This is a genomic window from Micromonospora sp. ALFpr18c (genome assembly GCF_008868155.1).
GTDB lineage: Bacteria > Actinomycetota > Actinomycetes > Mycobacteriales > Micromonosporaceae > Micromonospora.
In genome coordinates this window covers 57,672-110,529 of sequence record NZ_WBKR01000002.1, presented here as the reverse complement: position 1 = coordinate 110,529, position 52,858 = coordinate 57,672, and the positions used below count along the sequence as shown (strand labels likewise).

Annotated in this window: 46 protein-coding genes and 2 tRNA genes; 19 read left to right on the top strand and 29 right to left on the bottom strand. The window is 70.9% G+C overall.

Annotation, left to right across the window (positions count from 1 at the left end; all coding sequences use genetic code 11):
- Positions 1–864 precede the first annotated feature (864 nt).
- The 6 genes from F8271_RS01240 to F8271_RS01215 form a co-directional block, all read right to left on the bottom strand.
- Positions 865–1,728, bottom strand: coding sequence for an IS5 family transposase (locus tag F8271_RS01240; protein WP_151487727.1), 864 nt, complete (start codon positions 1,726–1,728; stop codon positions 865–867).
- A 162-nt stretch (positions 1,729–1,890) separates the two neighbouring features.
- Entirely contained in the window at positions 1,891–2,193 is a 303-nt protein-coding gene (locus tag F8271_RS01235; protein ID WP_151487726.1) for a M1 family metallopeptidase, read from the bottom strand.
- A 122-nt stretch (positions 2,194–2,315) separates the two neighbouring features.
- A complete protein-coding gene (locus tag F8271_RS01230) occupies positions 2,316–3,683 on the bottom strand; it encodes an acetyl/propionyl/methylcrotonyl-CoA carboxylase subunit alpha (protein WP_151487725.1) in 1,368 nt (455 codons plus the stop codon).
- Between the two features lie 71 nt (positions 3,684–3,754).
- On the bottom strand, positions 3,755–4,354 hold the full coding sequence (locus F8271_RS01225) for a TetR/AcrR family transcriptional regulator (RefSeq protein WP_151487724.1): 600 nt from the start codon (positions 4,352–4,354) through the stop codon (positions 3,755–3,757).
- 83 nt (positions 4,355–4,437) lie between these two features.
- Complete coding sequence (locus tag F8271_RS01220; RefSeq protein WP_151487723.1) at positions 4,438–7,332, bottom strand: tetratricopeptide repeat protein; 2,895 nt, start codon at positions 7,330–7,332, stop codon at positions 4,438–4,440.
- 2 nt (positions 7,333–7,334) lie between these two features.
- Positions 7,335–9,122 (bottom strand): HSP90 family protein, encoded by a 1,788-nt coding sequence (locus tag F8271_RS01215; RefSeq protein ID WP_151487722.1) that lies wholly within the window; start codon positions 9,120–9,122, stop codon positions 7,335–7,337.
- Between the two features lie 122 nt (positions 9,123–9,244).
- On the opposite strand from F8271_RS01215, the gene F8271_RS01210 reads away from it, so the two are divergent.
- The gene (locus F8271_RS01210; RefSeq protein ID WP_151487721.1) at positions 9,245–10,468 is read left to right on the top strand and encodes an MFS transporter; all 1,224 of its coding nucleotides are present in this window, start codon (positions 9,245–9,247) and stop codon (positions 10,466–10,468) included.
- On the opposite strand, the gene F8271_RS01205 is transcribed toward F8271_RS01210, so the two are convergent.
- The gene (locus F8271_RS01205; protein ID WP_151487720.1) at positions 10,465–11,622 is read right to left on the bottom strand and encodes an FAD-dependent oxidoreductase; all 1,158 of its coding nucleotides are present in this window, start codon (positions 11,620–11,622) and stop codon (positions 10,465–10,467) included. The two genes, F8271_RS01210 and F8271_RS01205, sit on opposite strands and share 4 nt — an antisense overlap.
- A 107-nt stretch (positions 11,623–11,729) precedes the next feature.
- Here F8271_RS01205 and F8271_RS01200 point away from each other — a divergent pair, with 107 nt between their 5' ends.
- The 3 genes from F8271_RS01200 (at position 11,730) to F8271_RS01190 (ending at position 14,106) form a co-directional block, all read left to right on the top strand.
- Complete coding sequence (locus F8271_RS01200) at positions 11,730–12,311, top strand: TetR family transcriptional regulator (protein ID WP_151487719.1); 582 nt, start codon at positions 11,730–11,732, stop codon at positions 12,309–12,311.
- 68 nt (positions 12,312–12,379) lie between these two features.
- Positions 12,380–12,922 (top strand): SigE family RNA polymerase sigma factor, encoded by a 543-nt coding sequence (locus F8271_RS01195; protein ID WP_151487718.1) that lies wholly within the window; start codon positions 12,380–12,382, stop codon positions 12,920–12,922.
- Positions 12,919–14,106: a hypothetical protein gene (locus F8271_RS01190; RefSeq protein WP_151487717.1), complete on the top strand. Its 1,188-nt coding sequence runs from the start codon at positions 12,919–12,921 to the stop codon at positions 14,104–14,106. The genes F8271_RS01195 and F8271_RS01190 overlap by 4 nt, the downstream gene beginning before the upstream one ends.
- A gap of 53 nt (positions 14,107–14,159) precedes the next feature.
- Here F8271_RS01190 and F8271_RS01185 read toward each other — a convergent pair whose 3' ends face one another.
- From F8271_RS01185 to F8271_RS32115, 3 genes are all read right to left on the bottom strand, one after another.
- The gene (locus F8271_RS01185) at positions 14,160–15,062 is read right to left on the bottom strand and encodes a sulfurtransferase (protein ID WP_151487716.1); all 903 of its coding nucleotides are present in this window, start codon (positions 15,060–15,062) and stop codon (positions 14,160–14,162) included.
- Between the two features lie 185 nt (positions 15,063–15,247).
- Complete coding sequence (locus F8271_RS32120; protein ID WP_192580091.1) at positions 15,248–15,562, bottom strand: hypothetical protein; 315 nt, start codon at positions 15,560–15,562, stop codon at positions 15,248–15,250.
- Entirely contained in the window at positions 15,562–15,726 is a 165-nt protein-coding gene (locus tag F8271_RS32115; protein WP_192580090.1) for a hypothetical protein, read from the bottom strand. Before F8271_RS32115 ends, F8271_RS32120 begins: the two co-directional genes overlap by 1 nt.
- Positions 15,727–15,956: 230 nt before the next feature.
- Between F8271_RS32115 and F8271_RS01175 the strand changes: the two genes are divergently transcribed.
- Positions 15,957–16,703: a GntR family transcriptional regulator gene (locus F8271_RS01175; protein WP_192580089.1), complete on the top strand. Its 747-nt coding sequence runs from the start codon at positions 15,957–15,959 to the stop codon at positions 16,701–16,703.
- 230 nt (positions 16,704–16,933) lie between these two features.
- On the opposite strand, the gene F8271_RS01170 is transcribed toward F8271_RS01175, so the two are convergent.
- The gene (locus F8271_RS01170) at positions 16,934–17,701 is read right to left on the bottom strand and encodes an SGNH/GDSL hydrolase family protein (RefSeq protein WP_151487713.1); all 768 of its coding nucleotides are present in this window, start codon (positions 17,699–17,701) and stop codon (positions 16,934–16,936) included.
- A gap of 297 nt (positions 17,702–17,998) precedes the next feature.
- Between F8271_RS01170 and F8271_RS01165 the strand changes: the two genes are divergently transcribed.
- The 6 genes from F8271_RS01165 to F8271_RS01140 are packed head-to-tail and all read left to right on the top strand — an operon-like array spanning position 17,999 to position 23,566.
- On the top strand, positions 17,999–19,129 hold the full coding sequence (locus tag F8271_RS01165) for a transporter substrate-binding domain-containing protein (RefSeq protein WP_151487712.1): 1,131 nt from the start codon (positions 17,999–18,001) through the stop codon (positions 19,127–19,129).
- Positions 19,093–20,148, top strand: coding sequence for a hypothetical protein (locus F8271_RS01160; protein WP_151487734.1), 1,056 nt, complete (start codon positions 19,093–19,095; stop codon positions 20,146–20,148). Before F8271_RS01165 ends, F8271_RS01160 begins: the two co-directional genes overlap by 37 nt.
- 49 nt (positions 20,149–20,197) lie before the next feature.
- A complete protein-coding gene (locus F8271_RS01155) occupies positions 20,198–21,967 on the top strand; it encodes a proline--tRNA ligase (RefSeq protein WP_151487711.1) in 1,770 nt (589 codons plus the stop codon).
- Between the two features lie 55 nt (positions 21,968–22,022).
- A complete protein-coding gene (locus F8271_RS01150; RefSeq protein ID WP_151487710.1) occupies positions 22,023–22,448 on the top strand; it encodes a CBS domain-containing protein in 426 nt (141 codons plus the stop codon).
- A 36-nt stretch (positions 22,449–22,484) separates the two neighbouring features.
- Entirely contained in the window at positions 22,485–22,910 is a 426-nt protein-coding gene (locus F8271_RS01145) for a SufE family protein (RefSeq protein WP_151487709.1), read from the top strand.
- 20 nt (positions 22,911–22,930) lie between these two features.
- Positions 22,931–23,566, top strand: a complete 636-nt coding sequence (locus F8271_RS01140; RefSeq protein ID WP_151487708.1) for a DsbA family protein — start codon at positions 22,931–22,933, stop codon at positions 23,564–23,566.
- A gap of 54 nt (positions 23,567–23,620) precedes the next feature.
- On the opposite strand, the gene F8271_RS01135 is transcribed toward F8271_RS01140, so the two are convergent.
- The 5 genes from F8271_RS01135 to F8271_RS01115 form a co-directional block, all read right to left on the bottom strand.
- The gene (locus F8271_RS01135; protein WP_151487733.1) at positions 23,621–24,169 is read right to left on the bottom strand and encodes a YbaK/EbsC family protein; all 549 of its coding nucleotides are present in this window, start codon (positions 24,167–24,169) and stop codon (positions 23,621–23,623) included.
- 83 nt (positions 24,170–24,252) lie between these two features.
- Positions 24,253–24,447, bottom strand: coding sequence for a hypothetical protein (locus F8271_RS01130; protein WP_151487707.1), 195 nt, complete (start codon positions 24,445–24,447; stop codon positions 24,253–24,255).
- A 168-nt stretch (positions 24,448–24,615) separates the two neighbouring features.
- The gene (locus tag F8271_RS01125) at positions 24,616–25,269 is read right to left on the bottom strand and encodes a GAP family protein (protein WP_151487706.1); all 654 of its coding nucleotides are present in this window, start codon (positions 25,267–25,269) and stop codon (positions 24,616–24,618) included.
- A 50-nt stretch (positions 25,270–25,319) separates the two neighbouring features.
- Positions 25,320–26,708 carry an MFS transporter gene (locus F8271_RS01120; protein ID WP_151487705.1) on the bottom strand — a complete coding sequence of 463 codons (1,389 nt, stop codon included), beginning with the start codon at positions 26,706–26,708 and terminating at the stop codon, positions 25,320–25,322.
- Between the two features lie 58 nt (positions 26,709–26,766).
- On the bottom strand, positions 26,767–27,027 hold the full coding sequence (locus F8271_RS01115) for a hypothetical protein (protein ID WP_151487704.1): 261 nt from the start codon (positions 27,025–27,027) through the stop codon (positions 26,767–26,769).
- 152 nt (positions 27,028–27,179) lie between these two features.
- Between F8271_RS01115 and F8271_RS01110 the strand changes: the two genes are divergently transcribed.
- Complete coding sequence (locus F8271_RS01110; protein ID WP_151487703.1) at positions 27,180–31,634, top strand: HAD-IC family P-type ATPase; 4,455 nt, start codon at positions 27,180–27,182, stop codon at positions 31,632–31,634.
- Between the two features lie 176 nt (positions 31,635–31,810).
- Here the strand turns inward: F8271_RS01110 and F8271_RS33755 are convergent, their stop codons facing one another.
- Positions 31,811–31,936 carry a hypothetical protein gene (locus tag F8271_RS33755; RefSeq protein WP_255473625.1) on the bottom strand — a complete coding sequence of 42 codons (126 nt, stop codon included), beginning with the start codon at positions 31,934–31,936 and terminating at the stop codon, positions 31,811–31,813.
- Between the two features lie 1,839 nt (positions 31,937–33,775).
- Between F8271_RS33755 and F8271_RS01100 the strand changes: the two genes are divergently transcribed.
- Positions 33,776–34,660, top strand: a complete 885-nt coding sequence (locus tag F8271_RS01100) for a site-specific integrase (protein WP_225854087.1) — start codon at positions 33,776–33,778, stop codon at positions 34,658–34,660.
- Between the two features lie 14 nt (positions 34,661–34,674).
- Here F8271_RS01100 and F8271_RS01095 read toward each other — a convergent pair.
- From F8271_RS01095 to gyrB, 6 genes are all read right to left on the bottom strand, one after another.
- A tRNA-Ala gene (locus F8271_RS01095) sits at positions 34,675–34,750 on the bottom strand.
- A gap of 45 nt (positions 34,751–34,795) precedes the next feature.
- A complete protein-coding gene (locus F8271_RS32885; protein WP_225854086.1) occupies positions 34,796–34,924 on the bottom strand; it encodes a DLW-39 family protein in 129 nt (42 codons plus the stop codon).
- A gap of 42 nt (positions 34,925–34,966) precedes the next feature.
- A tRNA-Ile gene (locus tag F8271_RS01090) sits at positions 34,967–35,040 on the bottom strand.
- Positions 35,041–35,190: 150 nt separating this feature from the next.
- The gene (locus tag F8271_RS01085) at positions 35,191–36,090 is read right to left on the bottom strand and encodes a DUF3566 domain-containing protein (RefSeq protein ID WP_151487702.1); all 900 of its coding nucleotides are present in this window, start codon (positions 36,088–36,090) and stop codon (positions 35,191–35,193) included.
- A 4-nt stretch (positions 36,091–36,094) separates the two neighbouring features.
- The gene (gyrA, locus tag F8271_RS01080) at positions 36,095–39,814 is read right to left on the bottom strand and encodes an intein-containing DNA gyrase subunit A (protein WP_370461840.1); all 3,720 of its coding nucleotides are present in this window, start codon (positions 39,812–39,814) and stop codon (positions 36,095–36,097) included.
- 193 nt (positions 39,815–40,007) lie between these two features.
- On the bottom strand, positions 40,008–41,954 hold the full coding sequence (gyrB, locus tag F8271_RS01075; protein ID WP_151487700.1) for a DNA topoisomerase (ATP-hydrolyzing) subunit B: 1,947 nt from the start codon (positions 41,952–41,954) through the stop codon (positions 40,008–40,010).
- A 522-nt stretch (positions 41,955–42,476) separates the two neighbouring features.
- On the opposite strand from gyrB, the gene F8271_RS01070 reads away from it, so the two are divergent.
- Positions 42,477–43,031 carry a hypothetical protein gene (locus F8271_RS01070; protein WP_151487699.1) on the top strand — a complete coding sequence of 185 codons (555 nt, stop codon included), beginning with the start codon at positions 42,477–42,479 and terminating at the stop codon, positions 43,029–43,031.
- Here F8271_RS01070 and F8271_RS01065 read toward each other — a convergent pair.
- The gene (locus tag F8271_RS01065) at positions 43,016–43,510 is read right to left on the bottom strand and encodes a MarR family winged helix-turn-helix transcriptional regulator (protein WP_151487698.1); all 495 of its coding nucleotides are present in this window, start codon (positions 43,508–43,510) and stop codon (positions 43,016–43,018) included. The two genes, F8271_RS01070 and F8271_RS01065, sit on opposite strands and share 16 nt — an antisense overlap.
- A gap of 94 nt (positions 43,511–43,604) precedes the next feature.
- On the opposite strand from F8271_RS01065, the gene F8271_RS01060 reads away from it, so the two are divergent.
- The gene (locus F8271_RS01060; protein WP_151487697.1) at positions 43,605–43,820 is read left to right on the top strand and encodes a hypothetical protein; all 216 of its coding nucleotides are present in this window, start codon (positions 43,605–43,607) and stop codon (positions 43,818–43,820) included.
- Between the two features lie 9 nt (positions 43,821–43,829).
- Here the strand turns inward: F8271_RS01060 and F8271_RS01055 are convergent, their stop codons facing one another.
- From F8271_RS01055 to dnaA, 5 genes are all read right to left on the bottom strand, one after another.
- Positions 43,830–44,489 (bottom strand): DUF721 domain-containing protein, encoded by a 660-nt coding sequence (locus tag F8271_RS01055; protein WP_151487696.1) that lies wholly within the window; start codon positions 44,487–44,489, stop codon positions 43,830–43,832.
- Positions 44,479–45,612: a DNA replication/repair protein RecF gene (gene recF, locus F8271_RS01050; protein ID WP_151487695.1), complete on the bottom strand. Its 1,134-nt coding sequence runs from the start codon at positions 45,610–45,612 to the stop codon at positions 44,479–44,481. The genes F8271_RS01055 and recF overlap by 11 nt, the downstream gene beginning before the upstream one ends.
- A gap of 16 nt (positions 45,613–45,628) precedes the next feature.
- Entirely contained in the window at positions 45,629–46,501 is an 873-nt protein-coding gene (gnd, locus tag F8271_RS01045) for a phosphogluconate dehydrogenase (NAD(+)-dependent, decarboxylating) (RefSeq protein ID WP_151487694.1), read from the bottom strand.
- Between the two features lie 40 nt (positions 46,502–46,541).
- Positions 46,542–47,675 (bottom strand): DNA polymerase III subunit beta, encoded by a 1,134-nt coding sequence (gene dnaN, locus F8271_RS01040; RefSeq protein ID WP_151487693.1) that lies wholly within the window; start codon positions 47,673–47,675, stop codon positions 46,542–46,544.
- Positions 47,676–48,466: 791 nt separating this feature from the next.
- Positions 48,467–50,383, bottom strand: a complete 1,917-nt coding sequence (dnaA, locus tag F8271_RS01035) for a chromosomal replication initiator protein DnaA (protein ID WP_370461839.1) — start codon at positions 50,381–50,383, stop codon at positions 48,467–48,469.
- Positions 50,384–50,935: 552 nt separating this feature from the next.
- On the opposite strand from dnaA, the gene rpmH reads away from it, so the two are divergent.
- From rpmH to yidC, 4 genes are read left to right on the top strand one after another with little or no spacing between them, the layout of a single operon-like run.
- Entirely contained in the window at positions 50,936–51,073 is a 138-nt protein-coding gene (gene rpmH / locus F8271_RS01030) for a 50S ribosomal protein L34 (protein ID WP_007453904.1), read from the top strand.
- 34 nt (positions 51,074–51,107) lie between these two features.
- Positions 51,108–51,524 carry a ribonuclease P protein component gene (gene rnpA / locus F8271_RS01025; RefSeq protein ID WP_151487691.1) on the top strand — a complete coding sequence of 139 codons (417 nt, stop codon included), beginning with the start codon at positions 51,108–51,110 and terminating at the stop codon, positions 51,522–51,524.
- Positions 51,521–51,808 (top strand): membrane protein insertion efficiency factor YidD, encoded by a 288-nt coding sequence (gene yidD, locus F8271_RS01020; protein ID WP_192580088.1) that lies wholly within the window; start codon positions 51,521–51,523, stop codon positions 51,806–51,808. Before rnpA ends, yidD begins: the two co-directional genes overlap by 4 nt.
- A gap of 2 nt (positions 51,809–51,810) precedes the next feature.
- Complete coding sequence (yidC, locus tag F8271_RS01015) at positions 51,811–52,797, top strand: membrane protein insertase YidC (RefSeq protein WP_151487731.1); 987 nt, start codon at positions 51,811–51,813, stop codon at positions 52,795–52,797.
- The last annotated feature ends 61 nt before the right edge of the window (positions 52,798–52,858 follow it).

Below are 52,858 nucleotides of genomic sequence, written 5' to 3'. Positions count from 1 at the left end.
GAACTCGCGCCGCCTACCCGCGATCACCGTAGCAGCCGCTCATGCCAGCCGTGTCCGCCTGCTCTGTAATGGCTTGAACCGATCAGCAGGAGAGTCTTGACAAGGCATGATCATGCCGTTGACGTTGACTGAACACGTACGGCCGAGCTGCGCTACTGCTGGTACCGACTCCTTCTCTGCCCGGTGCTCCCGTATCCTTTTACTGCGGCGTCAGTAGCAGTCGCTGAGGACCCATCCCTATATGACTGCCCACTATTGGACGAAGACGAACTGGCACCAAAGGATGTTAGCCGTGCAACTCCCGCCATTATTCCGCGCGATGACGCGTCCGATTGAGAGCGGATTATTGCAGTTAGAAATTCCCTCCCTTTACTGGAATCCAAACCTTGGAGGGCTGCACTGGAATTCCATTCTTCGAGAGCCTGGCAAACTACCTTAACCGCAGATCGGTCAGCCACCAAGAGGGCTGCCACATTCTCGTAAGAATGGATATAATTGACAAGATTATCGATTGTTATGTATGTATCCGGAACGCCACACCTCCCGCTAACGATCAATTCTTCGGCAATCCACTCATCCCTCCTCGGCTGCTGGAGAGGGATGAGTTCTCGTGCGTCGCTCTCAATAGCGAACTCGGTTCTCTCGCTGCGATTCGCAACCGTGTACGCGTCGTAAGGCATCAGTGGACTTTGTGACACAGCGCAACTCTCCGATTTTATATTGAGGTGCGATCTCGGCGGCTGCCGTATCTAGGACTAAAAACGTTACTGGGACAGTCTTGGTTCACCAGGGCTCACGAATGCCCACGCCGCCGCGCCGGCACCCCCTGGATCCTCCCGCCACCCGCCTGAGAGGACGTCTGATTCACGTATTTTGTGTGTTATGCGGTTGTAGGGGTTCTCGCCAGGTTGGGGTGGTTTCGGTGGTGAGGCGTTTGGCGAGGTTGTCGATCATGGCGAGGGTGATCATGCTGGCGGAGTTGTCGGGTCGGGTTTCGTAGTCGCGGACGAGTCGGCGGTGGTGCATGAGCCAGCCGATGGTGCGTTCGACGACCCATCTGCGCTTGACCACGCTGAAGCCCTTGACCTGCGGGTCCTTGGTGACGATCTCCACGTCGACGCCGAGTGCGGCACCGTGTTCGACGACGCGGTTCTTGAATCCGGCGTCGACCCAGGTCTTGGTCAGGGTGGGGTAGACGGCGGTGGCCCGGTCGAGTAGGTCGGTGCCGATGGCGTTGTCGCTGGCGCTGCCGGCGGTGACGATGACGGCGAGGAGCAGGCCGAGGGTGTCGGTGATGATGCTGCGTTTGCGGCCGATGATTCTCTTCCCGGCGTCGGTGCCCTGTGTGGACGGTGGGACGTTGGTGGAGGTTTTCACGCTCTGGCTGTCCATGATGGCCGCGGTGGGTGCGATAGTGCGGCCATGGTGGTCGCGAACGAGGCCGGTGAGCTGGTAGTTCAGTTCGGTGAAGATGCCTTCCTTGCTCCAGGCGGCGAAGTAGCCGTAGACCGTCGGGTGGGGCGGGAAGTCGTGGGGCAGGTGGCGCCAGGCGATGCCGGTTCGGTTGACGTACAGGATGGCGTTGAAGATCTCGCGCAGGTCGTGGGTGGGGGTGCGGCCGCTGACGCCGACGTCGGTGCGGGCCTGTCGCCAGGCTGTCAGGCGGGGCGCGATCAGGGCCCATCGGGCGTCGGACAGGTCGGACGGATAGGCTCGTCGCGCGGTCATGATTCAGGCGTACGGCGTCTGGGGGTCGGATCGACGGACCTCATGTACGTCGATGTCGGGTGAAAGTGAATCAGACACGATCACGGGCTGAAATGCTCTGATTCTGGTCAAGGCAGAGCTGACCGGGATGCGTGTATTCCAGGTCAGGTCCGGCATATTGCCCTAACGAGGTCGAGGCGTAAATCGGTCGCTACTGACGCGAACGCGAAACAAACGTCCAGTCAGGTAGGGCACCACGGTGGCACCCGAGACGCCGAACGGAAAGGGGCCGAACGTGTCCGCGTAGAAGTCGAGGATCGACGGCATCACCTCCGCGATCTCCTGCAGTGCCGTGAGGTGCGGCATGACCGCGCCGGCGCCGACGGTGGGCGGGGCAGCGGCGGCGACCGCCGGCGTCGGGGTGAGCGCGGCAGCCAACAGCAGCCCGACAGCGACCATGCCGTTGGGCAAAGCCCGTTTCCTCATGGATGGACCTCTCGTCAGCGACGGATGATCGGATCGACCTCCGTTCAGAAGACGATGCTTGGTGATCGATGTCAGGAAGTCGTCAGCTTCCTATTGTCATCCTGCACTCGAACCGACCGGGGTCAGCGCATGCGACCGACGATGCCGGTGTCGTAGGCGCCGGAGAGAAACTCCCCGTTCTCCAGCAGCTCGGCGAAGAACGCGACATTGTTCTTGGGGCCCTCGATCCGGAAGGCGCCCACCGCCGACCGGGCACGCTCGATCGCCTGCTCGCGGGTGTCGCCGGTGACGATCAGCTTGGCCAGCAGGCTGTCGTAGAACGGGGTGACCGTGTTGCCCTCGGTGTAGCCCGAGTCCACCCGGACACCCTCACCGGTGGGCTCCACCCAGGTCCGCACCACGCCCGGGCCGGGCAGGAACCGCTTCGGGTCCTCCGCGTTGATCCGCATCTCGATGGCGTGGCCGCTCGGCGTCAACGCGTCCGGGTCGAACGTCGGCGCCAACCCGGCCGCCACCCGCAACTGTTCCTCGACCAGGTCGATCCCGTAGACGTACTCGGTCACCGGGTGTTCCACCTGAAGGCGCGTGTTCATCTCCAGGAAGAAGAAATCTTCGGAGCCGGAGCCGGCACCCTCAGAGTCCCGCTGACGCGGGACCAACAGGCACTCGACGGTCCCCGCGTTGCGGTAGCCGACCGCCTCGCCGGCACGCACCGCCGCAGCCAGGAGACGTGCCCGCAGCTCCGGTGAGACCGCCGGGGACGGGGACTCCTCGACCAGCTTCTGGTTGCGCCGCTGCACCGAGCACTCGCGCTCGCCGAGCGCCACCACCCGACCGTCGGCCAGGCCGAGGATCTGCACCTCGACGTGGCGCACCCGGGGGAAGTACCGCTCGATCAGCACCGAGCCGTCACCGAACATCCGCTCGGCGAAGGCGCGCACCTTGTCGTACTCGGTGCGCAGCGCGGCCTCGTCGACGGCCACACCCATGCCCATCCCACCGCCGCCGGCGGCGGCCTTGACCATCACCGGGTAGCCGATCTCGGCGGCGGCCGCCACCGCCGCGTCCAGGTCGGCGGCCGGGTCGGTGGTGCCGGGCGCGACCGGAACGCCGGCCGCCGCCATCAGATTACGGGCGTTGATCTTGTCGCCCATCGCGGTGATCGCGTCCGCGTCGGGCCCGACCCAGATCAGCCCACTCGCCTCGACGGTACGGGCGAACTCGGCGTTCTCCGACAGGAAGCCGTACCCGGGATGGATGGCCTGCGCGCCGGTCGACTTCGCGGCGGCGAGGATCGCCTCGGCGTTGCGGTAGCTCTGTGCCGGATTCGGCGGACCGATCAGGACCGCCTCGTCCGCCTCGGTGACGAACGGCAGGTCGGCGTCGGCCTCCGAGTACACCGCGATCGCGCGGATGCCGAGCCGCCTGGCGGTCCGGATGATCCGGCGGGCGATCTCGCCCCGATTGGCGACCAGCAGTGACTCGATCATGTTTCCTCCCGGCGTCCGGATGGTGGGACGATGTCAGGGAATCATGACCGGTGCACTTCTGACGAGTCGACTCAGGCGAGCAGAGCGGCCAGGGTCGCGCCCCGCAGCAGCTCGGCGCGACGGCGCCGGTCCACCTCACCACCGAGGAACGGCGTCGAGTTCATCAGGCCGAACGCGGCATGGGCGAGCACCCGCGCCTCACCGTCGGGCATGCCCGGATGCAGTGCGGTGAGCACCGTCACCCACTCCTCGACGTACATCCGTTGCAGGCGGCGGATCCGCCGCCGCGGCTCCTCCGGCAGGCGGTCCAACTCGTGCAGGTGCAGTGCGATCACCGCGGGGTTGGCCAACGCGAACTCGACGTGGAAATCGATCAGCGACTCCAGTACGCCACGCGGGTCGTCCGGATGCCCGGCGGAGCGTTCCCGCCCGCCGGCCAGCAGTCCCTCGCTCACCGGGATCAGCGCGGCGGCCAGCATCGCCTCCTTGCCGGCGAAGTGGTGGTAGAGCGCCGGACCGGTGACCCCCGCTGCCGCGCCGATGTCGTCCATCGACACACCGTGGTAGCCACGGGCGGCGAACAGACCGACCGCGATCTCCAGGATCTCGTCCTTGCGGGACCGGCGCCGGCCCGCGCCCGCCGCGCCCCGTGCCTGCTGCTCCACCGTCACCGGGCAAGCGTAGACCGCGAGCCGACCCCGGTGGGACGCTGGTTACCGAGCGGTTACACACACCCCGGCGCGCGCCGGCGCGCTCACTCGTCGTCCGGGTCGAGGTCGTGCTCCGCCCGCAACGCGGCGGCCTCGGCGGGCCGGTCCAGCAGATCCAGGGCACGGGCCAGCAGCCAGGCGGTCTGGCGCACCGGCCGCGAGTTGGCCGGGAGCCCACCGAGGACGCGCCGCAGGAGCGGCTCCGCCTCGGCCGGCCGGTCCAGTCGCAGCAGCAGCTCACCGGTGAGGACCTCCACCTGGGCGGCCTCACCGAACGCCTCGATCGACCGCAACCGGTCCGGCACCCCGGCGAGCCGGGCCAGCGCCTCGTCCGGCCGACCCTCGGCCGTCAGCACCCGCGCCCCGGCCTCGGCGGCCATCGCCAGCTCGTACGTCACCGGCGGCTCCGGCTGCCCGATCATCGTCGCCGCCAACCCGTCCACCTGCTCGACGGCACGGATCGCCGCCGGTCGGTCATCGGCCCAGAACCAGGCGTACGCCTCCCGCCGGCGGGCCCGCAACTCGTCCAGCGGCAGGCCGCCGAGCCGGTACGCGGTGGCAGCCGCTGCGAACCGCTCCGCGCCGGCGGCGTCCCGGTCCGCGTCGTACAGGATGCCGCCGGCCTCCTCGAGCACCTGCGCCCGGTACGGGAGGTTGTCCGGACCGTCCAGATTGCCGGCCAACTGCTCCAGTAGGGCCAGTGCGGGGTCGATCTCGCCGAGCCCGGCGTACACGCCCGCCAGCAGGTGCCGGCACCGGTCCGCCTCGGCCTGTGCGCCGAGCCGGTCGAGACCGAGGACGGCCTCCTCGGCGACCTCGGCCGCCTCGGCGAGCCGACCCACCACCCGGTACGCGTTCGCCAGCTCCCAGCGCAGGAACGCGTCGCCCTCGGCACCCCGCTCGACGCAGAGCGTCACCGCCTCGACGAAGTCGTCGACGGCGTCGGCGGCGCGGCCGGCGGAGAGCAACGCGCGGGCACGGGCGACCCGCACCGGCAACTCCGCGTCCGCCGGTGCCACCAGCAGCGCCTCGTCGCAGGCGGCCACCGCGTCGGCCGGATCGTCCACCGCGCGGGCGTAGGTCAGGCAGGCGGCCGTGACCAGTTCGCCGACACCCAGCTCACGGGCGATGCGGCGGGACTCGTCGGCGGCGGCGCGCGCCTCCTCGACCCGTTCGGACTGCTCCAGCAGGTGCGCGCGGTGCAGCGCGATCCGGGCCGCGAGGTGTGGGTCGCCGCCCGCGTCGGCAGGCACCCGGTCGAGGGCCGCGAGCGCGTCCGCCCAGCGTTCCCGGTGCAGCAGCGCCAGCGCCACCCGGTCGTGCGCGGCGGCCCGCTGTCGGGCGTCGCCGTCCCGGTCCAGCACCTCGGCGGCCTCCCGGACCAACGCCAGCCCCTCGTCGGCGTCGTCGTCGGAGCGGGTCAGCAGCACACCGAGTCGCCCGGCGACCACCTGGGCCGGCAGGTCCTCACCCGCCGTCCGGTACAGCTCCAGAGCCGCCCGGTTCATCTCCACCGCACCCTGGATGTCGTCCTCGTCGCCGCGCTCGGCGGCCCGCAAAGCCAGCCGGTGGGCGACCGTACGCGGGGGCAGGTCGTCGGAGCCGAAGCGCTCGTCGCAAGCGGCCAGCGCCGCCCGGAACGTGGCCCGGTCGTGCCGACCCCAGCTCTGCTCGGCGAGATCCAGCAGCTCGTCCGGGCCGGCGTCGGCGGGCACGGTCACCGCGGGCGTCTCGGCAGGACCGGCGTGCGGCGCGTCGCCGACGGTCGCCGGTGCAGCCCCGCCGAGGGGGATGGTCGGGTCGTCCCCGGTCGGACGCGACGGGCGACGGCGGACGCTCGCCGACAGCGGCACGTGCTCGCCGCTCGGCCGCACGGCGAGCCGGCGGGCGATCCACTCCGACTGGTGGGTGGTGCCGTTGCGGGCGTCGAAGCGCGCCGCCAGCTCGGTCGCGGTCCGCGTCAACTCGTCGGCGAGCACCAGCGTCGACACCTCGCCGGCCGGCCGTCCCTCGGCGGCCCGGCGGTACACGGTCGTCCCGGCGCTCCGGCCGGCCTGGCGCAACGCCGCGGCGGCCGTCGCCGCGAAGTGCATCGCGGCGGCCGGCGACGGCGGCCGGTCCAGCCAGTCCAGGTGCCGTTCGACCAGCTCCAGCGCCCGTGCCTCGTTACCGGTCATCGTGCAGAACTCGACGTGGTCGCCGATGTCCCACAGGTTGGCGAGGTTGCCGCGCAACCGGCGGTACGCCTCCCGGTGCGCGTCGCGCGCCGACTCGCCCCGCCCGGTCCGCAGGTACGGCAGGAGCAGCGCGGTGAGGATCGACTGTGGCTGCTCGTTGCAGCTGAGCCGGCCGGCGAGCACCGGCTCGGCCAACGCCACCGCCTCCGCGTCCCGCCCGTTGTCGGCGAGGTAGCCCACCTGGCTGGTCGGATCACAGCCGGCGCAGTCGGAGAGGTCGTCGCGCGGGGTGGTCTGCCAGAGCCGGTACCAGTGCTCGGCCGCCTCGGCGTCGCCCACGTGGTCGGCGACCCGGAACCGGTGCTTGTTGACGGTCTGCAGGCTGTGCCCACCCGCCCGGTAGCGGCGCTCCATGTCGTCCAGCACGGCGTACGTGCGGTCGAGCGGCACCTCCGGGAAGTTCAACAGCCCGTTGATCATGTACTTGAAGTGCCAGAGCAGGTTGTGCAGGTGCCGCTGGTGGTAGGGCTGCGGGTCGCGGTCGAACTCGGACAGACACCAGGAGAACGTCACGAAGGACTTCGCCGGCTCGCCGCCGTAGATGTAGCCCGTGGTGGCCTGCATCCGGGTGACGAACGCGAGGTGCCGGTCGTCGGCGGCGTCCACCCGGCGCAGCAACTGCTCCAGGGCGGCGATCTGCCCCGCCCCGTACGGCATGTCGGAGATGCCACGCAGCACCCGCCACAGATCCTCGTCGCTCATGCTCACTCCCGTCCCGGCACGGCCCGGCCGAGCAGGCCGAGGAAGGAATCGTTCAGCAGCGCCGCGTCGGCGGCGCGGATCGGATGGTGGCCGAGCAGCAACGCCTGCCCGTACAGCGCCTCGATGGCGAGCCCCACCAGCTCCGGGTCGGCCAGCATGGTGACCCGGCGGACCAGCGGGTTGCGGTGGTTGAGCACCAACTGCGGGCGGTCCGGTGGGGCGGTCGCGGCGAGCGCGTCGAGCACGCCACCCCACAGCTCGTCGGCCCGGTCCCGGCTGGCCGCGAGCTGGTCGTTGAATGCCGCCGACCGGCTGACCAGGTAGAGCGCGGGCAGCGAGACCGGGTCGTACGCCCGGATCACCACCTCACAGCCGGAGCGTTCGACGGCCCGCTGCGCGGCGGTGAGGAACGGCCGCAGCGCCAACTCCACCTGCGGGTCGAGGCTGTCGAAGCGGGTCGTGAGGTCGCTCGGCTCCAGCCGTTCGATGAGCACCGAACGGTCCACCACCGGCAGCCGCTCGATCAGCTCGGTGTCGTACGTGTAGCCGGCGTTGACCACCGCCAGGTCCTGCGCGGCGGCCACCGCGGCGAGCTGGCGGAACTCGTCCAGGCTCGCCGCGTAGCGGAGCACACCGTGGCGTTCCCGGAACTCGGCGAGGGTGAGCGTGCCGACGTTGGTGTCCATCGGCCACCACCGGTCGACCAGCCGCAGCATCTCGTCGTCGTGCAACGCCAGCGCCTTCACGCCGAGGTGGTGCACCTGGAGGAACTCGGCGAGCCGGTGCGGGTCGTGCCGTGCCAACCGGACCAGCCAGCCGCGGATCTGGTCGCCGAGCGCATCCCGGGTCGCGGTCAGCAGGGTGTCCTCGTAGAGGGCCTCCCGGCTGGCGGTGGGGCGCAGCTCGCTGGCGTCCACGACGCAGTGCGCGAAGAACGCCCAGTCCGGCAGCAGCCCGTCGGCGTGTTCGGTGAGCAGCATCCGCTTGAGGTAGACCCGGTGCCCCGCGCGGGCCGCCGGGTTCACCGGGGTAGGCAGGATGACGGCGACACCGGTTAGCCCGGCCTCCGGCACGCTCAGTGGCAGCACGTCGAACGGGTCGACGCCGAGCGCCTCCCGGGCGTACGCGATCAGCGCGGCCCGGTCGACCGGCGCACCCGGCGCGGTCGGCCACGGCGGTTCGCCGGTGGTGGTGACCACGTCGCCGACCCGGACCGTGACGGGCAGCAGCGAACCGAAGAGCCGGGCCAGGTCGGTGACGGTCGGGGTGGCGAACCACTGGTCGGCGTCGCGGCGGGGCACCAGCGTGACGGTGGTGCCCGGTTCGGCGCGGGCGGCCTGCGGCGGTGCCACGCTCACCGCGTACCGGCCGTCGGCGTACCCGGTCCAGCGGACCGTGGGGTGCTCGCCGTTGCGGGTGAGCACCTGGATTTCGTCGGCGACCAGGAAGCAGGAGAGCAGGCCGATGCCGAACTGGCCGAGAAACTCGTGGCGGGAGAAGCCCAGCTCGTCCCTTTTGGAGCTTCGGCCGATGGTGGCCAGCAGCTCGTGCACCTGCGCCTCGGTCAGGCCGATGCCGGTGTCGTGCACCCGCAGGGTGCCGTCGCCGGTGCGGTCCGGGGTTTCGATGCGGACCAGGGCGGGCGCGTCCGGTTCGGTCGAGCGGCGTGCCGTGATCGCGTCCACCGCGTTCTGCAGCAGCTCACGGACGTACACCCGTGGGCTGCCGTAGAGGTGATGGCTGAGCAGGTCGACGACGCCACGGAGGTCGACCTGGAAGGTGTGGTCCACGCCTGTCTTCTCCCCCGGTCCCGAATACCGGCGCCCACCGTACCGATGATCACCGACGGGCGCGTCCCCCTTTCGCCCGGCGGCTTGACCCTCGACCCGGTCGAACCCGCACGGTCACCGGCATGACAGCTTCCGCTCTCGGCCGGGACTTCCGGCTGCTCTGGTGCGCCGCCGTCGCGTCGCGGTTCGGTGACGCCCTGCGTACGCCGGCTCTGGCCCTGCTGGCGGCGGCGGTGACCCGCGATCCCCGGGTCATCGCGGCGGTCACCGTGGCCGCGCAGGTGCCGCCGCTGCTCCTCGGCCTGCTCGGTGGCGTGTACGCCGACCGTTGGGACCGCCGCCGCACGATGGCCCTGGTGGACGGGGTACGCGCCGGGGTGGTGGCGGCGTTGGCCGCGGCGGTCGCCGCCGACCGGGCCGGCGTCGAGGTGCTGCTGGTGGCGGCGTTCCTCCTGGCCGGGTTGGGCACGCTGTTCGACTCCGCCTCGTTCGCGCTGCTTCCCGCGCTGGTGCCGCCGGCCGGGCTGACCCGGGCGAACGGCCGACTTCAGGCCGGTACGGCCGTCGCGGGTGGTTTTCTCGGCGCTCCCGCCGCCGGTGTCCTCTTCGCCACCGCCCCGGCTCTCCCCTTCGCCGTGGACGCCGTCACCTTCGCCGTGGCCGCCGTACTGGTGCTGGCGCTCGCTCCGGCACCCGTGGTGGCGGCGAAGGCGCCGCGCGGGTCGGTGTGGGGCGAGGTCGTCGAGGGGGTGCGATGGCTGCGCGGGCACCAGACACTGTGGAGGGTGACGCTGCTCGCCGCCGCGAGCAACCTGGCGATCAGCGGCATCATGGCGGTGCTGGTGCTCTACGCGCTGGACGTGCTGCGGGTGCCGCCGGCCGGGTACGGGCTGTTCGCCGCTGCGGCGATCCTCGGTGGCGTGGCCGGGGCGCTGGGTGCGGGTCGGCTCGCCGCCCGACTCGGCACGGTGCCCGCGCTGTGCGCGGTGCTCGCCGCGCAGACGGTGGCGCTGACCGGGTTCGCGCTGGCCCGACATCCGCTGCCGGGCGGGTTCGCGCTGGCCGTCTTCGCCGCGGGCACGGTGGTGTGGAACATCCTGTGTGCGTCGTACGGGCAGCGACACGTGCCGGCGGGGCTCCTCGGCCGGGTGGGCGCGGCCCAGCGGATGGTCGGCCTGCTCACCGCCCCGGTCGGCGCGATGCTCGCCGGGCTGGCCGCCGCGGCGTACGGCACGGTGCCGGTGACGGACGCGGCGGCGGGCACGTTCGCACTGGTCACGCTTGCCGCGTGGCGGACACTGCGGCCAGCCGCGCGGGCTGCTTCCCGCCCGGTCGGCGCAGCCTAGCCCGGGGTCCGTTCCCGGTGGGACAACCCGGACAGGCGCAGCGCGATCCGCCGTCGGGCCGGTGGCACGGCGCCAACCACCCGGAGCAGGACGTCACGGGCCGGCCGCCGGGCCGGGGAGAGGGTGGCCATCCGGGTCAGCCCGGCGGCGAAGCTCAGCACGTCCTCGGCCATCGGCCGCTGCCGGGCGTTGTAGTCGTCGAGCGCCGTCTCCGGGCCGCCGTCCAGGACGTCGGCGAGGGCGGTGCCGAGGGCCACCGCGTCGCAGATGCCGAGGTTCATGCCCTGGCCGCCGGCGGGGCTGTGCACGTGGCCGGCGTCCCCGGCGAGCAGCACCGGCCCGGACCGGAAGGTGTCGGCGATCCGGTGGCGTACCCGGAACCGGGAACCCCAGAGCACCTCGGTCACCTGGTCCGGTCTCCGCGTCGGGCCACGCTCGTCGAGCAGCGCCTGGAGGTACGCCGCGTCCGGGTCGGCCGGGGCCGTCGCCACGGCGGCGACCAGCCGCACCACACCGTCCGGCAGTGGTGCCCAGACCAGCGGCCCGGGGCGGGCGAGGAAGAGCGCCGCCTCGTCGCGGGGCAGCGTGCTCCGTACGCGTACGTCGGCGAGCACGAAGGACTCCTCGTCGGCAGGACCGGTGAAGCCGATGCCGGCCAACTGACGGACCGTGCTGTGCAGGCCGTCCGCGCCGACCACGTACCGGGCGCGCACCTCCGTGCCGTCGACCTGCGCGAGCACCCCCTCGCCGGTGCGGCTCAGACCGGTCAGCCGGCACGGCCGGCGTACCCGTACGCCGAGGTCGACCAACTGCGCGGTGAGCACGTCTTCGGTGACGGCCTGGGAGACCAGCAGCGCATAGGGGTAACGGGACGGCAGCTCGTGGAACGGGACCGACAGCAGCACCCGGTCCCGGTCGCGGACCGTGAAGCGCGGCGCCCGCACCCCCTGGGCGACCAGGGGCGCCGCGGCGCCGATCCGGTCCAGCACCTCCAGGGTGTACGCGTGCACGACCGCCGCGCGAGACGTCACCGGTGGGTCGGCGACCTGGTCGAGGACGGTCACCCGCACCCCGCGCCGGGCCAGTGTCAGCGCGGTGGCGAGGCCGGTGGGGCCCGCTCCCACCACCAGGACGTCGGTACTCGTGGGCAGCATGGCCACCTCCGGAAACGACTGCTGCCAACACATGTTGGCAAACGCTTGTTGGCAGATTAGGAGCGTGCCGATTGTGTGTCAACAGGTGTTGGCCTACCGTCGTTGGCATGACCGCGCCCGCCCGCTCGACCCAGCCCCGCCGTTCGGACGCCACCCGGGCGGCGATCCTCCAGGCCGCCCGGGAACGGTTCGCCGCCGACGGGTACGAACGCGCCACCATCCGGGCCATCGCCGCCGACGCCCGGATCGACCCGTCCATGGTCATGCGCTACTACGGCAGCAAGGAGGGGCTCTTCGCGGCGGCGGCCGAGTTCGACCTGCGCCTGCCCGACCTGGCCGTCGTACCGCCAGCGCAGCTCGGTGAGACGCTGGTCCGGCACTTCCTCAGCCGGTGGGAGGGCGACGAGACCCTCGTCGCGCTGCTGCGGTCCGCCAGCACCAACCCGGGCGCGGCCGAACGGATGCGCGGCATCTTCACCGACCAGCTCACCGCCGCCGTGTCCACGTTCGGCACCGATCCCGCGATGACCGCCCGGCGCGCCGGCCTGGTGGCCAGTCAGATCCTCGGCCTCGCCTTCACCCGCTACATCGTCCGCCTGCCGCCCATGGTGGACGTCGAGCCGGATGAGCTGGTCGCCTGGATCGGGCCGACCCTCCAGCGCTACCTGACCGGGCAGCCGGAGGCCTGAGCCAACCTTTTGCCCCTCCCCGTGCGTCTGCCAGGTGACGCGCGACGCGACGGCCGGAAGGGGGGCGGATGGGATCCACGGCGAACGACGGCCGCGACGGCTACCTCGCCTTCGTGGAGAACCACCAGCACCGGCTCCTGCGTGCGGCCTACCTGATCTGCGGCAACCGGCACCAGGCCGAGGATCTCCTCCAGGACGCCCTGCTGAAACTCGCGCTGCGTTGGCCCTCGGTCCGCGAGGGCGACCCCTCCGCGTACGTGCGGACGATCCTCTACCGCGACGCGGTGTCCTGGTGGCGTCGCCGCCGTCGCGAATGGCTCAGCGCCACACCGCCGGAACAGGTGGCCCCCGACCGGGACGGCGCGTTGCGGCTCACGCTGCACGACGCGCTGGGTCTGCTGCCGCCCCGGCAGCGGGCCGTACTGGTGCTGCGCTACTACGAGGACCTGACCGAGGTCGCCACGGCGGAGGCGCTCGGGGTGACCGTCGGCACCGTGAAGAGCCAGTGCCACGCCGCCCTGCGCCGACTCCGCGAGGTGGCTCCGGACCTCGCCCTCGACGCCCGACCGGGCGGCGGCGCGGCGACCACCGGCGTGGAGGTGAACCCGTGAACGAGCAGGAGCTACGTCGGCTACTGACCGTCAGCGTCGAGGACGTACTGCCCAGCCAGCCCGCAAGTGCGCACTGGGACCGGGCGCGACGCACCCGGCGTACCCGGCGGGCCGTCGGTGCGGTCGCCCTGGCCGTGGCGCTGCTCGGTGGCGGCACGGTGGCGGCCCTCCGACCGCCGGCCGATCCGCCGCCGGACCACTCGGTGGCACCGACCCCGACCGCCGAGCCCACCCACGCCGGGCCCGTGCAGCGACCTCCCGCCGAGCTGACCTTCCCACCCGATCCGTTGGCCCGGCTCGCCGACCCGGCGACCGTGCCGCTCTCCGCGCGACCGGTCCAGCGGGCGCTGGCGCTGTTCCAGCCCGTGGACGAGGAGTTCCGCGCGGACGGCGCGGTCCGGGTCCTCGGCGACGACGGCGTGGTGCGCAGTCTCGACGTCGTGACCCTGGCACCCACCCGGGACGAGAGCGGCAACGAGGCACCCGCCGTCAAGCCGGGGGTGTTGTCGCCGGACGGCCGATCCGCCGCCTTCGCCCAGACCAACGAGCTGATCATGATCGACCTCACCACCGCGGCCGTGCGCCGGATACCGCTTGAGGGCTACCTGGAGCTGGTGGTCTGGGCCAACGACCGGGTCCTGGTGGGCGGCGACAACCGGACGTACGCAGTGGACCGGGTCACCGCCACGGCCGGCACGAGCGACGTGTCGGCCTGGAACGTGGTCGCACCCGACCCGGAGGCCGGCCGCGACGCGGCGCTGGTCGAGGTGACCGGCGAGCGGGGTGGCCTGACACTGGTCAGCCGGACCGCCCGGGAGGGCGCGATCCGCTCCGAAGAGCGGATCACCGGCGACGGGCTGCCCGCGCCGTATGAGGTCAACGAATTCTACGGTCGGGGCTGGCTGCACGGCGAACGAATCGCCAGCGCGGCGTGGATCACCAGCGGCGAGATCGACGGCGCCGAGGGAGCGGCCGTGCTGGACGCCCGTACCGGCGCGGTGACCCACCTGCTCGACCTGGGTCGGGAGCGCGCCAAGGGCTGTTGCCCGGTGCTGGGCTGGGACAACAGGGGAGCGGTGCTGCTCCGCCTGGAACCGGCCGGCCTGGCTCGGTGGAACCCGGAGACCGGCGAGATCACCGGCATCGTCCGCGACCTGCCCGGCATGGTGGCGCTGGCCGGCTGAGCACCGCCCCCCGCGCGGCCGTTCGCGGGCGCGCGGGGGACGTGCTCAGGTGATCAGGCGGCGAGGCCGCCGGGCTGGTCGCCCTTCACCACGGGCGCCCGGACCAGGTTGCCCCACTCGGTCCACGAGCCGTCGTAGTTGCGCACCTGCGGGTAGCCCAGCAGGTGCCGCAGCACGAACCAGGTGTGGCTGGAACGCTCACCGATCCGGCAGTAGGCGATGACGTCGTCGTCCGGGCTCAGCCCGAGCTGGTCGGCGTAGATCGCCTTCAGCTCGTCGGCGGACTTGAACGTCCCGTCCTCGTTCGCGGCGGACTTCCACGGCTTGCTGACCGCGCCCGGAATGTGCCCACCCCGCAGGGCACCCTCCTGCGGGTAGTCCGGCATGTGCAGCATCTCGCCGGTGTACTCACCCGGCGACCGGACGTCGACCAGCGGCCGGCCGGCGGCGATGTGCGCCATCACCTGCTCGCGGTACGCCCGCAGCGGCGCGTCGTCGCGCAACGGCACCGGATAGTCGGCGCGCGGGCGGGCCGGCTTGTCGCGGGTCACCTCGCGGCCCTCGGCGATCCACTTCTGCCGGCCACCGTCGAGCAGCCGCACGTCGGCGTGGCCGAAGAGCGAGAACACCCAGAGGGCGTACGCGGCCCACCAGTTGAAGTTGTCGCCGTAGAAGACGACGGTGTCGCCCCGGCCGATGCCCTTCGCGGCGCACAGCTCGGCGAAGCTCTTGGCATCCAGGTAGTCCCGGGTCACCTGGTCGTTCAGCTCCAGGTGCCAGTCGACCTTCACGGCGCCCGGAATGTGACCGGATTCGTAGAGCAGCACGTCCTCGTCGGACTCGACCACCACGAGGCCCTCGTCGCCCAGGTGCTCGGCCAGCCACTCGGTGGTGACCAGCCGCTGCGGGTCCGCGTACGACTGGAGGCGGGGATCAGGATCGTTGGGCACAGACATGATCCCCAAGGTACGCCGCAACCCCGCCCGCCGACCGGCCATCGGATGCGACGCAGAGTGGGCGGATGACCCGCACGTTGATCGGTCGAGTGGCGAACTGGATGCTTGCCAGCGAGTGAGATGGGGGATGTCGCCCGACTGCACGGCGGTCGTGTCGATGTTCGGGCGCGTGCACTCTGCCCGGGTCATCGGATCCAACCGACGATTCGGTCGTACAGCTCGGTCGGGTCCTCGTCGGGCCGCTCCGTGAACGCGATGTGGTATAGGGTGCCGACGTGCATCGACAGCCCGATCCGGTCACTGCGGTACGCCTCGAACAGGCGCACCTGCGCCGGCGAGCACGGCCATGAGGTGCCGGGGTCGCACTGCTGGCATTCCCACTCCGGCCGGCGGGGCACGTGCTCGTCAGCCATTCGCGCCTCAAGCGCCTCGATTTCGCGGATGGACTGCTGGTAGCGGGCCTCGACCGCGGCGCGGACGCTGGTCGGCGCCTCGCCCATCACGGTGTTGGCCCCTCGTAGAGATGCTCGGCCCGCCGCTGCTGCGCCAGGTCGCGTAGCCGCCGCTGAGCGGCCTGCCGGTCGGCGGCTTCCCAGGTCCGGCCGGCGGAGGGCTCGCAGCGCGGCCAACGGCGGGTGATGCGGTTGATCAGGTTGCGCCACATCGACATCCCTTCCGGGTGGATGGGGGCCGCGGCGGGCGGGGGTGTTGCCGGCACCGCGGCATTGAGGACTCCCCGCTACCGCTGGCGTTGGTTGCTGACCGGAGCCGGGCGATAGCGGGATGCCACCAAAAGCTAGTGCACTAGGTTTGCCGGGGCAAGGGTGTCGCGGAAACTTGGCACACCAGGTCGCGTGTGATCGACTGGGCGGGCTGACCGGAGGTTGTATCCCCATGGCCAAGACGCCTGCCTATCTGGCGATCGCCGCGGAGCTGCGTGCCCAGATCCAGTCCGGCGCGCTGGCGGCCGGCGCCAAGCTGCCTAGTGAGACCAAGCTGATGCAGCAGTACGCCGTGAGCCGCACCGTCGCCAAGTGGGCAATCTCTGTTCTCAAGGCAGAGTTGCTCGTCGAGGGTCGGCCTGGATCGGGCGTGTACGTACGCGCCACCCGCCAACTGGTCCGACGCGCGCATGGTCGCGACCTGCGTGCGACACCGGGACCGACGTCCCCGTTCGCCCGCGACGCGGCCCGGGCCGGACAACGCGGCACCTGGGAGCACGACAGCCATCACGACCTGGCGGACGAGCGGATCGCCCTCCGCCTCGGCGTCGAGCCCGATGCGCCGGTCATGCGCACGGCGTATCGATTCCTCGCCGACGGCGAGCCGATCCAGCTGTCGACGTCGTACGAGCCGCTGAGCATCACAGGGGGCACCTCGGTGGAGTGGCCCGAGGCGGGCGCGGCGGTCGGGGTGGTGGCCCGCCTGGACGTGATCGGTGTGCGCGTCGACGAATTCGAGGAGCGGATCAATTCTCGGCCGGCACTGGCGGCTGAAGTCGCCGCGCTCGACCTGCCCGCCCGCGCCGACGTGTACGAGATCGCCCGGACGTACTACGCGGCGGGCGTGCCGGTCGAGACCGCGGACATCGTGCTGCCGCGCGGCCGCTACGAGCTGGTGTACCGCATCCCGGTGATCTGATGCTCGGCCCTGACCAGCGAGGCGCGCCCACGGGCTGGCCCGCAGCCGGTCCATCTCCTCAAGGAGGCCCTGCCGCTCGGCCTCGCGGCGCTCCAGCTCGGTAGTGGGCGCACTGACCGGGCGAGCTCGGGCGGGGTGCGCGGTGGTGCGGCGCCGACAGCCATGACGAACAGGCCGACCAGGGTGGACGTGTACCGCAGCGACGGCGCGGTGTGCAGGGTGCGCACCCGTCAGTCGACGATCGGCCCGAGCAGCGGACGCTTGGCGGTCACCGTGTCGCCGGACGAGCGACCGGTCAGCCGCCGCTTGATCCACGGGGCGAGGTGCTGCCCGGCCCAGCGCAGGTCGGCGGCGCGGGCGGCCAGCCACGGGGTCGGTGCCGGATGCGGGGGGACCATCAGCCACTCCTCGTCGCAGCCCATCCCGAGCGCGTTCAACACCTGCCCGGCGACCCGCCGGTGCCCGGCCGGGGAGAGGTGCAGCCGGTCGGTGCTCCAGAGCATCGGGTTGAGGAAGGTGTCGTCGGCGTACAGGTCGACCATGATCGCGCCATGCCGCTCGGCGGTCTCGCCGACCGCCTGGTTGAGCAGTTGCACCCGAGGGGCGACGAGGCGCTGACCGGGCAGCCGGGCCATCACGTCGGCGAAGCGGAACAGCAGCACGTCCGCGCCGCCGGACCGCAACTGCCGGACGACCTCGTCGAAGCGGGAGACCAGCGTGTCCGGGTCGAAGGTGCGCCGCAGCACGTCGTTGCCACCGGCTGCGAAGCTGATCAGGTCGGGCTTCATCGCCACCGCGGAGGGCACCTGCTCGGCGACCACGCTGGGAAAGAGCCGACCCCGGATGGCCAGGTTCGCGTACCGGAAGTCGGGGCCCGCGTCGGCGGCGAGCCGGGTCGCCACCAGGTCCGCCCATCCCCGATAGGTGCCATCGGGGTACGCGTCGTCCATGCCCTCGGTGAAGCTGTCCCCGACCGCGACAAAACTGCGCCAGCGCACCCGCGCCTCCCTCACGCCACTCGTTGCCTGCGGCGACCAGTCTGACACCGCGGGCACGGCCCGCGGAGCCCCGAACCGACGACGTGGCGGAGGTCATGGGGCAGCTCACGGATCTGCCGCCAGCGCACGACCAAGATCGACACAGGATCGCTGAAATCGGGGTGTCCCGATGCCGCGGATACCCCGATATCAGCGACGTTGGGTGGATGCCAATCCGCCTGGTGGCGGGGTGCCGCGGCCCGCGGCCAGGCCCCACAATGGAGGGCCGGTCACCGGGCCAGGCAGCGGGAGGCCGAGTTGAGTCAGGCAAGCGAACCGAGCCCCGCCGGGCCGGCGGTGACCACACCGCGCACCACACGGGCCCGGCAGATCCGCGTCGTGGGGCTGGCCGTCGCACTGGCCGTGCTGGCGGCGGCCCTGGTGCCGATCGTGTTCGCCATGGGTCCGCCGACCCGCGACGACCTGCTCGAGCAGGCCGGCATGAAGGGCAAGCAGCAACTCGTCATCGGGGTGAAGGACGACCAACCCGGCATCTCGCTACGACTGTCGAACAACACCTGGAAGGGCTTCGACGTCGACATCGCGTACATGATCGCCAGCTTCCTCGGGTTCGACCGCTCCCAGGTGCGGTTCCTGCCCATCGAGAGCGAGGACCGGGCCCGTCGACAGGCCAGCGACGGAGACGGGTTCGTCACCGTCGACCTCGTCATCGCCTCGTACAGCATCAACAAGAAACGTGAGGAGGAGGGCGCCGCCTTCTCCGCCGCGTACCTGCACACCGAGCAGTCGGCGGTGACCCTGCAAAGCTTCAAGGGGCCACTGAGCAGCCTTCAGGATCTTGCCGGGCGGGCGGTCTGCTCGCTCACCACCTCGACCTCGATCGAGCGCCTGACCGAGGCCGGCGCGAAGCCGAGAGGCCGCAACCGGATCAGCGAGTGCATCCAGGAGCTGTACGACGGCAAGGTGGAGGCCGTCACCACCGACGCGGCGATCCTCGCCGGCTTCGTCACCGCCGATCAGCCGGGCGACGACGGTCAGCGTTTCCCGGTCACCCTCAAGAACGCGAAGCCGCTGCGGCACTGGGACATCGGCTCGTCCCCGCAGGAGAGGTGGGGCGTCAACACCGGCCCCAACAAGGCGCTCCGCGATCTGGTCGACCTCGCGCTGTACGTCTCGGCGAACGACGAGGAGAACTCGACCTGGGAGAACGCGTACAACGCCAACCTCCGCTGGCAGCAGCAGTACAACCCCGGGCAGCCGGTCGCGGAGCAGGAGCAACCCGAGGCGAGGAAGGTGGAGGTGCGGCAGTGGCCGTGGGAGAGGATCGCGCTACCGGCCCCGGCGCACCCCGGATCGCCACCGGCCCCGGCAAGAGCGGCAAGCCACGCCGGATGGCGGGGGCGCGGCAGGCGCAGCAGTGGCTGCTGACCCTCCTTCCCGCGTTCCCCGTCCTCCTTCTGGTGCTGCGGCTGTGGCAGCTCAGCCGGCAGGACATGTCGACGATGCTGCTGCTGGTGCAGTACGTGAGCCCGCTCGGCCTGCTGAGCGCCCTGCTGATCGCCCTGGTGTGGGCGTTCCCCGTCGTCGTGCTCACCTTCGGCGTACTCGGACGTCTGCTCCGGCTCAGCGCCCCTGACCGCTTCGACCCGGAACGGTCGCTGCTCGCCTCCGGGACGGCACGTACCCCCGGCTGGGTGCTCACCGCGGCGGTCGCGTTGGGGGCGCTCACCTGGCAGCTCCGCTTCCTGCCGTCGCTGCTGATGCTGGGTCTCTGGCTGCTCGCGCTGCGCACCCGCTACCTGCACCCGGACCAGCCGACCCGGGTCCTGGTGGTCAGCGTGGCGCTGCCACTGGCGGCGGCGGTGCTGGCGTACAGCGTGCTCGGCCCGGCGATCTGGACCGCCGTGCAGGAGGGTGAGCTGTCCACGGCGGCGCTGCTGGCCGTGCCGCCTGCCGCCACTCTGCTGCTCACCGGCCCGGTCCCCGACTGGGTCGCCCCGGCGCTGACCCATGGTCTGGCGTTCACGGTCGCCGCCGTGCTCCCGGTGGTGATGGGGGCCGTCTTCCTCCGGGTGCCGCTGCTGCCGACCGCCGCGATCGAGGTCGCGCCGAAGGACACGGCCGAGGCGGCACCGAAAGAGACTGCCGAGGCGGCACCGAAGGACACCGCCGGCCTGGAGGTGGTGCTCGGCGCGCTCATCACCGTCACCGACACGTCGACGATCGTGCTGGACCAGACCGCCGGTGTGCGGTTCCTGCCGAACGGCCAGGTCGAGTCGCAGGTCCTCTGCCCGCAGGCGGCACAGGTGCCGTACAGCCAGGTGTCGGTACGCGGCTGGCCGGTGGAGGAGACCGCCCTGGACTGGATGATGCCCCGGCGCCCGGTGGCCGAGCCGGACGTGCGTTGCGAGGGCCGCCTGCCGCCCGTCCGCCCCGGCCCGTCCTGACGACCGAAATGGATCGCCGATCGCGGCGCGCCGGTTCTACGCTGCCCGAATGCTGCTACGTGTGTCGACCCTCTTGCTGCGGACCCTTCGTGAGGACCCGGCCGACGCGGAGGTGCCGAGCCACCGGCTGCTGCTGCGCGCCGGTTACATCCGTCGCGCCGCGCCGGGCGGCTACACGTGGCTGCCGCTGGGCAAGCTGGTGCTGGACCGGATCACCGAGGTGGTGCGTGCCGAGCTGACCGCGATCGGCGACCAGGAGGTGCACTTCCCGGCGCTGCTGCCCGCCGAGCCGTACCGGACCAGCGGGCGGTGGACGGAGTACGGCGACGACATCTTCACCCTCGTCGACCGGCGCGGCGCCGACCACCTGCTGGCACCCACCCACGAGGAGATGGCGGCGCTGCTGGTCAAGGACCTGTTCAGCTCGTACCGGGACTTCCCGGTGACGCTGTTCCAGGTGCAGACGAAGTTCCGCGACGAGGCACGGCCCCGGGCCGGTCTGCTGCGTGGCCGGGAATTCCTGATGAAGGACGCGTACTCGTTCGACCTGGACGAGGCGGGGCTGCGGGAGGCGTACGCCCGGCACCGGGCGGCGTACCAGCGGATCTTCGATCGGCTGGGCCTGGAGCACACGGTGGTGCACGCCATGTCCGGTGCGATGGGCGGCTCGGCGTCGGAGGAGTTCCTGGCCGCGACGCCGGTCGGCGAGGACACGTTCGTCGGCTGCACGGCCTGCGACTACGCGGCGAACACCGAGGCCGTGGTCACCCGGCCACCCGCCACCGGTGACCCGGCCGCGCAGAGGGCCGTCGAGGTGCACGACACACCCGAGACCCCGACGATCGCCAGCCTGGTGGAGCTGGCCAACGCCCGCCGGCTGGGCGGTCGGGACACCTGGACGGCCGCCGACACGCTCAAGAACGTCGTGCTGACCGTCCGCCAACCGGGTGCCGACCGTGCCGAGCCCTTGGTGGTCGGGCTGCCCGGCGACCGGGAGGTCGACCTGAAGCGGGTCACCGCCGCGCTGGAGCCGGCCCAGGTGGCCGTCTTCGACGAGTGGGCCGAACATCCGGAACTGGTACGCGGGTACATCGGCCCGCAGATCCTCGACAAGCTGGGCATCCGATACCTGGTCGACCCCCGGGTGGTGCCCGGCTCGGCCTGGTTGACCGGGGCGAACGAGCCCGGCCGGCACGCGACCGACGTGGTCTGCGGCCGGGACTTCACGCCCGACGGGACGATCGAGGCGGCCGAGGTGCGCGCCGGCGACCCCTGCCCCGACTGCGGCGACGGCGAGCTGACCATCCGGCGGGGCATCGAGATCGGGCACATCTTCCAGCTCGGTCGCCGGTACACCGACGCGTTCACGGTCGACGTGCTCGGGCCGGCCGGCAAGCCGGTCCGACCCACCATGGGCTGCTACGGCATCGGGATCTCCCGGGCGGTCGCGGCCATCGCCGAGCAGCACCACGACGACCGGGGGCTGATCTGGCCGGCGGCGGTCGCGCCGTGTGACGTACACCTGGTGGTCGCGGGCAAGGGCCCGCAGCTCGACGCGGCGCTGGAGCTCGGCGGACGCCTCGCCGCCGCCGGGCTGCGGGTGCTGGTCGACGACCGCACGCACGTCTCGGCCGGGGTCAAGTTCACCGACGCCGAGCTGATCGGCATCCCCCGCACCGTCGTGGTCGGCCGCCGTCTCGCAGAGGGGTACGTGGAGCTGCGCGAGCGGGCCGGCGACGGGCGCGCGGAGCTGCCGGTGGACGGTCTGGTGGAGCGGATCGTCGACGGGGTACGCCGCGATCGTGGGAACCTGGTGTAGCCGCCACGTCACGGGGTAGTGCAGTTGGATCGGGTGAACAGCTTCGGAGGCTCTCATGACCGGTTACCGGGTCAGCGATGTGATGACCAAGCAGGTGGTGTACCTGTCGGCGGAGACGACCCTGGACGAGGCGGCCAGAGTGATGAAGGAGGCGGACATCGGTGACGTGGTGGTCACCGATGGCGCGAGCCTCGCCGGCATGCTCACCGACCGGGACATCGTGGTGCGGGCCGTTGCGGAGAACAGCTCGCCCGCGGCCACCACGATCGGCTCGATCGTCACCCGCGAGGTCGTCATGATCGAGCAGCACTGCACGGCGGGCGAGGCGGCGGCGCTCATGCGGGACCGGGGCATCCGGCGGGTGCTGGTCTGCGACAGCGACCGCAAGCTCGTCGGGATCGTCTCGCTCGGCGACCTGGCCATGCAGCTCGACCCGACCAGCGCCCTCAGCGAGATCAGCGAGCAGTCCCCGACGGTGTGACGAATCGGGCCGGAGGGCCGGCGGTAGCCTCGACACATGGCTGACATGCCGGCCCGACTGGCCGAGATCGTCGACGAGTTCGCCGCCGCGCCGCGCGACCTGGTGCTGGAGATGCTCCTGGAGTACGCGGACGTCATCCCGCCGCTGCCCGACGGCGCCGCGCGCGAGGGCATGGAGCAGGTGCCGGAGTGTCAGACGGCGTTCTTCCTGCGGGCCCGGGTGACGCCGGAGGGCACCGTGGAGACGCTCTTCGACTGCCCTCCAGAGGCGCCGACCACCCGCGCGTTCGCGGGAATCCTCGCCGACGGGCTGGCCGGCGCGAGCGCCGAGGAGGTGCTGGCCGTGCCGGACGACCTCTACCAGCGGATGGGCCTGGCACAGGCGATCAGCCCGCTGCGGGTACGCGGCGGCACCGCGATCCTGGGCCGGCTCAAGCGGCAGGTACGGGAACAACTCGACTGACCGCGGGGTTGCCACCGATCATGGAGATCGAGATCTATGCGGACGTCATCTGCCCGTGGTGCTACATCGGCAAACGCCGGCTGGATGAGGCCCTCGCCAGCTACGAGGGCGAGGTGACGGTCCGCTACCGACCGTTCCAGCTCGACCCGTCGCCGGTGCCCGAGCCCCGCCCGCTGGTGGAGGCGCTGGCCACCAAGTTCGGAGGCCCGGAGCGTGCCCGGCAGATGGTCGCCCGCGCGACCCAGGTCGCCGCGGGTGACGGGCTACGGCTGGACTACGACCGCGCGGTGATCGCCAACACGTTCGACGCGCACCGGCTGGTCTCCTACGCCACCGATCACGGTCGGGCGGCCGAGATGGTGGAGGCGCTCTACCAGGCGCACTTCAACCGCGGCATCGACGTCGGCTCCCGGGACGCGCTGGCCACCCTGGCCGGTGAGGTCGGCCTGGACCCGGCCGACGCGCGCCGATTCCTCGACTCCGACGAGCGCGTCGCCGACATCGGCGCCCAGTTGGCCGCCGCGCAGGGCCTGGGCATCACCAGCGTGCCGACCTTCGTGCTGGCCGGGAAGTACGCGGTGTCCGGCGCACAGGAGACGCAGACGCTGCTCGCCGCACTCGCCGAGGTCGAGCAGCGCGAGGCCGCAGCGCACTAGCCAGATCGACCGTTGTGATGTTTCACGTGCAACGGTATCGACGTCGATGCCTGGTCAGGCCGGCCTGGCCAGGCCCTCCACCACCTGCGCGCCGGGCAGCGCGCCCAGTGCCGGCCCCGGCAGCGCGATCTTGCTGTGGCGTACGCCGGACCCGATGATCACGTGGGGTGTGGCGATCACCCGCGCGTCCACCAGGATCGGCCACTGCGCCGGCAGCCCGATCGGGGTGATGCCCCCGTACTCCATGCCGGTCAGCTCGACCGCGTCGTCCATCGGGGCGAAGCTGGCCTTGCGCACGTCCAGCGCCCGCCGGGCCACCCCGTTCACGTCAGCCCGGGTGGTGGCCAGGATGATGCAGGCCGCGTAGCGGACCACACCCTCGCGCTTGCCCGCCACCACGACACAGTTGGCCGACACGTCCAACCCCACCTCGTACGCGGCACAGAACGCGGCGGTGTCCGCGAGTTCGGCGTCGATCGGTGCGACCAGGACGTCCTCGACGTCCACCGGAGCTTCGGCGGGCCACTGCGCGATGGCCTCCGCCACCGGCGGGGCGAGCAGGTCGAGGCGAGCACGCGCCGGTTCGGTCTTCAGCGTTCCCATCACGGGTGCGATCCTCGCATCCGGCACGCCGAACCGCCCGGCGACTCCCTCGCCACCCCCGGACGCCACCTCCGCAGCGCGGCTCAACTGCCGGCGAGGAAGGCGTTGTCGCGCATGAAGGAGCGGTCGCGGGCGGCCGCCAACTCCTCCTCGCGTCGGGCCCTGGCCCGTTGCAACTCCAGGTCCTCCAACGCATGCCGGACACCCAGCCGGATCACGCCGTAGAGGAAGACGAAGCCGAAGACGTAGAGGATCACCGTGGTGACGACAGCGAACATGGCGTCACCGTAAGGCGAACGTGAACCGTTGTTGCTCTCATTTCCGCCCGGTTCCCCCGTACGTGTCGGCGAAGTGGTCCGCCCAGGTGCGGACGCCCCGGCCGACCCCGCGGCGCGTCGATCGTCTGACGGAACGACGCGGCACCCTGTGACCTGGTGTGCGGCGGCTCATCCCGAACGGATCAGGTCCAGGACGGTCAGCAGCGCGAAGAACGCGATCACGATCTCGTTGACGATCCAGGAGTGCTCCTCGGCCCACTGCCGCATCCGGGTCAGCGCCCGCGCCGCCTTCCCGCCGAGCAGCAGCAACGCCAGCAGGGGCAGGGCCAGCAGGAGCACGGTGAGCAGCACGAACGGCACCAGATGCCACCACGGCAGATTGTGTCGGGCCACGCTCGCGCCGACCGCCGCCATCGTCAGGTCGTCGGTGGGCGTCACCACGAAGAGCAACGCCCCCGTCCGCAGCGCCCACCGCGGACTGGCATGCCCGACGCTCCCCAGCCACCTCGGCGGGCCGGACCGGTTCCGCCGTACCCAGATCACGACCGCCAGGCAGACCAGCAGCGCGAGCACGACCAGGTCGATGACGGGACCGCGATCGACCTTCCCGGCGATCGTGCTGGCGTCGGCGGCCAGGCCGCTCGCCAGGCGGGTCAGCAGCCAGCTCACCGTCACCCCGGCGGTCACCACCAGCCCGGCGCCGGCGAGGAAGCCCAGCGACGCGGCCCGTGGCCGATCCGACGACGCGAGGAAGACCGCCACGACCAGTTGGGTCCCGGCGACCATCACGACGGCCAGCGGCAGGACGGTCAGGAAGTTCATCGCCCGCCATCCTCCCGGCCGGACCGGGTCGGCACCGCCGAAACCGGGGATCACCCGGCCGGGGCGGCGCCCCCACCCACGACCACCCGGCCGGACAGCAGCGCACCGAGCAGCGCCAGGCCGGCGGTCACCGCGAGGGTCGCCACGTAACTGGCCGGGCCGGGCGCGCTCCCGGCGGCCAGCACCGCGCCCGTCAACGCGAGCACGGTCGCCGCGAACAGGTTGTCGCCGAGTTGCAGCGACGAGCTGTTGCGGCCCTGCTCGCCGGGCGCGGACAGCTCCAAGGTCAGCACCGACAACGACGGGTAGAGCAGCCCCATGCCGAACCCGGCGACCGCCCAGCCCACCACGGCGAATGCCACCGGCAGGTCGGGTCGGACGGCCAACGCCACCGTGGCGGTACCGACGGTGATGCAGCTCAACCCGACGCGCGGCAGGCTGGCACGGGAGGCCGGCACCGGGATCCGACCCTGCGTCCAGGAGCCCGCCGACCAGGCCAACGCGCCGACCGTGAGGACCAGCCCGGCGGCGGTCGGCGACAGGCCCCGCTCCCGGGAGAGCATCAACGGGATGACCACCTCGGCGCCGACGAAGGCCGCCGATGCCAGACCCCGCAGCCCGATCACGGTGGGCAGACCGCGGGCCGCCCGGAGGAACCCGGCCGGCAGCAGGCGTGGCGCGCAGACCAGCAGACCGGCCACCGCGATCGCGATCAGCGCCAGGGCCGCGGCGCCGCGCTGCTGTCCCCCGATGTGCAGCAGTGCGGCGCTCACCGCCGCCCCACACGCCCACCCGATCCGCGCCACCGCGCCGGCCGGCGGCCGGGCCGCCGCGGTGCGCCCGAGCGACCGCAGCCCGGGATGGATCAGCAGCACCGCCGGCACCGCCACCGCCGGCACCGCCAGGAAAACCCACCGCCAGCCCAGGTGCTCCACGATCAGGCCGGCCACCGCCGGCCCGACCAGCGACGGTACGACCCACGCCGCCGCGAACGCGGCGAAGATCCGCCGGTGCAGATCCTGCGGGTACGCCTGCCCGACGATCACGTAGAGCGCCACCGAGAGCAGCCCGGAGCCGAACCCCTGCACCACCCGGCCGACGACCAGCACACCCATCGCGGTAGCGGTCCCCGCAATCAGCAGCCCCAGCACGAACCAGGCGACCCCGTGCCACATCGGCCCTCGCGGCCCACGGGCGTCGCACCAGATGCCGGACACCACCATGGCCAGCACGCCCGTGGCGAACGGGCCACCGAACGCGAGCCCGTACAGCGCCAACCCGTCCAGGCTCCGGGCGACCGTCGGCATCGCCGTACCGACCGCCAACGCCTCGAACGCGAGCAGCGAGATCAACGCGACGCTGCCCACCGTCATCGCCCTCAGCCGGGGTGCGAACAGACCGGGCGCGGCCGGTACGGCGGTGGCGGCTGTGGTCGGCATGAACCGAGCCTGCGACCTCAACCTGGATTGAAGTCAACCGCCGGTGACCCAGCTCTCGTCAGGCGTTCTGAAGTGCTTCCCCGACCCCCTTCACCAGTCCCGAAAAATGCTGGTCGGCCAGGAGGTGCCCAGCGGTGATCACGAGGGCGATCGGCCACTCGATGACCTGGAGTGCGGCGAGCACCCCGAGCCCGGCGTAGTAGGCGACCTTGTCCGGTGGTGGCACCGCGACCTCACCCAGGATCGGCAGGTCCATCCGCCGGCTGTACATCTGGACGTTCTCGTGCGACCCGTTCAGGTGTCTGGTCAGCGTGCTCATTCCGGCCTCCCCGTGTCCGGTGATGGTCGCCGGATTCCACCGCCCGCCTCGTCCATGCGCTGCCGACGCCGGAAACTTCCGCAGCCCGAGGGGCATAACGGATGGCAGGTCGGGAAGCCAGGCCGCCGGACGTGACGCGGCGGGAGGGCGAGATGGCTACCGGACGCATCCTGCCGTCCATCGGTGTACCGCACCTGGTCGGTGAGGCGTCCCGGACCGTCGGGTCGGCGGCGACACGACTGGCCCGACAGGCCGGACTGACCCGTCGCCGGGTCTGGTCGCGCCCCGGCCGGCACCACATTGAGGTGCACGGTGTCTGCCAGGACGGCGGCGACCGGCTGGCCCGCCAGGTGGAGGGTGCCCTGGAGAGGCTGCCCGGGGTGGCCTGGGCACGGGTGAACGCCCCGTCCGGCCGGGTGGTTGTCGCCGTGCAGGCCCCGGAGCCGAGACTGCGCGACCTGATCGCCACGATCGGCCGGATCGAACGGACCTGTGACCACGAACCCGATCCGGAGATCCCGCCGCCGCACCCACCGGAGGAGGGGCCCCGCACCCCGCGCACCCTGGGTGCGCTGGCCTCCGACGCGCTGGGCCTGACCATTTCGGCGGCCACCCGGATCCTGCCGTTCGCGCCGCTGCCCGGCGAGGTGGCCGGCCTGCTCTCGGCGGTGGACCTGCAACCCAAGCTGCACGCGTTCATGGGTAAGAAGCTGCGCTCGGACCCCCGCGCAGACATCATCTTTCCCCTGGCCGAGGCGGTGGTGCAGGGCCTGACCGGCCGGTGGACCGGGATCGTGCTGGACGGTGCCCAACGGATCGTGCAGTGGGGCGAGGATCGCGCCCAACTTGCCGCATGGGAGCGCGCCGAGCCCCGACTGACCGGCGACCCGGAACGCGCCACCGCCCGCTGGCCGGTGATCGACCGACCCCGACCGAAGCCGGACGGCCCGGTCGAGCGGCACATCAACCGGATGCTGGCGGTGGGTGCCACGGCCGGAGCGGCGGCGGTGCCGTTCGCCGGCCCCAAGAGGGCCGCCGCTCTGGGCCTGTCCACGCTGCCCAAGGCCCCCGGCAGCGGACGCGAGGGGTACGCCGCCCAGCTCGGCCGGATGCTCGCCCGGCGCGGTGTGATCGCCATGGACCGCAGTGTGCTCCGCGAGCTGGACCGGATCGACACGCTGGTGTTGGACGCCGCGGTGCTCGGTTCCGACCGGGGTGTCCTGGCCGACCTCGCACCGGCGTCGGGAGTCGACGTCGACCAGGTGGCGGAGCGGGCGTTCGCGCTGTTCGACCCGGCCGATCCGGCCGCCGCACGGTCGGTGGACGGGTGGCGGATCGGACCGCCGGACCACCTGCCGGCGGGCGACATCCCCGACCGGGAGCGGCTCCGCGCCGCCGGAGGGCAACTGCTCGGCCTCGCCCACGGCGACCGGCTCGCCGCTCTGCTGCGGGTCGAACCGGAACCCGCGCCGGGCGTCGACGGCCTTCCGGCCGCCGCGCGGCAGGCCGGGCTGCGGCTGGTCGTGGCCGGCGGCGACGAGCAGCGGTACGGCTTCGCCGACGCGATGCTGCCCGGCGGCGACCAGTTGGTCGAGTCGGTACGCGCGCTGCAACGCGACGGTGCGGTGGTGATGCTGGTGTCCGCGGACCGCAGGGCGCTCGGCGCGTCCGACTGCGGCCTCGGGTTGGCCGATCCGGACGAGCTGCCACCGTGGGGCGCTCACCTACTGGTCGGGGCGGACCTGCGGGTGGTGGCCCTGGTGATCGAGGCGACCGGGGTGGCCCGGCGGACCGCCCAGCAGAACATCCGGCTGTCCATGGCCGGCACCGGTCTCGGGGCGCTGGGTGCGTTCACCGCCCCACCGACGCAGCTGCCGCACCGGGCGCTCGTCGCGGTCAACGGCGCGGCCGGGCTGGCCTTCGCGAACGGCGTCTGGCAGGCCCACCGGCTGCACGACCGGTCGGACACCCCGGTGCCGGTGGCGACCGCCTGGCACCTGATGCCCGTCCGCACCGTGCTCGACCATCTGGGCACCGGCTCGGACGGGTTGGACAGCGCGGAGGCCCAGCGCCGACACGAGAGGCGCGGTGCGGGCGGCGGCGACGCCCCGGCGGGCGGTGGCCTGCTGCGCGCCTTCCTGGACGAGTTGTCCAACCCGTTGACCCCGGTGCTCGCCGCCGGGGCGGTGCTCTCCGCATCGTTCGGCTCGCTTGTCGACGCCGCTCTGGTGGGCAGCGTGGTCGGTGGATCCGCGTTGATCGGGGCGGTGCACGAACGCAACACGGAACGGTCGTTGGCGGAGCTGCTGTCCCGTTCGGCGGTGACCGCACGGGTGCGCCGGGACGGTGCCGAGCGCGTGGTCGCGGCCGAGGACCTGGTCGCCGGGGACGTCATCGTCCTGGAGTCGGGTGACTCGGTGCCCGCCGACTGCCGGGTGCTGGAGTCGGTGGGGTTGGAGGCGGACGAGTCGTCGCTGACCGGCGAGTCGCTGCCGGTCGCCAAGAACGACCGGCCGGTGGTCGCGGCCGCCATCGCCGACCGGCACTCGATGCTGTACGACGGCACCACCATCGCCGCCGGGCACGGTAAGGCTGTGGTGGTGGCGACCGGCGCCGACACGGAGGCGGGGCGCAGTCTCGCGATGGTCCGCCAGGCCCCACCGACCAGCGGCGTGGAAGCCCGGCTCGGCTCGCTGACCAGCGCCGCCATCCCCCTCGCGGCAGGTTCGGCGGTGGCGGTGGCCGGCGCGGGGCTGCTTCGGGGCGTACCTCTGGCCGAGACGGCCGCGACCGCCGCGAACCTCGCCGTCGCGTCGGTGCCGGAAGGGCTGCCGTTCCTGGTCAGCGCGGCGCAGCTGGCGGCCGCGCGGCGACTGGCCGAGCACGGCGCCCTGGTCCGCAACCCGCGCACCATCGAGGCGCTGGGCCGGGTGGACGTGCTCTGCTTCGACAAGACCGGCACCCTCACCGAGGGTAAGTTGCTGCTCGCCGGGGTCGGCGACGGCGTGGGCGACCGGTACGCCGCGGTGGACCGCCTGGACGACCGGCTTGGGTCGACGCTCGCCGCCGCGCTCCGTGCCACTCCTCCCGCAGCCGACCCGGAACAGTTGGCCCTGCAGACCGACCGCGCCGTTCGCCGGGGTGCCGCCACCGCCGGGGTGGTGGAGCAGACCGGCGCCCCCGGCTGGCGCGCCGCCGGCGGGCTGCCGTTCGAGCCGTCCCGTGGCTACCACGCGAGCGTCGGAGAGACCGACGGTCACCTGCTGTTGAGCGTCAAGGGCGCACCGGAGACGGTGCTGCCGCGCTGCGCCGCGCGACGCACCGACGGCCGCCAGGAGCCCCTGGACGACGCCGGCCGAGCGGAGCTGCACCGGATGCTGGCCGACCGGGCCGGGGCAGGGCATCGGATCCTGGCCGTCGCCGAGTGCCAGGTGGACGATCCGACGGTGTCCGACGGGGACGTGCGAGGTCTGACCTTCGTGGGTTTCCTGGCCCTCGCGGACGGGGTCCGGGAGAGCGCCGCGCCGGCGGTACGGCGGATCCGGCAGGCCGGCGTACACACCATCATGATCACCGGTGATCACCCGGCCACCGCCGAGGCGATCGCCGCCACCATCAGCGAGCACGACGAGCAGCGCGTGGTGACCGCCGGCGAGCTGGACCAGCTGGACGACGAGGCGCTCGCCGAGCGGCTGGCCAACACCGACGTGGTGGCCCGCTGCACCCCGACGCACAAGGTGCGGATCATCCAGGCGTTACAGAAGTGCGGGCGGACCGTGGCGATGACCGGTGACGGCGCCAACGACGCCCCGGCGATCCGGCTGGCCGACGTCGGCATCGCCCTCGGTCAGCGGGGCACCCCGGCGGCGCGGGCCGCCGCCGACCTGGTGGTCACCGACGACCGGTTGGAGACCATCATCGCCACCCTGGTCGAGGGGCGGGCGATGTGGTCGTCCGTCCGGCACGCGCTCAGCATCCTGGTCGGCGGCAACCTCGGCGAGATCGCGTTCAGTGTGCTCACTGCGGCGGCGACCGGCCGTTCCGCGCTCACCGGGCGGCAACTGCTGCTGGTCAACCTGCTCACCGACCTGGCACCGGCGCTCGCCATCGCCGTCCGTCCACCCGCGTCGGACCGCACCGACGGCCTCCTGCTGGAGGGCCCGGACGTGTCGCTGGGCGAAACCCTCAGCCGGGAGATCGCGTTGCGGGCGGCGGCGACCACGCTGGGCGCGACCGTCGGCTGGACGCTGGCCCGGTACACCGGCCGCCAGCGACGGGCCGGCACCGTCGCCCTGGTCTCCCTGGTCGGCACCCAACTCGGGCAGACCATCCTGGCCGGCGGCACCAGCCCCGCCGTACTGGCATCCACGGCCGCGTCCCTCGGCGTGCTGGTCGTGGTGGTGCAGACGCCCGGTGTGAGCCAGTTCTTCGGCTGTACGCCACTGGGGCCGGTCGGCTGGACCATCGGCGCGGGCTCGGCGCTCGGCGCCACCTTCGCCAACGGCGCGCTCACCAAGCTGGTGGAACACCTGCCGCAGTCGCGGCCCGCCACCGGTCGGCCCGATGAGACGGCGAACGACGACGGGCCGACCGGGTCCGAGGACTGACCACGATCACGGCGCTCGGACGGCATGCACCGAAGCGAACGTGATGCCGCACAGTCATATTGATGCCGCACAGTCATCACGCTAAACGTGAATCCCCAGCCGGTCAGGCAATCTCCGCTGGCCGGAACGGTTCGCGGGCGGGTGCCTGTTCCGCCCCCAGGGCCTCGGCAAAGTCCTCAGGTGATGCCAAGTAGGGCCAGTGGTCGGTTGCTGTCGCGGGCGTGGTGGCGGTTGGCGGCGGCGATGTTGGTGACGCCGGTCAGGCGTAGTGCGCCGATGGCGGCGTTGCGGAGGGTGGCCATGACCTGTGGTCCGGTGCTGGTGCGGATGTGGGATCGGTCTTCGTCGTAGGTGACGTCGCGGATGTGTGCGCCGTGAGGCGCTGTTGTTTCGAGTGGAGGTGAGAGGCCTTCGCCGCTGGCCCTGTCGCAGCAGGGCGGTGGAGCTGAGGGCAGCCTGATCCGGGAGGTGCCGGGGAGGGTGGGAGCAGCCCTGACAAAGCTGGGGCGTGTCAGTACTGCCAGATGGTGCGGGTCCGGCGAGCGGGATGAAGAGGAGTACGAGAGGAACCTGCGTTTACGTCCCTCAAGATGTCACCGGCCTGGAACCTGGCGGATGTGGGCCGGATGCGGTGCGCACCCTCGATCACGTGTCGTAGGGGAACTCCTGGGTGGTTCTGTGTCTGACTGCCGGGAGGCCATGGTGAAGTGCTGCGGGTTAGCCGTGGCGATGCCGCTGGGACATAGCAGGGCTCCTCCTTCGTCGAGCGAACAGCAGTGAACACGGGCCCGATCTACAGGCCGCCTAGCTGGCTCGTCTCGGGTTATTGTTCGGCCCCGGCCCCGGCTTCGCCGCCTGCTGACTGGCCGCCTGGATTTGCGCCCTCAGCACCCTTTGACTGTCGAGGTTTGATCGAATGCGCGCAGCAAGGGAAAAGGTTGCACGAAGGTGAGCTCAGCGGCGGAGCGTTCCCACAAGACGATCGAATAGCCGCAAGATCACGACTGACATGCGCCTGTCTTGTGCCCAATGATCTTGCGAAGAGAAATCGCCTGGTCAGAGGCGATGTTGGTGGAGCCCAGGGGACTCGAACCCCTAACCCCTGCCTTGCAAAGGCGGATAACGGGCGTTGGACGCTGTCGGCGAGTCACGTTGCTTGCCGTTCTTCGTCCAGCGCCCGTCATCCGTTGCCGAGGAATACCAACCGTTGTCAGCGCTTTCGCTGACTTTCTGCTGACCGTTCGGAGCTAAACCGCCAAGGCAGGCTCGCTGCTCGTGGCGACGATCAGGGCGCGCCATCTGCGCGGACTGCCCCCTATCGCTGGTAAGCTGTCCCGCGCCCAGCCGCGTTACTGCTCCCAGCATAGCCCCCCGACTGGCCCCCACGGGGAGCCCCCCGTCCCGGATGGTACTGGCTACTAACCAAATGTGCCGCCGACTGAGTTGGGTTGCGTCGATTCCCCTCAGCCCTCAACATCGCCTGAGCGGCTTGCTGGTAGGTAGCTCCGACTGGCGGGGTTTGGAGCATGACGGCCGGGTTGTAAGGAGCGGCCGGCATGCGGTGCCTAACGTCGAGGTCGTATTCCAACACGTGCTGCGCCCACTGCCCCAGGTGGCAAAGCATATCGTAATTTCGGTGCTCGCGGTACGCGACAGCGCCGGCTTGCCACATGCCTTTCTCTAGTTGCTCAACAAGGAATAGCGGACTAGTAGGCGTCAGGTGAGACATGCTGATCATACCTTTCGATGGGATCTGTTGGTGCGGGGCGCATGCCAGAACCAACTGGCACACCGCATACAACGGGCACAACCGAGATAACGGTTCACAAGGACGCTCGGATCTTCGGTCATGCCGTCTCTCCCTCTGGTGATTCCGCGGCGCGCTCAATCGCGCGGTAGACCGTCGAGCGGGCCACGCCGAACAGCTCGGCGCTGGTGTGCTCGCCGGCCTTGTGCAAGGCCCCGCCAACTGGCGCGACCCATCCGGCAGTCAGCGCGCGAAGACCTTCCGCACGCGCAAGGAGGCCGCCGCGCACCTCGCGGCCACCGAGACGACCGTCATTCAGGGCACCTACGTCGATCCCGCAGCGGGGAAGGTCCGGTTCAGTACGTACGCAGAGCGGTGGTTGGCGTCGCGGTAGGTGGAGACGACGACGCTCGCCGGCTGGACCTCGCGTCTCCGGGCGCAACTGCTGCCGCACTGGGGGACCTGGCCGGTCGGGCGAATTGATCACCTGGCCGTTCAGGAGTGGGTAACGCGGATGGGCCGTGAGCTGTCGCCGGCCACGGTCGCCCCATGCCACTCGCTGCTGTCGTCCATCCTCGCGTCGGCGGTGCGCGGCCGACTGATCGCGTTCAACCCGTGCGAGGGTGTGCGGCTACCAGCACAGCGCAAGCGCGCGGGAGGGCTGGTCCCGCTCACGCTCGACCAGGTGACGGAACTACTGCTGCCGAGCGTCCCGGATTGGCATCGGCCGGTGGTTGCGGCGGCGGCTGGCGCTGGCCTGCGATGGGGTGAGTGCCTCCGGCTGCGGTGGGCCGATATCGTCCTGCCGGACGACGACGACCAGGACGCAACGTTGACCGTGCGGCGAGTGGTGATCGAGGTCAACGGGCACGCGACGGACAAGCCGTACCCGAAGACAGCTCAGAGCCGCCGTGTTGTCCCGGTCCCGCCGTTCCTGCGGGCCGAGCTGGCGCGGCACCGCGAGCGGACGGACCCCGCCAAGGTGGATCGGGTGTTCACCAACCAGGCAGGCGACCCGATGCTCCGCAGCAACTTCCGGCGCCAGGTCTGGCGACCGTCGCTGGTACGGGCCGGGCTGCTCGGCGAGGTCACGGAAACCGGGCCGTACCGATTTCGGGCCACCTGGCGTTCCACAACACTCAATCGCTACACGCACACGCCAGCCGACTTCCACCGGGTCATCCGAGGCGTTTTCGCATACCCCGCTGACGATCCGCTGACGAAAAAAGACGACCATCGATCAGGTCGCCCAGAATCAGAAGAGGAAGAAGCCCGGTAACCTGCACCGGAGCTTGGTGGAGCCCAGGGGACTCGAACCCCTAACCCCTGCCTTGCAAAGGCAGTGCTCTGCCAGTTGAGCTAGGGCCCCGTGGGCGGCTGCGGTGCCGCCGGTCGTTCACCGCCGGGCCGGACCTCAGCGCAGGTCGGGCGCGGTGGTCGCCTCGTGCCACAGGGCGCGCTCGTCGTTCGAGGCCTTGACCTTGTTGTAAACGACGGCGGCCACGCCGACGACGCCAGCCAGGATCAGCAGCTTCTTGAACATGGGGCAACCCCTCAAGCTCGACTACCGTCGGACGACGTGCGGTGGGGCTAGATGGAATCGAACCATCGACCTCAGAGTTATCAGCTCTGCGCTCTAACCGACTGAGCTATAGCCCCGCGTTGCGACGAGCAAGATTAACCCATCCGCTCGGCCGGACCAAAATCGGGGTCCGGACCGGCGGGCCAGGCCGTCGCCGCCTGCACAACCTACCCGAGTACGGGACGCCGGAGCGACCGCTTTACGCGGTGCCCCGGCGTCCCGATCACTCAGTCCCGCTCGGCGAGGGTCAGCTCGATCCCACCGACCAGGTCGGCGCAGACGTTGTAGACGAACGCGCCCAGCGTGGCCAGAGCGGTGAACAGCACCACGTTGACCAGGCCGATCAGCGCCGAGCTGAGAATCACGCCCTTGGCGGTGATCTGGAAGCCGTTGGTGCTCTGCCCACCGCCGGCGTTGACCAGGTCGCTCAGGCTGTCGTTGACGCTCTGAAACACGCCCATCGCGTCCAACGCCAGGTAGAGCACCGACGTGGCGACCACCACGACGATGAACAGCACCACCGACACGGCGAACGCGAACTTCATCACGGACCAGGGGTCGATCCGCTTGAGGTTCAGTCGGGCCCGGCGCGGCCCGCGGGACGCGGCCGAACTGACCGAGGTACGCGCGGCGCGTACCGCGTCACCGACCCGTGCCGCACCGACGGCGGACGGGTTGCCGATGCCCGGCGGCAGGCCACCGCCGCTGGCCGGGCGACCGGCCCCACCGGTACGTCCCGGGTCCGGCTGCGGCTGCGTCATGCCGGGCGTGATCCGGGGCTGGGTGCCCGTTGTCCCACTGGGTGTCGCCTGACCCGGCCGGACACTGATCGGCTGTGTGGTCGTCGGGCGGGCCGGCGCCGGCGCCGCTGCCGGCGGCGTGGTGGACGTCGGCGCCTCGGCACCAGCCGTCTCACCCTTGTCGCCCGACCCGCTGTCCTCGCCGGGCTCCGGCGGGGGTGTCATACCGGGAGCCCGGGTGAATTTCGGGGCAGGCGCATCGGCGGGGACCGTTGCCCGGCCCACGGCCGCGCGGCCGGTCGCTGGTGTGCCGCCCTTGGCGGCCTCCTCGTCGACCGGGTTGGCCGAGGTCCCCGTGTTCCCCGACTTCGCCTGTGTCTCCGTCATTCAACTAGTCCTGTTCGTCAGGCTCGTCGGCATTGCGAGCAATCGCCACGATAGTCACGCCGTCCGGGAGGTCCATCAGCTTGACCCCCATTGTGTTCCGGTCACGCGTACGGCGTACAGGCTTCACCGGAGTCCGGATGACACCACCGTTGCTGGTGATCGCGAACAGTTCGTCGTCCGGGTCGATCACCACCGCGCCAACCAGACCACCGCGCCGTTCGGTGATCTTCGCAGTCAACACGCCCTTACCTCCCCGGCCCTGCACCGGGTATTCCTCGATCGGGGTACGTTTCGCGTATCCCCCGTTCGTCGCCACCAGGACGTCCAGACCCTCCCGAACGACCTCCATGGCGAGCAGGACGTCGTCGTCCGTGAAGCGCATGCCGATCACGCCGGAGGTGGCCCGACCCATCGGCCGCAACGCCTCGTCGGAGGCGTTGAACCGGATCGCCTGCGCCTTCTTCGAGACCAGCAGCAGGTCGTTCTCCGGCGCCACCAGCGCAGCACCGACCAGCTCGTCCTCATCGCGCAGGTTGATCGCGATGATGCCGCCGGAACGGTTGGAGTCGAACTCCTCGAGCCGCGTCTTCTTCACCAGGCCGTTCTTCGTGGCCAGTACCAGATAGGGGGCTACCTGGTAGTTCGGGATTTCGATGATCTGCGCGATCTGCTCGTCGGGTAGGAAGGCGAGCAGATTGGCCACGTGTTGGCCCTTGGCTACCCTACTGGCCTCCGGTAGCTCGTACGCCTTGGCCCGGTACACGCGCCCCTTGTTCGTGAAGAACAGGATCCAGTCGTGCGTCGAGCAGACGAAGAAGTGGCTGACGATGTCGTCCTGCCGCAGCGTGGCGCCACTGACGCCCTTGCCGCCACGACGCTGCGAGCGGTACAGATCGACCTTGGTCCGCTTGGCGTACCCGGTCCGGGTGATCGTGACGACCACGTCCTCGCGGGCGATGAGGTCCTCCATCGAGACCTCGCCGTCGAACGGGATGATCTGCGTACGCCGATCATCGCCCCACTTCGCGACGATCTCGCCCAGCTCCTCCGAGACGATCCGGCGCTGGCGCTCAGGCTTGGCCAGGATGTCCTTGAGGTCGGCGATCTCGATCTCGAGCTTGGTCAGGTCGTCGACGATGCGCTGCCGCTCCAGGGCGGCGAGGCGACGCAGCTGCATGTCCAGGATCGCGGTGGCCTGGATCTCGTCGATCTCCAGCAGCCGGATCAGGCCCTGCCGGGCGTCGTCGACGGTGGGCGACCGCCGGATCAGCGCGATGACCTCGTCCAGTGCGTCCAGCGCCTTGGCCAGACCGCGCAGGATGTGCGCCCGCTCCTCGGCCTTGCGCAGCCGGAACGCGGTCCGCCGGCGGATCACGTCGATCTGGTGCTCGACGTAGTAGCGGATGAACTGGGCCAGGTTGAGCGTGCGCGGCACGCCGTCGACAAGCGCCAGCATGTTGGCGCCGAAGGTCTCCTGGAGCTGGGTGTGCTTGTAGAGGTTGTTCAGCACCACCTTGGCGACCGCGTCGCGCTTGAGCACGAGCACGATCCGCATGCCGGTACGCCCGGAGGACTCGTCGCGGATGTCGGCGATGCCGGCGAGCTTGCCCTCCTTGATCAGCTCGGCGATCCGCTCGGCGAGGTTGTCCGGGTTGACCTGGTAGGGCAGCTCGCTGACGACCAGGCAGGGCCGCCCCCGCTTGTCCTCCTCGACCTCCACCACGGCCCGCATCCGGATCGAGCCACGACCCGTGCGGTACGCGTCCTGGATGGCGGTCGTGCCGACGATCAGGCCGTGGGTCGGGAAGTCGGGGCCCTTGACGATGCCGAGCAGGGCTTCGAGGGTGGTCTCCTCGTCCTCCTCGGGGTGCTCCAGGCACCACTGCACCGCCGCGCCGATCTCCCGCAGGTTGTGCGGAGGGATCTTGGTGGCCATGCCGACCGCGATGCCCTCGGAGCCGTTCACCAGCAGGTTGGGGATCCGCGACGGCAGGATCGTGGGCTCCTTGGCCCGGCCGTCGTAGTTGTCCTGCAGGTCGACGGTGTCCTCGTCGATGTCCCGCAGCATCTCCATGGCGAGCGGGTCGAGCTTGCACTCGGTGTTGTGGCTGACGAAACCATCGGAGACGAACGAGTGGTCATCGGTGTCGACCCGGACGCTGTAGACCGGCTGCACGCCGGCATCCGTGATCTGCGCCACCTCGGCGTAGTAGAAGCGCCCGTCGACCAGCGGCTCGACCACGTCGAGCACCTCGGTGTTCGTAATCCGGGCAGCGATTTCGTCGCGGTCCCGCTCCCAACGCTCCACCCGGTCCACGTTGTGCCGACGCAGCCAGTCCCGCTCGGTCCAGCGCGGCGCGCCGTGCTCGCGGATGAAGTCGCCGACCAGCGGCACATGGTCGCTGGAGAGCGCCGTGCTGCTCGCCGGCACCTGGGCCAACTCGGCCTCCAGCTTGGCCTGCTTGCGGCCGAGGAAGCCGACGTGCGCCGCGAAGATCCGGGCGTCGCGGCGGTTGGTCACCACGACCTTGATCTCGCCGTTGTCGTAGCGGGTCTGCCGGCTGATCACACCGAACTCCAGCAGCAACTGCTGGACCTCGCGGGCCAACCGCTCACTGCGGGTCGAGTACGAGATCTGCATGGTGTTCCGCGGCAGCAGCGAGGACGAGCCATCGCCCTCGAAGAGGGCCTGGATGAAGGCCCGCTTGACCGCTGCCGGCCCCTGCCAGACGAACTCGGGCACGAACTTCGCGGCGCTTCGGGCACCGACCATGTCGCCGAGCAGGCTCGTCCGCAGCGCGGAGAGGTCCTGCACGTCGAGTTCATGCAGGGTGCTGCCGGAGGCGATGACTCGCTCGCTGACGTAGCGGGGCCCACCGACGGCCAGGTCGTAGGCCGCGAGGACGCGGACGAAGAACTCCCGGTCGACGTTGTTGAACCCGGCCCGCCCCGGGGAGACCCAACCCTCGCTGACGAAGGCACCGGCGAGGACGGCCGCCTCGACGTGCTCCAGCATCGGGTAGCCGATCTCGTCCGGCACCGAGCGCTGGAGAACCACCCGGTCGCCTGGGGAGATCTCGGCGAGCAGCTTCCACAGCAGGGTCGGCACGCCGGCGACGTCCACCAGGCAGAGCACCGGGTGATTGTGGGTGCCGGTCAGCTCGTACCCCTCGCGGGTGCGCAGCCGCAGCGTGGGGTGCTCGCCGGAGTGAAAGAACTTGGAGGCGCGGACCAGGTCGCCGTTGCGGTCGCGGACCTTGAGGTCGATGTCGGTCTCGCTGGACGGCGCCGCGCCGGGCACGATGTCGCCGACCCGGACGCTGCCCTCAGCGGTACGAATACGGACATCTGCGGTCAGACAATATCTCATGGCCGCAGCCGGATCATTACCCGGCGAGCCGAAGTTGCCATTGCCGTCGACCAGCGGGTAGCGCAGCGACCACGGCTGCGCCATCCGGACCAGTGCGTCGTAGATCGCCGAGTCGCCGTGCGGGTGGAACTGGCCCATCACGTCGCCGACGACGCGGGAGCACTTCACGTAGCCGCGGTCCGGCCGGTATCCCGAGTCGAACATCGCGTAGAGGATCTTGCGGTGGACCGGCTTGAGCCCGTCCCGGACGTCCGGCAGCGCCCGACCGACGATGACGCTCATCGCGTAGTCGAGGTAGGAGCGCTGCATCTCCACCTCAAGCCCGACCGGTTCGATCCGGTCGTGCGCGACCACCGCGGCGATGGCCTCGGCGGGGACCTCAGGCTCGTTCGGTGTGGACTCGGGAGAATCGGTCACTGTATACCCTTATCAGACTCAGAGTCGTTTTCGTGCTGTGGATAACGGCTGTGGATACCGGCCAAGCTGTGGATAACTCTGTGGAACAGTGGATCGGCCGGGGCTTGCCCGGCCGATCCACCGAGGTCCGTCAGATGTCCAGGAACCGGACGTCCTTGGCGTTGCGCTGGATGAACGAGCGGCGCGCCTCGACGTCCTCACCCATCAGGACGCTGAACAACTCGTCCGCGGTTGCGGCGTCGTCGAGCGTGACCTGACGCAAAGTACGCGTCGCCGGATTCATCGTGGTCTCCCACAGCTCGGGATAGTTCATCTCGCCGAGGCCCTTGAACCGCTGGATGTCGTCCGGCTTGGCGTTCGGCTTCTTCTGCTGGCGCAGCGCGATGAGCCCGTCCCGCTCGCGGTCGGAGTAGGCGTACTGCGCGTCGTCGCCCTTCTTGTTCCACTTGATCTTGTAGAGCGGCGGGGCCGCCAGGTAGACGTGGCCCAGCTCGACCAGCGGACGCATGAAGCGGAACAGCAGGGTCAGCAGCAGCGTCTGGATGTGCTGGCCGTCGACGTCCGCGTCGGCCATCAGCACCACCTTGTGGTACCGCAGCTTCTCCATGTCGAAGTCGTCGTGGATGCCGGTGCCCAGCGCGGTGATCAGCGCCTGGACCTCGTTGTTCTTCAGCACCCGGTCGATCCGGGCCTTCTCCACGTTGAGGATCTTGCCGCGGATCGGCAGGATCGCCTGGGTCCGCGGGTCACGACCCTGCTTGGCCGAGCCACCGGCCGAGTCGCCCTCGACGATGAACACCTCGGACTCGCGCGGGTCGGTGGACTGGCAGTCGGCCAGCTTGCCCGGCATCGAGCCGGACTCCAGCAGTGACTTGCGGCGGGCCAGCTTGCGCGCCTGCTGCGCGGCGATGCGGGCGCGGGCGGCCTGGGAGGCCTTCGTGATGATCATCTTGGCTTCGGCCGGGTTACGGTCGAACCAGTCGACCAGCCACTCGTTGCAGACCCGCTGCACGAAGCTCTTCACCGGGGTGTTGCCGAGCTTGGTCTTGGTCTGGCCCTCGAACTGCGGGTTGGCGAGCTTGACCGAGATGATCGCCGCGAGCCCTTCGCGGATGTCCTCGCCGGAGAGCTTCTCGTCGCCCTTGAGCAGCTTCTTGTCGGTGCCGTACCGGTTGACCACGCTGGTCAGCGCGGACCGGAAGCCCTCCTCGTGCGTGCCGCCCTCGTGGGTGTTGATCGTGTTGGCGAAGGTGTAGACCGACTCGCCGTACGACTCGTTCCACTGCATGGCGATCTCGACCGACATGCCCTCCTCCTCGGCGCCGAACTCGACCACGGTCTTGTGGATCGGGTTCTTCGAGGCGTTGAGGTGCCGGACGAAGTCGGCGATGCCGCCCTCGTAGAAGAAGGTGACCTCGCGCTGCCGGCCGTCCTCCTCCGCATCCACCCGCTCGTCGAGCAGGTGGATGCGCAGCGCGCGGTTGAGGAAGGCCATCTCCTGCAGGCGCCGGTAAATGGTCTGGAAGTCGAAGTCGACGGTCTCGAAGACGTCCGGGTCGGGCCAGAAGGAAACCGCCGAGCCGGTGCGATCGGTGGTCTCACCCTTGTCCAGAGGACCGGGCTTGGAGTTGTTGTACTGCTGCCGCCACACGAAGCCGGACTTGTGGATCTCCACTGCCATCCGGGTGGAGAGCGCGTTCACGACGGAGACGCCGACACCGTGCAGACCACCGGAGACCGCGTACGCCTTGCCGTCGAACTTGCCACCCGCGTGCAGCACGGTCAGCGCGACCTCGACACCCGGCTTCTTGAGCTTCGGGTGCAGGTCGACGGGGAAACCACGGCCGTTGTCGGTGACCCGGACGCCGCCGTCGGCGAGCAGCACCACGTCGATGGTGTCGCAGTATCCGGCCAGTGCCTCGTCCACCGCGTTGTCGACGACCTCCCAGACGAGGTGGTGCAGACCACGTTCGCCGGTGGACCCGATGTACATACCGGGCCGCTTGCGGACCGCCTCCAGCCCTTCGAGAACGGTGATCGACTCTGCGCCGTACTCCTGCTTGTCCTGCGCTACCACCCTCGGCCACTTTCTCGCGTCGTCGGCGCCGGGAGGGCGCGTCGGGCGCGGGTTCGGCGGACAGGACGCGACGTCGGCGCGCGGACCGGTGCCGGAGACCTCCGGACAACGGGTCGAACGCGCCGGTCGCCGCGGTTGCCCGCGGATCGCGATCGGCTCGACCCGACGTGGAGAATGATTCTGGGGCCACCGGCCCCATCGCTCGCTCCGCACCGAGTCTTCGTCTCACCGTCAATCCTACTGTGCGCGGAGGACAGAACCACCACTCGGCACCCTCAACGAGGCGGCTGAGATGTCCGTAGCCGGCAGAACCCCGCTGCCCGCGACTCCCCCCACACGCCAGGCTCCGATCGCACGCGCCGTCCGCGAACGGGTTGACCCGCACCCGGGCGGGTCGGGGGTCGCGGTCGGCCCGCCCGTGCCGTACGTTTGCGGCGCCCCGGAACCGCCCTTGATCTTTACCGGTCGGAACCGGGACGATCGACCCGATCGACCCGACACGTGCTCTTTAAGAGGTGACAGATGGGGCTGGACAACGTCGCGGTGCACTGGCCGCGGACCGGCCGCTTCTACGATCCGGTCGCGCCGGCGGAGTTCGTCGACTTCGGCGAGATCGTCGACGTGCCGCGAATCTCCGCGCCGACGGCGGCGCTGGCCGAGCTGATCGCGAAGACCGGGACCGTCCGGGCGACCGCGTACACCGAACTGGTGGATCTCCTCCTCGGGCTGGAAGGTGTGTTGTACGCCACAGACGCCGCAGCCGAGGACGAGGACCCGGTGATCGACCCGGACGGGTGCGCCTGGATCGCCGGCGGGATCGAGCGGTTCGTGGCCGGCCACCGGGAGTACGGCGAGGCCGTCACCTTCGACTCGGTCAGCATCGTGCTGCGCGGGTTGCTCGGCGACGGCCGGTTGGCCGAGCAGCAGCTGCGGTGGCTGGAGAGCCGGCTCGACGCGTTGCGCGACGAAAGCGGCGACCCGCCGCAGTGGAACTTCACCTGCGCCGAGTTGGGCGTGCTGGCCGCCTTCTACCGGCGCTGCGCCGAGCGCGGCTTCGCGGTCTACGCCGACGCCTGACCGGCCACCCCGGCCTGCGGTGTGGGGTCGCCGGGTCGGTTGGCCGCGGCGATCACCTGGGTGAGCACCGCGTGCAGGTGTCGCAGGTCCTCGAGCGGCAGGCCGAGCCGCTCGACGATCGCGGCCGGGATGCGTTCCGCCTGCTCGCGGAGCGCCGTTCCGCTGGCGGTGAGGGTGACCGCGAGGCTGCGCTCGTCGGCGGCGTCACGCTCGCGGCGCAGGTAGCCGGCCGCTTCGAGCCGCTTGAGCAGGGGCGACAGGGTGCCCGGATCGAGTTGCAGGAGGCGGCTGAGGTCGCGGCCGGACAGCGGCGCGTGCTGCCACAGCGCCAGCATGACCAGGTACTGCGGATGGGTCAGGCCCATCGGTTCCAGTAGCGGCCGATAGACGGCCACGACGCTGCGTGCCGCCACCGACAGGGCGAAGCACACCTGCTGTTCCAGTGCCAGCGGATCCCCGCCGGCCGGCGGTTCGCTCATCTGTTGCCCTCCCGATGCACGATGGCTATCGTACCGACCATTGGTACACCAACTGTTGGTGTACCAACCATATGGCGGCAGGGTGGAGGCCCAGATGAGCGAGGACGGCGCGGCCACGAGATCCCCCGGCGAGGGCGGCCGGTTCCTGCGGTGGGCCTACCGGCACCTCGCCGGTCCGGCCGACGGCGTCCAGGGCGAGATCCAGGGCGGCTCGGCCGAGGCCCGCGAAGCCTGGAAGCGCGACCTGGCCGAGCGCAAGCGCTACACCCGGGAACAGCGCGAACGCCGGCGCGCCGACCGGCGCACATGACCCACCCGCTCAGCCGTAGGTGTCGCGCGGCCCCCGGCCACGCACCCGGCGCGGCCCCTTCTGCCAGGACGGCGCGGCCGGTCCGTGGATGTGCAGCTTGCGCACCACGTTGTGGCCGACCTCGCTGGCGATCTGCTTGAGCAGCGAACCGGCCAGCAGCCGCAACTGGGTCGCCCACGCGGTCGAACGGGCCTCCACGGTCAGCTCGCCGTTCTCCAGCTTCACCGGCCGGCTGTTCTGCGCGACCTCCGCGCCGACCACCCGCTCCCACGCGCCGAACACCGTGGCCTCGGCCGCGGGCTGCTGCCAGCCGCGCGCCTTCACCAGCCGGTTCAGCACCGCGCTGAGGGGCTGCGGGTCGCGCGGGTCGGGGCCCGGGCCGGAATAGCCGCGCAGCCTCCGCCCCGAGCCGCCGGCGCCATCGCCACCAGAGCCACCACCGGGGGTACGCCGTGCGCGGGCCGCCGCCTGCCGGCGGGACAGCGCCGCGTCGAGCACCGCCCTGGCCAGCTCCGGGCCGGCGGGTGCCGGCCCGTCACCGCCGACCGCTTCCGATCCGGGGGTACGCGCGCCCGCGGCGTCGCCACCACCGGTGGCCTTCGGCCGTGCCGTACCCCCCTCACCGGTCGCTCCGCCACCTCGACCGTTGGTGCGCGGCTCATCCGACACGGCGGACCGTCCCCTCGCCGACCTGGTAGCGGGTGCCGCGCAGGGCAGCCGGCACGTCATCGTCCACGGCACAGGTCACCAGCAGTTGGCTCGCCCCGCCGACCAGCTCCGCCAGACGTTCCCGGCGCCCGGTGTCCAGCTCGGCGAAGACGTCGTCGAGCACCAGCACCGGCTCGATGCCGTCCGCGCGCAGCAGGTCGTAGCCGGCCAGCCGCAGCGCGAGCGCGAACGACCACGACTCGCCGTGGCTGGCGTACCCCTTGGCGGGCAGCGGGCCGAGGGTCAACGCCAACTCGTCGCGGTGCGGGCCGACCAGGGTGGTGCCCCGTTCGATCTCGGCCGAACGCGACGCCGCCAGGGCGGCCGTCAGCGCCTCGGCCAGCGTGGCACGGTCGGTGGTCGGCTCGGCCAGCTCGATCGAGGGTCGGTAGGCGATGCCCGCCGCGCCCCGACCGGCGGCCACCGCGTCGTACGCCTTGGCGACGTGCGGGGTGAGCGCGGCGACCAGCTCCAACCGGCCGGCGAGCAGCTCCGCGCCGTGCTGGGCCAGGTGGGCGTCCCAGACGGCGAGGGTGCCGAGGTCGCCGCCGCGGGAGCCACCCGTCTTGCGGGCCAGGTACGCGGTGCGCAGCAGGGCGTTGCGCTGCTTCACCACCCGCTCGTAGTCGGCCCGCACGCCCGCGTACCGGGGCTGGCGGTTGACCAGGAGGTCGTCCAGGTAGCGGCGACGCTCGGACGGGTCACCCCGGACCAGCTCCAGGTCCTCCGGGGCGAAGAGCACCAGCCGCAGCGCGCCGAGCACGTCGCGGGCCCGTCGAGCCGGGGATCGGCCCAGCCGGGCGCGGTTGGCCTTGCCCGGCACGATCTCCAACTCGACCAGGAGTTCCCGGCCGTCGTGCACCACCGCGCACCGGATCACCGCCGAGGTGGCTCCCATCCGGACCAGTGGGGCGTCCGTGGCGACCCGGTGCGAGTCCAGGGTCGCCACGTAGCCCAGCGCCTCGACGAGGTTCGTCTTGCCGACACCGTTGGCGCCGGTCAGGACGTTCGCCCCCGGCTGGAGGTCGACGGCGACCCGCTCGTACGAGCGGAAGTCGACCAGTTCCAGCCGGTGGACGTACACAGGGTGTGGATACCGCTCAGCGCTTGTGGACGGCGTGGCCACCGAACTGCTGGCGCAGTGCGGCGACGGCCTTCATGGCGGGTGAGTCGTCCTGCCGGGAGGCGAACCGGGCGAACAGCGAGGCGGTGATGACGTTCAGCGGAACGGCCAGCCGGACCGCCTCGTCGACCGTCCACCGGCCCTCGCCGGTGTCCTCGGTGTAGCCGCTCAGCTCGGCCAGCTCCGGGTCCTCGTCGAGGGCCCGGTCCAGCAGGTCGAGCAGCCAGGACCGGACGACGGTGCCCTCGCGCCAGGACTTGAAGACGCCCGGCACGTTGGTCACCAGCTCGGAGGCGGTGAGTAGCTCGTAGCCCTCGGCGTAGGCGTGCATCAGGCCGTACTCGATGCCGTTGTGCACCATCTTCGAGTAGTGCCCGGCGCCGACCGGCCCGGCGTGCACGAAGCCGAACTCGCCCTCCGGCTTGAGCGCGTTGAAGATCGGCATGAGCCGGTCGACGTGCTCCTGGGCACCGCCGACCATCAGCCCGTAGCCGTTCTGCCGGCCCCAGACGCCGCCGGAGACGCCCACGTCGAGGTAGCCGATGCCGCGCTCGTGGAGCCGCTCGGCCCGGGGGGCGTCGTCGCTGAACCGCGAGTTGCCGCCGTCGATGATGATGTCGCCCTCGTCGAGGTACTCGGCGAGTTCGTCGATGGTGGTGTCGGTGACGCCGGCGGGCACCATGACCCACACCGCGCGCGGGGACTCGAGCTTGTTCGCCAGCTCAGCGAGGCTCGCCGCGTCGCTCAGCTGCGCGTCGTGGTCGAAGCCGACCACCTCGTGGCCGGCCGTGCGCAACCGCTCGCGCATGTTGCCGCCCATCCGGCCGAGTCCTACCAGGCCGAGCTGCATGTGTTTCTACCTCCGTGGATCTGGGTGTTGCTGGGCTCGATCAGCGAGACACGCGGATCGGCATGATGAGGTACCGGTACCCCGGAATGACTTCGCCATCCTCGCTGGCCGGTGAGATCACCGCGGGTTTGAAGGCGTCGACGAACGAGAGCACGGCGGTCTGTGAGCCGAGGTTCGCGAGGCCGTCGATGAGGTACTGGGGATTGAAGCCGATGGTCAGCGCGTCCCCGGTGAAGGTGGCCTCCATCGCCTCGCTGGCCCGGGCCTCCTCGGAGCCGCCGGCCTCGACGACCAGGCCGTCCGCGCTGAAGCTCAGCAGCACCGGCGTGGCGCGCTCGGCGACCAGGGCGACCCGCTTGACCACCTCGATCAGGGTGCTGACCGGCACGCGGGCCTCGGCGTTGTGGGTGGCCGGGAAGAGCGAGCGCACCGGCGGGTAGTTGGCGCCGTCCAACAGCCGGCTGGTGGTACGCCGGGTGCCACCAGCAAGACCCACCATGCCCTCACCGGCGGCGCCCTGCGCGAGCGCGAGGGTGACCTCGCCGCCCAGCGGGCCGAGCGCCTTGGCGGTGTCGTTCAGGGTGCGGGCCGGCACCAGGGCGTTGATGCTCACCTCGGGGTCGTCCGGCCGCCACTGGATCTCCCGCAGCGCGAGGCGGTAACGGTCGGTGGCGAGCATCGACAGGGTGCTGCCGGACAGCTCGACGCGGACGCCGGTCATCATCGGCAGCGTCTCGTCACGACCGGCGGCGATGGCCACCTGGGCGACCGCCGTGGCGAACGCGGCGGCGTCGACCGTGCCGGCGCTCTGCGGCATCTCGGGCAGCGCCGGGTAGTCCTCCACCGGCATGGTGGGCAGGGTGAACCGGGCGCTGCCGCAGACCAGCTCCAGGTGCGCGCCGACCGCGGCGATGTCCACCGGCTTGGCCGGCAGCGCCTTGGTGATCTCGGCGAGCAGGCGACCGGAGACCAGCGCGGCGCCGTCGGCGTCACCCTGCACCTCGACGGTGACCTGGCTGGAGACCTCGTAGTCGAACCCGGAGACCCGCAGGTTGCCATCGGTGACGCGGAGCATCACCCCGGCGAGTACCGGTACGGATGGCCGGTTCGGCAGGCTCTTCGCGGTCCACGCCACGGCCTCGGCGAGCGCGTCGCGCTCCACTCGGAACTTCATCAATGCCTCCGCGTCGACGTCAGCGACAACTCTCTCATGCCGACCGCTGCCTACCGTCCCGCCCGACCGTGCGGGTACCCATCGCACCTTAGGGCGCGGGGACATCGGCTGTGCGCCCGACCCCGTGGATCGTGTCGCTGCTGACGTCTGCTCCGGCAGCGTTCGGCCCGATCCACAGAAAGCCCAACGGTGATGATTGGTTTTTGTTCTCTTAGAAGAGATAACTCATCGTCTTCATCGCACCTGTGCAAACTGTGGAGAACCCGGGTTCGCGCAGCTCAGGCAGGTTATCCACCGGTGATTTGACTGTGGATAACCGGGGGTACAACCGGCTCGTGTGTCCACAGCCCGGCTTCGGCGGTCGGTTGTCCACCGTTGTCCACCGGTTGTCCACCGGTAATCCACCGACTTTCTCCCCAAGCCTGTGGACGGCCACGAAGATCATCATTGTCGTCATCCCCAGAACCTTCAACAGGTCGTGCACAGGGCAGTGGTCATCGGTGGACAACGCGACGGTTGTCCCCAAGCGTCCACAGCGTCGTGCACAGGGTTTTTCCACAACCTGTGGGTAACCGGCGGCGGGCCGACTGTAGTTATCCACAGCCGGTGGACAACGAGTTGTGGACAACGAGCGGCAATCGAGGCGGACACGGCTTCGATGCTGTGGTCTGCACCATGTCGAGGGTCAAGCGGGCAGCCCTCAGAAGAAGGAAAAAAACAACGCCCGGCCGGAGATCCGGCCGGGCGTGTCCGTCCCGGGCAACGTGCCGCCGAGGCGGCGGGCGTACCGCTCAGGTGTTCTGCTTGATCCGGTTGGTCAGCTCGGCGATCTGGTTGTAGAGCGACCGCCGCTCCGCCATCTGCTGACGGATCTTGCGGTCGGCGTGCATGACCGTGGTGTGGTCCCGACCGCCGAACGCCTGCCCGATCCGCGGCAGCGACAACTCGGTCAGCTCCCGACACAGATACATGGCCACCTGCCGGGCGTTGACCAGCACCCGGGAGCGGGACTGACCACGCAGGTCCTCCAGGCTCACCCCGAAGTAGTCGGCGGTCGACGCCATGATCTGGTCGGCGTTGATCTCCGGGCCGGCGCCGTCGGGCATGAAGTCCCGGAGCACCTCCTCGGCCAGGGACAACTCGACGGTCGACCGGGTGAGGCTGGCGAACGCGGTCACCCGGATCAGCGCCCCCTCCAACTCCCGGATCGAGTTCGACACCCGGGAGGCGATGAACTCCAGCACGTCCGGCGGGGCGTACATCCGCTCCTGCGCTGCCTTCTTCTGCAGGATCGCGATCCGCGTCTCCAGGTCCGGCGGCTGGATGTCGGCCAGCAGCCCCCACTCGAACCGGGTGCGCATCCGGTCCTCCAGAGTGGCGAGCTGGCGCGGCGACCGGTCGGAGGTGATCACGATCTGCTTGTTGGCGTTGTGCAGGGTATTGAAGGTGTGGAAGAACTCCTCCTGCGTGCGCTCGCGGTTCTCCAGGAACTGAATGTCGTCGATCAGCAGGATGTCGACGTCGCGGTAGCGCCGCTGGAACGCGCTGGTCTTGTCGTCCCGGAGCGAGTTGATGAAGTCGTTGGTGAACTCCTCGGTCGAGACGTACCGGACCGAGCGGGCGTTGCCGAGCGTCGTGGCGTAGTGCCCGATGGCGTGCAGCAGGTGGGTCTTGCCCAGCCCGGAGTGACCGTAGATGAACAGCGGGTTGTACGCCTTCGCCGGTGACTCCGCCACCGCCACGCTCGCCGCGTGCGCGAACCGGTTGGACGAGCCGATGACGAACGTCTCGAACATGTACTTCGGGTTGAGCCGGTTGCCGCCGGTGTCCGCGCCGGGCAGCCGGCGGTCGTCACGACCCCCCGCCCGGTGGTCCACCCCGCTGCGACCCGGGCCGCTGTCCGTTCCGCTGTCCCGGGGCAGCGCGCGGATCACGTGCTGGTCCCGCGGCGTCGCCGCCTCCTCGCGGTAGCGGGGCTCGTACGGCCGGGTGTCCGGGCCGGGCGGATCCAGGCGGGCGGCCTGCTCGTCGTAGCCGCGCCGGTCCGGCCCCTGGTGGGGCGACCGCAACGGCTCCACGAACGACGCGCTGAAGAGCGCCTCCTGCCCGTCACGGCTGGCCGGGATCAGCCCCGACCGGTGCCCGTCGGCCGTCGGCGCGAGGGGCTGCCCGACGGGTGCCGGCGGGGCGCCGGACTCCGGGGCGTACGGCACGCGCTGCTGGTCGGGGATGACCGGGTCGTTTGTCGGCCGTCCAGGGTGCTCGACGTCGAACGGTCCGGCGGGCGGACCCTCGACGTCGATCGACCCCGGCTCCGGTGTGCTGCGGTAGACGGTGCCGGCCGGGCGGCCGCTGGCATCCTCGGCCACCCGCACGGTGACCGCCACCTGGATCGGTCGGCCGAGCCGGCGGGTCAGCGCCTCGGTGATGGCCGGGCGCAGCCGCGATTCGATCACGTCCCGCGTGAACGCGTCCGGAACGGAGAGCAGCGCGGTGTCCTCGACGATCGCCCGTAGCCGCGTCAGTCGGAGGTAGGCGCGTTGCTGAGCGGAGATGATCTCGTCGGCGAGTTCGTCGGTCGCCGCCAACCACACCGCGGCAAGGTCGGTCGTACCGGCCACCGTCGTGCCACCCCCTCGCCTCTGCTCCCGGCCGCCGCTGTCTGCCAGCCGGCCGTCCCGGGCCCGCCGCGTGCGCGGGTGGAACATCACCCACCCGGACGTCAACCGGTGGTCGTCCACAGGTTATCCACAACCTGTGTGCAGACCGATGGTGGCCGCCCGTCGGACGCGGGTGGGACCTGCCCCCTGCCTGAACGGGCGCTGAAGCGGGTTCACCGTGCCGAACGATTCACTACCTTGTCCGGTCTTGCCTGTGCGACGACCGGAGCTTCCGACGCTCACCGCAATCGGGCACGGTAACAGCGTTGTCCCTGCGCCATCAACCGGCGGCGCGAAGGCACCCTTGTCGGCATCAGCGAAAACCGCCCCTTCGGTCCCGGGCGAGTCCCGGCCCGGACCCGTTGTCCGCCGCAGCGGGGTGTTTGACGGTCATTGCCCCCCTGCGTAGGCTGGAGCGGCTGCTCTCTCGCCCTCTGCTAGGGTGATGGGTGCTTGCTGTCCGCGGCCGCATCCCCGCATCGCCGAGGTCCCGCTCCGCCGGGCAGCACCGATCGGTGGCCACCGTCGAGGTGGCCTGGACCACCCCACGACCCCGGCGATCCCGTCGCCCGGGGCGCGTACGAAAACGGAGAGCCTGACGTGAGCAAGCGCACCTACCAGCCGAACAACCGCCGGCGCGCGAAGACCCACGGCTTCCGGCTGCGCATGCGCACCCGTGCCGGCCGTGCCATCCTCTCGAGCCGCCGCGCCAAGGGTCGCACCACCCTGTCGGCCTGAGCCGACCGGGCCGGTCCGGGGAACGTGGGCAGTCGTGCTGGCCGCCGCACAGCGACTGCGGCGCAGCACTGACTTCGCCGCAGCGGTCCGCGGTGGCCGACGCGCCGGACGAGGCGCCGTCGTGGTCCATCTGACCGTGCCGGCGACCATCGACCCCAGCACAGTGACCTCGCCGGAGCCGGCGCGGGACGCTGACGCGGAGCAGTCCTCCGCGTCGACCCGCGCCGGCTTCGTCGTGTCCAAGGCCGTCGGTAACGCGGTGGTCCGCAACCAGGTGCGCCGTCGACTGCGGGCGTTGACCCGGGACCGACTGGCCGCACTTCCGGCCGGCAGCACCCTCGTCGTACGGGCGCTGCCCGCGGCGGCCGAGGCGTCGTACCCCCGGCTCGCCGCCGACCTGGACGCCGCCATCGCGGTCGCGCGTTCGCCCCGACAACGGCGGTCCCGATGAGCGGTGACCCGGGCACGGCGCCAACCGGTGCGGCCAGGGTGCTGATCGCACCCATCATCGCGTACCGTCGGTGGATAAGTCCGGCGCTGCCGGCCCGCTGTCGGTTCTACCCGTCGTGCAGTGCGTACGCCCAGGAGGCCGTCGCCCGCCACGGCGCGCTCCGGGGAGCCGCCCTCGCGGTCCGGCGGCTGCTGCGCTGCCACCCCTTTCACCCTGGTGGACATGACCCGGTGCCGGAGCCGGGCAGCCGCCGTCGTGCTGATGTGACTGGAGCCCCGAATTGAGTCTGAGTCTCGACTGGATCTACTACGCGATTTCGTGGATCCTGCTGACCTGGCACTCGGCGTGGGACGCCATCGGGGTGCCCGTCGGCGCGGTGATCGGCACGAACTTCGCCTGGATCCTGTCCATCATCTTCCTGGTGGTCACCGTCCGGGTGATCCTGTTCCCGGTCTTCGTCAAGCAGATCAAGTCGCAGCGGGCGATGCAGGCGCTCCAGCCCAAGGTCAAGGAGCTACAGGAGAAGCACAAGGGTGACCGGGAGACGCTCCAGAAGGAGATGATGGAGCTCTACCGGAAGGAAAAGGCCAACCCGCTGATGGGCTGCCTTCCGATGTTCCTCCAGATCCCGGTCTTCCTCGGCCTCTTCCACGTGCTGCGCCGGCTCGACCCGGACAAGCAGAACAAGACCCTGTACGGCTGGACCGTCGACCAGTTCCAGAGCGCCTCGCAGGCGAAGCTCTTCACCGCCCCGATCGCCGGCAAGTTCGGCTCCACGGCCGACGAGCTGGCCAGCCTCGGCGCCAACGGCACCACCGTCAAGATCATTGCTGGTGTCCTCGTCCTGGTGATGATCGCGACCACCTACCTGACCAGCCGTCAGATGATCCTCAAGACCGGTTGGGCCGAGGACCCGCAGCAGCGGATGATCCAGCGACTGATGCTCTACGGCATCCCCGCGTCGCTGCTGATCTCCGGTGCGATCTTCCCGATCGGCGTGATCATCTACTGGGTCACCAACAACCTCTTCACGCTGGGCCAGCAGCAGTGGGTGCTCCGCAAGTTCCCGCCGCCGGTGACCGCCAAGAAGGCCACCGCCCCGGCCGCCAGCCGCAACCCGGTCCAGCCCGCCAAGTCCGCCGGTCTGTTCGGGCGCTCCAAGGCCGCCCCGCCGGCGCCGGTGAAGGCCACCGCGCCCAAGGTGGCGGGCCCGAAGCCGGGTGCCAAGCCCACCAACCCGAAGAAGAGCCGCCCCGCCAAGCGGCAGGGCTGACTCGTCCGGGCCGTCGTCGGGCAACCGGCGGCGGCCCGTTCCGCACCGCGCAGCCGCCGTA

Coding starts and splice junctions, on each gene's coding strand:
- F8271_RS33755 (WP_255473625.1), bottom strand. CDS start 31,936: ATGGCCACCCTCCGCAACGCCGCCATCGGCGCACTACGCCTGACCGGC.
- F8271_RS01240 (WP_151487727.1), bottom strand. CDS start 1,728: ATGACCGCGCGACGAGCCTATCCGTCCGACCTGTCCGACGCCCGATGG.
- F8271_RS01200 (WP_151487719.1), top strand. CDS start 11,730: ATGACCGCGCCCGCCCGCTCGACCCAGCCCCGCCGTTCGGACGCCACC.
- F8271_RS01070 (WP_151487699.1), top strand. CDS start 42,477: ATGGGGCTGGACAACGTCGCGGTGCACTGGCCGCGGACCGGCCGCTTC.
- F8271_RS32115 (WP_192580090.1), bottom strand. CDS start 15,726: ATGTGGCGCAACCTGATCAACCGCATCACCCGCCGTTGGCCGCGCTGC.
- gnd (WP_151487694.1), bottom strand. CDS start 46,501: ATGCAGCTCGGCCTGGTAGGACTCGGCCGGATGGGCGGCAACATGCGC.
- F8271_RS01060 (WP_151487697.1), top strand. CDS start 43,605: ATGAGCGAGGACGGCGCGGCCACGAGATCCCCCGGCGAGGGCGGCCGG.
- F8271_RS01110 (WP_151487703.1), top strand. CDS start 27,180: ATGGCTACCGGACGCATCCTGCCGTCCATCGGTGTACCGCACCTGGTC.
- F8271_RS01185 (WP_151487716.1), bottom strand. CDS start 15,062: ATGTCTGTGCCCAACGATCCTGATCCCCGCCTCCAGTCGTACGCGGAC.
- yidD (WP_192580088.1), top strand. CDS start 51,521: ATGAGCGGTGACCCGGGCACGGCGCCAACCGGTGCGGCCAGGGTGCTG.
- F8271_RS01145 (WP_151487709.1), top strand. CDS start 22,485: ATGGCTGACATGCCGGCCCGACTGGCCGAGATCGTCGACGAGTTCGCC.
- F8271_RS01120 (WP_151487705.1), bottom strand. CDS start 26,708: ATGCCGACCACAGCCGCCACCGCCGTACCGGCCGCGCCCGGTCTGTTC.
- dnaA (WP_370461839.1), bottom strand. CDS start 50,383: ATGTTCCACCCGCGCACGCGGCGGGCCCGGGACGGCCGGCTGGCAGAC.
- F8271_RS01210 (WP_151487721.1), top strand. CDS start 9,245: ATGACAGCTTCCGCTCTCGGCCGGGACTTCCGGCTGCTCTGGTGCGCC.
- F8271_RS01150 (WP_151487710.1), top strand. CDS start 22,023: ATGACCGGTTACCGGGTCAGCGATGTGATGACCAAGCAGGTGGTGTAC.
- F8271_RS01085 (WP_151487702.1), bottom strand. CDS start 36,090: ATGACGGAGACACAGGCGAAGTCGGGGAACACGGGGACCTCGGCCAAC.
- F8271_RS01160 (WP_151487734.1), top strand. CDS start 19,093: ATGGCGGGGGCGCGGCAGGCGCAGCAGTGGCTGCTGACCCTCCTTCCC.
- F8271_RS01135 (WP_151487733.1), bottom strand. CDS start 24,169: ATGGGAACGCTGAAGACCGAACCGGCGCGTGCTCGCCTCGACCTGCTC.
- F8271_RS32120 (WP_192580091.1), bottom strand. CDS start 15,562: ATGGGCGAGGCGCCGACCAGCGTCCGCGCCGCGGTCGAGGCCCGCTAC.
- F8271_RS32885 (WP_225854086.1), bottom strand. CDS start 34,924: ATGTTCAAGAAGCTGCTGATCCTGGCTGGCGTCGTCGGCGTGGCCGCC.
- F8271_RS01125 (WP_151487706.1), bottom strand. CDS start 25,269: ATGAACTTCCTGACCGTCCTGCCGCTGGCCGTCGTGATGGTCGCCGGG.
- F8271_RS01155 (WP_151487711.1), top strand. CDS start 20,198: ATGCTGCTACGTGTGTCGACCCTCTTGCTGCGGACCCTTCGTGAGGAC.
- F8271_RS01235 (WP_151487726.1), bottom strand. CDS start 2,193: ATGAGGAAACGGGCTTTGCCCAACGGCATGGTCGCTGTCGGGCTGCTG.
- F8271_RS01130 (WP_151487707.1), bottom strand. CDS start 24,447: ATGTTCGCTGTCGTCACCACGGTGATCCTCTACGTCTTCGGCTTCGTC.
- F8271_RS01115 (WP_151487704.1), bottom strand. CDS start 27,027: ATGAGCACGCTGACCAGACACCTGAACGGGTCGCACGAGAACGTCCAG.
- dnaN (WP_151487693.1), bottom strand. CDS start 47,675: ATGAAGTTCCGAGTGGAGCGCGACGCGCTCGCCGAGGCCGTGGCGTGG.
- F8271_RS01205 (WP_151487720.1), bottom strand. CDS start 11,622: ATGCTGCCCACGAGTACCGACGTCCTGGTGGTGGGAGCGGGCCCCACC.
- F8271_RS01065 (WP_151487698.1), bottom strand. CDS start 43,510: ATGAGCGAACCGCCGGCCGGCGGGGATCCGCTGGCACTGGAACAGCAG.
- F8271_RS01175 (WP_192580089.1), top strand. CDS start 15,957: ATGGCCAAGACGCCTGCCTATCTGGCGATCGCCGCGGAGCTGCGTGCC.
- F8271_RS01220 (WP_151487723.1), bottom strand. CDS start 7,332: ATGAGCGACGAGGATCTGTGGCGGGTGCTGCGTGGCATCTCCGACATG.
- F8271_RS01140 (WP_151487708.1), top strand. CDS start 22,931: ATGGAGATCGAGATCTATGCGGACGTCATCTGCCCGTGGTGCTACATC.
- F8271_RS01195 (WP_151487718.1), top strand. CDS start 12,380: ATGGGATCCACGGCGAACGACGGCCGCGACGGCTACCTCGCCTTCGTG.
- F8271_RS01230 (WP_151487725.1), bottom strand. CDS start 3,683: ATGATCGAGTCACTGCTGGTCGCCAATCGGGGCGAGATCGCCCGCCGG.